This window comes from Herbaspirillum sp. NPDC101396 (assembly GCF_044767365.1).
Lineage (GTDB): Bacteria > Pseudomonadota > Gammaproteobacteria > Burkholderiales > Burkholderiaceae_D > Herbaspirillum.
Window position 1 is genome coordinate 627,933 of record NZ_JBIWNT010000001.1, and the last position, 57,671, is coordinate 685,603.

49 protein-coding genes (2 of these 49 cut by a window edge) are annotated in these 57,671 nt (G+C 60.4%); 27 read left to right on the forward strand and 22 right to left on the reverse strand.

Annotated elements, in window-relative coordinates:
* Nucleotides 1-475, forward strand: the 3' portion of a protein-coding gene (locus ACIROY_RS02795; protein WP_402271433.1) for a homoserine O-succinyltransferase. Its footprint begins 497 nt before the window's first position; the window shows 475 of its 972 coding nt (coding positions 498-972); the start codon falls outside the window, past its left edge; its stop codon occupies nt 473-475.
* On the opposite strand, the gene ACIROY_RS02800 is transcribed toward ACIROY_RS02795, so the two are convergent.
* Nucleotides 429-2,717, reverse strand: coding sequence for an NADP-dependent malic enzyme (locus ACIROY_RS02800; protein WP_402271431.1), 2,289 nt, complete (start codon nt 2,715-2,717; stop codon nt 429-431). The genes ACIROY_RS02795 and ACIROY_RS02800 overlap by 47 nt on opposite strands.
* Before the next feature lie 229 nt (nt 2,718-2,946).
* On the opposite strand from ACIROY_RS02800, the gene ACIROY_RS02805 reads away from it, so the two are divergent.
* The 3 genes from ACIROY_RS02805 (at nt 2,947) to ACIROY_RS02815 (ending at nt 5,723) form a co-directional block, all read left to right on the forward strand.
* Complete coding sequence (locus ACIROY_RS02805) at nt 2,947-3,915, forward strand: LysR substrate-binding domain-containing protein (RefSeq protein WP_402339456.1); 969 nt, start codon at nt 2,947-2,949, stop codon at nt 3,913-3,915.
* 103 nt (nt 3,916-4,018) lie between these two features.
* Nucleotides 4,019-4,957 carry a 3-hydroxyacyl-CoA dehydrogenase NAD-binding domain-containing protein gene (locus tag ACIROY_RS02810; RefSeq protein WP_402339458.1) on the forward strand — a complete coding sequence of 313 codons (939 nt, stop codon included), beginning with the start codon at nt 4,019-4,021 and terminating at the stop codon, nt 4,955-4,957.
* Nucleotides 4,958-5,006: 49 nt separating this feature from the next.
* A complete protein-coding gene (locus tag ACIROY_RS02815) occupies nt 5,007-5,723 on the forward strand; it encodes a hypothetical protein (RefSeq protein WP_402339461.1) in 717 nt (238 codons plus the stop codon).
* 332 nt (nt 5,724-6,055) lie between these two features.
* Here ACIROY_RS02815 and ACIROY_RS02820 read toward each other — a convergent pair whose 3' ends face one another.
* A complete protein-coding gene (locus ACIROY_RS02820) occupies nt 6,056-6,283 on the reverse strand; it encodes a hypothetical protein (RefSeq protein WP_402271406.1) in 228 nt (75 codons plus the stop codon).
* A gap of 181 nt (nt 6,284-6,464) precedes the next feature.
* Between ACIROY_RS02820 and ACIROY_RS02825 the strand changes: the two genes are divergently transcribed.
* Nucleotides 6,465-7,862 carry a PLP-dependent aminotransferase family protein gene (locus ACIROY_RS02825; RefSeq protein WP_402339464.1) on the forward strand — a complete coding sequence of 466 codons (1,398 nt, stop codon included), beginning with the start codon at nt 6,465-6,467 and terminating at the stop codon, nt 7,860-7,862.
* A 24-nt stretch (nt 7,863-7,886) separates the two neighbouring features.
* On the opposite strand, the gene ACIROY_RS02830 is transcribed toward ACIROY_RS02825, so the two are convergent.
* From ACIROY_RS02830 to ACIROY_RS02850, 5 genes are all read right to left on the reverse strand, one after another.
* Nucleotides 7,887-8,681, reverse strand: coding sequence for an EAL domain-containing protein (locus ACIROY_RS02830; RefSeq protein WP_402271402.1), 795 nt, complete (start codon nt 8,679-8,681; stop codon nt 7,887-7,889).
* Nucleotides 8,682-8,814: 133 nt separating this feature from the next.
* A complete protein-coding gene (locus tag ACIROY_RS02835) occupies nt 8,815-9,690 on the reverse strand; it encodes an HDOD domain-containing protein (RefSeq protein WP_402271400.1) in 876 nt (291 codons plus the stop codon).
* A 2-nt stretch (nt 9,691-9,692) separates the two neighbouring features.
* Complete coding sequence (locus tag ACIROY_RS02840; protein WP_402271397.1) at nt 9,693-10,736, reverse strand: HD domain-containing phosphohydrolase; 1,044 nt, start codon at nt 10,734-10,736, stop codon at nt 9,693-9,695.
* Nucleotides 10,733-12,910, reverse strand: coding sequence for an ATP-binding protein (locus ACIROY_RS02845; protein WP_402339467.1), 2,178 nt, complete (start codon nt 12,908-12,910; stop codon nt 10,733-10,735). Before ACIROY_RS02845 ends, ACIROY_RS02840 begins: the two co-directional genes overlap by 4 nt.
* Nucleotides 12,907-13,242, reverse strand: a complete 336-nt coding sequence (locus tag ACIROY_RS02850; protein WP_402271392.1) for a hypothetical protein — start codon at nt 13,240-13,242, stop codon at nt 12,907-12,909. The genes ACIROY_RS02845 and ACIROY_RS02850 overlap by 4 nt, the downstream gene beginning before the upstream one ends.
* Before the next feature lie 179 nt (nt 13,243-13,421).
* On the opposite strand from ACIROY_RS02850, the gene ACIROY_RS02855 reads away from it, so the two are divergent.
* The 8 genes from ACIROY_RS02855 (at nt 13,422) to fnr (ending at nt 23,811) form a co-directional block, all read left to right on the forward strand.
* Nucleotides 13,422-14,024 carry an excisionase family DNA-binding protein gene (locus ACIROY_RS02855; RefSeq protein WP_402271390.1) on the forward strand — a complete coding sequence of 201 codons (603 nt, stop codon included), beginning with the start codon at nt 13,422-13,424 and terminating at the stop codon, nt 14,022-14,024.
* 23 nt (nt 14,025-14,047) lie between these two features.
* Nucleotides 14,048-15,769 carry an ATP-binding protein gene (locus ACIROY_RS02860; protein WP_402339470.1) on the forward strand — a complete coding sequence of 574 codons (1,722 nt, stop codon included), beginning with the start codon at nt 14,048-14,050 and terminating at the stop codon, nt 15,767-15,769.
* A gap of 27 nt (nt 15,770-15,796) precedes the next feature.
* Nucleotides 15,797-16,189, forward strand: coding sequence for an Hpt domain-containing protein (locus tag ACIROY_RS02865; RefSeq protein ID WP_402339471.1), 393 nt, complete (start codon nt 15,797-15,799; stop codon nt 16,187-16,189).
* A 12-nt stretch (nt 16,190-16,201) separates the two neighbouring features.
* A complete protein-coding gene (locus ACIROY_RS02870) occupies nt 16,202-18,544 on the forward strand; it encodes an ATP-binding protein (RefSeq protein ID WP_402339474.1) in 2,343 nt (780 codons plus the stop codon).
* Nucleotides 18,545-18,689: 145 nt separating this feature from the next.
* Nucleotides 18,690-20,399, forward strand: coding sequence for a methyl-accepting chemotaxis protein (locus tag ACIROY_RS02875; RefSeq protein WP_402339477.1), 1,710 nt, complete (start codon nt 18,690-18,692; stop codon nt 20,397-20,399).
* A gap of 97 nt (nt 20,400-20,496) precedes the next feature.
* The gene (locus ACIROY_RS02880) at nt 20,497-21,495 is read left to right on the forward strand and encodes a chemotaxis protein (protein ID WP_402339480.1); all 999 of its coding nucleotides are present in this window, start codon (nt 20,497-20,499) and stop codon (nt 21,493-21,495) included.
* A 42-nt stretch (nt 21,496-21,537) separates the two neighbouring features.
* Nucleotides 21,538-22,761: an HD-GYP domain-containing protein gene (locus ACIROY_RS02885; protein WP_402339482.1), complete on the forward strand. Its 1,224-nt coding sequence runs from the start codon at nt 21,538-21,540 to the stop codon at nt 22,759-22,761.
* A 252-nt stretch (nt 22,762-23,013) separates the two neighbouring features.
* Nucleotides 23,014-23,811, forward strand: coding sequence for a fumarate/nitrate reduction transcriptional regulator Fnr (fnr, locus tag ACIROY_RS02890; RefSeq protein ID WP_402271371.1), 798 nt, complete (start codon nt 23,014-23,016; stop codon nt 23,809-23,811).
* Nucleotides 23,812-23,832: 21 nt separating this feature from the next.
* Here fnr and ACIROY_RS02895 read toward each other — a convergent pair whose 3' ends face one another.
* From ACIROY_RS02895 to ACIROY_RS02905, 3 genes are all read right to left on the reverse strand, one after another.
* A complete protein-coding gene (locus ACIROY_RS02895; RefSeq protein WP_402339485.1) occupies nt 23,833-24,861 on the reverse strand; it encodes a zinc-dependent alcohol dehydrogenase in 1,029 nt (342 codons plus the stop codon).
* Between the two features lie 69 nt (nt 24,862-24,930).
* On the reverse strand, nt 24,931-25,584 hold the full coding sequence (locus tag ACIROY_RS02900; protein ID WP_402271366.1) for a BON domain-containing protein: 654 nt from the start codon (nt 25,582-25,584) through the stop codon (nt 24,931-24,933).
* 49 nt (nt 25,585-25,633) lie between these two features.
* Nucleotides 25,634-26,146: a universal stress protein gene (locus tag ACIROY_RS02905; RefSeq protein WP_402339488.1), complete on the reverse strand. Its 513-nt coding sequence runs from the start codon at nt 26,144-26,146 to the stop codon at nt 25,634-25,636.
* Nucleotides 26,147-26,278: 132 nt separating this feature from the next.
* Between ACIROY_RS02905 and ACIROY_RS02910 the strand changes: the two genes are divergently transcribed.
* Complete coding sequence (locus ACIROY_RS02910) at nt 26,279-27,142, forward strand: universal stress protein (RefSeq protein WP_402339491.1); 864 nt, start codon at nt 26,279-26,281, stop codon at nt 27,140-27,142.
* A gap of 26 nt (nt 27,143-27,168) precedes the next feature.
* Here ACIROY_RS02910 and ACIROY_RS02915 read toward each other — a convergent pair whose 3' ends face one another.
* The gene (locus tag ACIROY_RS02915) at nt 27,169-27,489 is read right to left on the reverse strand and encodes a TraR/DksA family transcriptional regulator (protein WP_402339494.1); all 321 of its coding nucleotides are present in this window, start codon (nt 27,487-27,489) and stop codon (nt 27,169-27,171) included.
* A gap of 50 nt (nt 27,490-27,539) precedes the next feature.
* A complete protein-coding gene (locus ACIROY_RS02920; protein ID WP_402339497.1) occupies nt 27,540-27,923 on the reverse strand; it encodes an SPW repeat protein in 384 nt (127 codons plus the stop codon).
* 202 nt (nt 27,924-28,125) lie between these two features.
* Between ACIROY_RS02920 and ACIROY_RS02925 the strand changes: the two genes are divergently transcribed.
* The 10 genes from ACIROY_RS02925 to ACIROY_RS02970 all read left to right on the forward strand — a co-directional run bounded on the left by ACIROY_RS02925 (nt 28,126) and on the right by ACIROY_RS02970 (nt 42,919).
* Entirely contained in the window at nt 28,126-28,563 is a 438-nt protein-coding gene (locus ACIROY_RS02925) for a universal stress protein (protein ID WP_402339500.1), read from the forward strand.
* A gap of 143 nt (nt 28,564-28,706) precedes the next feature.
* Entirely contained in the window at nt 28,707-30,494 is a 1,788-nt protein-coding gene (locus ACIROY_RS02930) for a PHA/PHB synthase family protein (protein ID WP_402339503.1), read from the forward strand.
* Between the two features lie 16 nt (nt 30,495-30,510).
* Nucleotides 30,511-33,201, forward strand: coding sequence for a magnesium-translocating P-type ATPase (gene mgtA / locus ACIROY_RS02935; RefSeq protein WP_402339506.1), 2,691 nt, complete (start codon nt 30,511-30,513; stop codon nt 33,199-33,201).
* 159 nt (nt 33,202-33,360) lie between these two features.
* A complete protein-coding gene (locus ACIROY_RS02940) occupies nt 33,361-34,785 on the forward strand; it encodes an efflux transporter outer membrane subunit (RefSeq protein WP_402340137.1) in 1,425 nt (474 codons plus the stop codon).
* A complete protein-coding gene (locus ACIROY_RS02945) occupies nt 34,782-35,855 on the forward strand; it encodes an HlyD family secretion protein (protein ID WP_402339509.1) in 1,074 nt (357 codons plus the stop codon). Before ACIROY_RS02940 ends, ACIROY_RS02945 begins: the two co-directional genes overlap by 4 nt.
* The gene (rbbA, locus tag ACIROY_RS02950; protein ID WP_402339511.1) at nt 35,819-38,614 is read left to right on the forward strand and encodes a ribosome-associated ATPase/putative transporter RbbA; all 2,796 of its coding nucleotides are present in this window, start codon (nt 35,819-35,821) and stop codon (nt 38,612-38,614) included. Before ACIROY_RS02945 ends, rbbA begins: the two co-directional genes overlap by 37 nt.
* Before the next feature lies 1 nt (nt 38,615).
* Nucleotides 38,616-39,758, forward strand: coding sequence for an ABC-2 transporter permease (locus ACIROY_RS02955; protein ID WP_402339514.1), 1,143 nt, complete (start codon nt 38,616-38,618; stop codon nt 39,756-39,758).
* Between the two features lie 56 nt (nt 39,759-39,814).
* Nucleotides 39,815-41,218, forward strand: coding sequence for a bifunctional enoyl-CoA hydratase/phosphate acetyltransferase (locus ACIROY_RS02960; RefSeq protein WP_402339517.1), 1,404 nt, complete (start codon nt 39,815-39,817; stop codon nt 41,216-41,218).
* On the forward strand, nt 41,215-42,414 hold the full coding sequence (locus ACIROY_RS02965; RefSeq protein WP_402271337.1) for an acetate/propionate family kinase: 1,200 nt from the start codon (nt 41,215-41,217) through the stop codon (nt 42,412-42,414). Before ACIROY_RS02960 ends, ACIROY_RS02965 begins: the two co-directional genes overlap by 4 nt.
* A 31-nt stretch (nt 42,415-42,445) precedes the next feature.
* A complete protein-coding gene (locus tag ACIROY_RS02970) occupies nt 42,446-42,919 on the forward strand; it encodes a universal stress protein (RefSeq protein WP_402339519.1) in 474 nt (157 codons plus the stop codon).
* 83 nt (nt 42,920-43,002) lie between these two features.
* Here the strand turns inward: ACIROY_RS02970 and ACIROY_RS02975 are convergent, their stop codons facing one another.
* From ACIROY_RS02975 to ACIROY_RS02990, 4 genes are all read right to left on the reverse strand, one after another.
* The gene (locus tag ACIROY_RS02975) at nt 43,003-43,566 is read right to left on the reverse strand and encodes a hypothetical protein (protein WP_402339521.1); all 564 of its coding nucleotides are present in this window, start codon (nt 43,564-43,566) and stop codon (nt 43,003-43,005) included.
* A 70-nt stretch (nt 43,567-43,636) separates the two neighbouring features.
* Entirely contained in the window at nt 43,637-44,059 is a 423-nt protein-coding gene (locus ACIROY_RS02980) for a bacteriohemerythrin (RefSeq protein WP_402339524.1), read from the reverse strand.
* Nucleotides 44,060-44,100: 41 nt separating this feature from the next.
* Nucleotides 44,101-44,823 (reverse strand): acetoacetyl-CoA reductase, encoded by a 723-nt coding sequence (gene phbB, locus ACIROY_RS02985; protein ID WP_402339526.1) that lies wholly within the window; start codon nt 44,821-44,823, stop codon nt 44,101-44,103.
* Nucleotides 44,824-44,971: 148 nt separating this feature from the next.
* Nucleotides 44,972-45,751, reverse strand: coding sequence for a potassium channel family protein (locus tag ACIROY_RS02990; protein ID WP_402339529.1), 780 nt, complete (start codon nt 45,749-45,751; stop codon nt 44,972-44,974).
* A gap of 276 nt (nt 45,752-46,027) precedes the next feature.
* On the opposite strand from ACIROY_RS02990, the gene ACIROY_RS02995 reads away from it, so the two are divergent.
* On the forward strand, nt 46,028-48,553 hold the full coding sequence (locus ACIROY_RS02995; RefSeq protein WP_402339532.1) for a PAS domain S-box protein: 2,526 nt from the start codon (nt 46,028-46,030) through the stop codon (nt 48,551-48,553).
* A 37-nt stretch (nt 48,554-48,590) separates the two neighbouring features.
* Here the strand turns inward: ACIROY_RS02995 and ACIROY_RS03000 are convergent, their stop codons facing one another.
* Nucleotides 48,591-49,865, reverse strand: coding sequence for an NRAMP family divalent metal transporter (locus ACIROY_RS03000; RefSeq protein WP_402271320.1), 1,275 nt, complete (start codon nt 49,863-49,865; stop codon nt 48,591-48,593).
* A gap of 83 nt (nt 49,866-49,948) precedes the next feature.
* Here ACIROY_RS03000 and ACIROY_RS03005 point away from each other — a divergent pair, with 83 nt between their 5' ends.
* The gene (locus ACIROY_RS03005; RefSeq protein WP_402339534.1) at nt 49,949-51,328 is read left to right on the forward strand and encodes a VOC family protein; all 1,380 of its coding nucleotides are present in this window, start codon (nt 49,949-49,951) and stop codon (nt 51,326-51,328) included.
* Between the two features lie 65 nt (nt 51,329-51,393).
* Here the strand turns inward: ACIROY_RS03005 and ACIROY_RS03010 are convergent, their stop codons facing one another.
* The 5 genes from ACIROY_RS03010 to eat form a co-directional block, all read right to left on the reverse strand.
* On the reverse strand, nt 51,394-52,089 hold the full coding sequence (locus ACIROY_RS03010; RefSeq protein WP_402339537.1) for a hypothetical protein: 696 nt from the start codon (nt 52,087-52,089) through the stop codon (nt 51,394-51,396).
* A 103-nt stretch (nt 52,090-52,192) separates the two neighbouring features.
* Nucleotides 52,193-53,038: an ethanolamine ammonia-lyase subunit EutC gene (gene eutC, locus ACIROY_RS03015; protein WP_402339540.1), complete on the reverse strand. Its 846-nt coding sequence runs from the start codon at nt 53,036-53,038 to the stop codon at nt 52,193-52,195.
* 18 nt (nt 53,039-53,056) lie between these two features.
* Complete coding sequence (locus ACIROY_RS03020; protein ID WP_402339542.1) at nt 53,057-54,454, reverse strand: ethanolamine ammonia-lyase subunit EutB; 1,398 nt, start codon at nt 54,452-54,454, stop codon at nt 53,057-53,059.
* A gap of 52 nt (nt 54,455-54,506) precedes the next feature.
* On the reverse strand, nt 54,507-55,826 hold the full coding sequence (locus ACIROY_RS03025) for an HAD family hydrolase (protein ID WP_402339545.1): 1,320 nt from the start codon (nt 55,824-55,826) through the stop codon (nt 54,507-54,509).
* A 75-nt stretch (nt 55,827-55,901) separates the two neighbouring features.
* Complete coding sequence (eat, locus tag ACIROY_RS03030) at nt 55,902-57,272, reverse strand: ethanolamine permease (protein WP_402339548.1); 1,371 nt, start codon at nt 57,270-57,272, stop codon at nt 55,902-55,904.
* A 222-nt stretch (nt 57,273-57,494) separates the two neighbouring features.
* On the opposite strand from eat, the gene ACIROY_RS03035 reads away from it, so the two are divergent.
* On the forward strand, nt 57,495-57,671 hold the 5' portion of the coding sequence (locus tag ACIROY_RS03035) for a helix-turn-helix domain-containing protein (protein WP_402339550.1). Its footprint extends 816 nt past the window's final position; the window shows 177 of its 993 coding nt (coding positions 1-177); the start codon lies at nt 57,495-57,497; its stop codon lies beyond the right edge, outside the window.

Sequence of the window (57,671 nt, forward strand, 5' to 3'; positions counted from 1 at the left end):
ATACCTGCTGGAGGAGAAGGCGTTCGGCATATTCCGGCATCACGGGCTGGATGCAGGCTCGCCGTATCTGAAAGGCTTTCCGGCCGATTTCAATATTCCGGTGTCACGCTGGATGGAAATTCGGCGCGCCGACATTCCGGCGGACAGCGGCATTTCGGTTCTGATGGGTTCCCCGGAAACCGGTCTCTGCCTGCTCAACGATCCGCAACATCGCGCGCTGCATTGCTTCAACCACGTCGAGTACGACACCCACACGCTGGCCGATGAATACTTCCGTGACCGGAAAGCGGGCAAAAACATCGGCCTTCCGAAAAACTATTTTCCCGGCGACTGCGAAACCCTGCCACCGGAAAACCAGTGGCAGGGGCATGCGCATCGCTTATTCGGGAACTGGCTGCATCAGATTGCGGGGACGATCGCCGATAAAACTACGATGGGCGATTTGCATCCAGGACCGTCAGCGCCGCCATGTTGATGATGCGTCGCACGGTGGAGCTTGATGTCAGGATATGCACCGGCGCGTTCACGCCGAGCAGGAACGGACCCACCGCCACGTTGCTGCCCGCGGCTGTCTTGAGCAGGTTGTAGGCGATATTGCCGGCGTCGACATTCGGGCAGACGAGCAGGTTGGCGGAGCCCTTGAGTCGCGAACTCGGCAGGATCTGCAGACGCAGTGCCTCGTCCAAGGCGCAATCGCCATGCATCTCGCCGTCGACCTCCAGCGTCGGCGCCCGCTCGGTAATGATGTCCAGGGCGCGACGCATCTTGCTGCCGGAGGCCGAACTGGCGGAACCGAAATTGGAGCGCGACAGCAGCGCTGCCTTCGGGACGAGGTTCAACCGGGTCATTTGTTCTGCGGCCGCGATGGTGAATTCGGCGATCTGTTCGGCGCTGGGGTCATCGTTGACGTGTGTGTCGACCAATGCCACCGTGCGCTGATCCAGCAACAGGATGTTCATCGCGGCATAGGTGTTCGCACCGGGTTTCTTGCCGATGACCTGGTCGACATAGCGCAGGTGGTCGTGATACGCGCCGACGGTGCCGCAGATCATGCCGTCGGCGTCGCCCAGGCGCACCATCATGGCGCCGATCAGGGTCAGGCGTCGGCGCATCTCGACGCGCGCCATCTCCTTGGTGATGCCTTCACGGCACATCAGGTCCCAGTAGGTGGTCCAGTATTGATGGAAGCGTTCGTCGTAATCCGGGCTGGTGACTTCGACGTCCTGCCCCAGGCGTAGCCGCAAGCCGAATTTCTGGATGCGCGCCAGCAAGACTTCGGGACGGCCGACCAGGATCGGCCGCGCCAGCTTTTCATCGACAATCACTTGCACTGCGCGCAGAACGCGCTCGTCCTCGCCTTCGGTAAAGACGATGCGCGCCTTGTCGCCGTCGCGTACGCGTTGCTTGGCAGCTGCGTACAAAGGCTTCATGAACGCGCCTGAGTGGTAGACGAATTGCTGCAACTGTTCCACGTAGGCATCCAGATCGGCGATCGGTCGCGTGGCGACGCCGCCCTCCATGGCGGCCTTGGCGACTGCCGGCGCGATGCGCACGATCAGGCGTGGATCGAAAGGCTTCGGGATGAAGTACTCGGGACCGAACGACAAGTCGTAGCTGCCGTAGGCTGCTGCGACGACATCGTTCTGTTCTTCTTCCGCCAGGCCTGCGATGGCGTAGACCGCGGCAATTTCCATTTCGCGGGTGATGGTGGTGGCGCCGACGTCCAGCGCGCCGCGGAAGATGTACGGGAAGCACAGCACGTTGTTGACCTGGTTCGGATAGTCCGAGCGGCCGGTCGCCATCACGATATCGTCACGCACCGCCAGTGCAACCTCGGGCAGGATTTCGGGAGTCGGATTGGCCAGCGCCAGGATCAGCGGACGCGCCGCCATGGTAGCGACCATTTCCTTTTTCAGCACGTTGCCGGCGGACACGCCGAGGAACACGTCGGCGCCTTCGATCACCTGTGCCAGCGTGCGCAAGTCGGTCTTGCGCGCATAGCGTTCCTTGTCCGGATCCATCAGTGTCGGGCGTCCTTCGTAGACCACGCCTTCGATGTCGGTCACCCAGATATTCTCCAGCGGCAGGCCCAGGTCCATCATCAGTTCCAGGCAGCCCAACGCGGCTGCGCCGGCGCCCGACACCACCACTTTGACTTCGGCGATGTCTTTCTTGACGACTTTCAGACCGTTGATGAAAGCGGCCGATACCGTGATTGCGGTGCCGTGCTGGTCATCATGGAATACAGGGATCTTCATGCGATCGCGCAGCTGGCGCTCGACGGTGAAGCATTCAGGCGCCTTGATGTCTTCCAGGTTGATGCCGCCGAAGGTCGCTTCCAGGCCGGCAATGATCGTCACCAGCTTGTCCGGATCGGTCTCGTTGATCTCGATATCGAAGACGTCGATGCCGGCGAATTTCTTGAACAGGACCGCCTTGCCTTCCATCACCGGCTTGGACGCCAATGCGCCGATATTGCCGAGCCCGAGGACCGCGGTGCCGTTGGTGATGACGCCCACGAGATTGCCGCGCGCCGTGTAGCGGAAAGCATTGAGCGGATCGGCCACGATCTCTTCGCAGGCCGCGGCCACGCCCGGCGTATAGGCCAGCGTCAGGTCGCGCTGGGTGACCAGGGGCTTGCTGGCGTTGACGGTAATTTTGCCGGGGGTAGGGTACTGGTGGTAATCCAGTGCTGCTTGGCGGTCTGTCGTGTTCATGTGTTCATCCTCTTCCAGAATGCGCCGGCCGATGGCTCAAGGCGCTTGGTTGTCGATTTGTTGTCAGTTTGTTATCGGCGTTGAGTTTCTTGCTGTTGTTGGCGCTCACACCGTTTTTTCTTGGTAATCGTCACCGCAATGACTTGAGGCAAGTTTAGGCAACAACTATATGGAGATCATTTTGATTTATTATGACTCCATCATATTTTTCTAATGAAAGACCATCCTCATGGAGGTTTTTGACGCCAATGCGCTGCTCAGACGCCTAAGCACCCGCCTGAAAATGCGCCATATGCTCTTGTTGTTGCAAATACGGCAACACAAGTCGCTCACGCGCGTGGCCGAGCACATGGCCAGCACGCAACCGGCCATTACCAACGCGCTTTCCGAATTGGAGGGGATGTTCGGCGGTCCGCTGTTCGACCGGTCGGCACGGGGAATGGCGCCCACGGAACTGGGCAAGGTGGTGCTGGAGCGGGCAGAGGCGATGGTCCACGACCTGCGTCATCTGGTGCGCGACATCGAGACGCTTTCCTCCGGCCATGCCGGCCATCTGCACATCGGCATCACGCCTTTCATCTCGGGTCAGCTACTGACCAGCGCGATTCAGCGCACCCGGCCTGACGGCGACCAGCGGCTGACCGTGACGATTCATGAAGGAACCAGCGACCAGCTCCTGGCGCAATTGGGCGAACACGCCCTTGACCTGGTCATCGGGCGCGCATCCTCGGGTGTGAACCTGGAGAACATCCGGTTCGAGGTGCTGTACCGTCAGCAGCCGCGGTTGATCGCCAGCCGCCGCCTGGCGGCGCAACTGGGCCGCGTGCGCCTGGACTGGCACAAGATGGTTGAGCTCGACTGGATCCTCGGCGCCCCCAATACGCCGATGCGGGAGCAGGTGGCCGATATTTTCCTGGGCGCGGGGATCGTCCCTCCGGCGCCGGTCGTGGAGAGCTACTCGGCGAAGTTGATCGGCGAGATGATCGTCTCCAACGAAAGCGCGATATCGATAGTTCCCTCCGATATCGCAGAGGAACTGGTGCGCGTCGCCGGCGTGGCGATCGTGCCATATTCGTTTGAATGGACGCTGTCCCCGATCGCCTTGTTCATGCGCTCGGACGGGGTCGAGCGCAAGGCAGACCAACTGTTCGCCGAAGCCTTGCGCGCGGTCTGCCAGGAGACGTATTCAGGCAGTTAGCGCGGAAGCGACCGGGGCAACCCCGGTTTGCGGGAACCTCAAAAGACTGGGATGATTCCGGCAGGCAGATACACATTCACATGAAGGCATATTGAAAGCGACTATGGTGGAGACAAAGAAAAAGATTGCAGTGGTTGGAACAGGCGTGATCGGCGCGAGCTGGGCTGCGCATTTCCTCGCGCACGGCTTCGACGTGGCGGCGACGGATCCGGCAGAGGGCGCTGAAGAGCGGTTGCGCATGCTGGTCGACCGCTTCTGGCCGGCGCTGGAACGCATCGGCCTGAAGGAGGGCGCCTCGCGTGACCGCCTGAGCTTCCACACATCGCTGGAGGACGCTGTCGCGGGCGCTTACCTGGTGCAGGAGAACGGCCCCGAGCGCATCGATATCAAGCGTGCACTGATTGCCGAGATCGACGCCTTTGCACCGCCCGAGGCCCTGATCGCCACCAGCTCGTCAGGCATCGTCATCAGTGAAATCCAGGACGCCGCAAAGCACCCCGAGCGCGTGCTGCTGGGCCATCCGTTCAATCCGCCGCACCTGATCCCGCTGGTGGAAGTGATCGGCGGACGCCTCACCTCAGAGGACGCCATTGCGCGCGCCATGGCGTTCTACGATTCGGTCGGAAAGAAGGCCATCCACATCCGTAAGGAAGTAAAAGGCCACGTCGCAAACCGCCTTCAGGCGGCGCTATGGCGCGAGGCTTTTCATCTGGTCGAGGAGGGTGTGGTATCGGTCAGCGACATCGACACCGCGATTGCCTACGGCCCCGGCTTGCGCTGGGCGCTGCTTGGTCCGTTCATGAACCTGGAGTTGTCCGGCGGCGCTGGTGGGATCGGTCATATGCTGGAGCATCTGGGGCCGCCGATCGAATCCTGGTGGAAGGATCTGGGCGACGTCTCACTGAATCCAGAGCTGATCGGGCGCTTTGCTCAGGGTGTGAAAGACGAGTTGGGGGATCGCGATATCGTGGCCGTGCAGGCGGAGCGGGATGATGTGTTGCTTTCTTTGTTGGCGCTTAAGGATGGGGCTTCGTATTTGTGAGTGCGAGTATGGTTCGCGACAATCAAAATAATATCTGAGGGAAACAGAAATGGACACTTTTTGGCTAGCCAAAATTCCAGGCGTCGTTGTTGGGGCTTGCACTGGGGTAGCAGTTGTATTGTTTTTTGCGTTGATAGAGAAAGTCTTTAAACGTAGTGTTCCTTCGATTCCAGGGCGAATAGGTGGCGCTATCGTAGTTGTGGTAGCGGTGAGTCTGGCAGGAAACTATAACAATCGACCTTCACCCGAGACCGTACAGCAAGCACTTGAGGAGCAGACGACCAAACTTCTGAATGAATCAAAGGCTACTGACGGGAAAACCTCCTCGGACCTGTTGCAAGAAAATGCGCTGAAAGAAGTCGATCGCCTGACGTCAAAGAGTAAGGGAGATCCAGTGCAAGAGAAAAAGACAGCGAGGGATCTCTTTTTCGGATTCTTTGCCACAAATATCTATGCCCGTCCTGAATACTGCCAAGCAAAAGGCATTGATATTTCCAGTTTCGTTAATGAATTTAAAAAAGCAAACTCAGAGGAAATTATTGTGATGAGGAAAAGTTTATCTGACGACGATATAGAGAAATATCGCCAAGTGATGAAAGCCACTATTGATAAGACAGTAGCATTTCAAATGAAAAGTTGGGCTGATGAGTTGAAGGTTTCAACTGACGAGGTTTGCTTACGAATCAAAGAGAATCCGACCCCGATAGCCGAATCCCTCGCATTTAAAGATGTCCTTCCAGAAGTTCGCAAGACGTTGGTAAACTGAAAAGGCGAATTTGGTGCGACAACGGTCATATTCAATGCGCTGGAGCCGGAGCATTTCGGGAATCCACCACGGCATTTTCTGTTTGCCTGTAAGCCAGCGGTGCACAGTGTGTTTGTTGCGTTTGAGGCGTCTGCCGATTTCCTCGGCGGATTGGCCTTGGGCATAGTACTGAAATTCAACCGGATTACCGTAATCACAAATTTCGCATAATTTACATTATGTAAAATGACATAAGCAAGTATTTGAGATGTTCCTGGCGATTCCCTATAACCCGCCCGACGCTGCCCGACAGCCGTCTCCCCGAATACCAGCCTCCCATCCATTCTTGCCCGTCATGGAAAGGTCAAGTCCAGTCCCAGCGTCCTGGCAAGGACGTAAGTGAAAAGCCCCAGGCCCGCCAGCGATAGCACCACGACCGTGACCACCTTGCCGCTCGCGCGCAACACCGCACGCGGTCCTTTCTCCTTCCCTTGATCGTAATGCCACTTGATGGCGTAGAACATGCCCGTGCCGAGCACGAGAACTTTGAACGTAACGAAGACTATCGGGACCCATTCCATCTTTTTAATACTTCCAGGCTATTGCTTGATACCAGTTATCGTGCGGAGAACTACCTTGAAACGCGACGTCAGCAGCTTCATTTTTACCCGAACCATCACCGCCAGGCGGCCATGCAAGGATGGCGCTGCTGCACGTCCTGACGCATACTACTTGAAAGCAATTTCCATACATTGAGACAAAATGTCCCAGTCAAAAAGCATACAAGATGAAAATTCGCCGCTCTGGTTGCCGCGCCTGGCTGTGCATGGCGGGCCACGGTTTTTGCAGATTGCGGATGCGTTGCAGGCGGCGGTGGCCGAAGGATCGCTGAAACCGGGTGCCCGTCTGCCTACGCAGCGCCAATTGGCGGCACGGCTGGGCGTCGATCTGACGACGATCACGCGCGCTTACGACGAAGCCAGGCGCCGCAACTTGCTGGAGGGCCGAGGCGCCCGCGGCACCTATGTCGCGGCGCCGAAAGTCGAATTGACCGCTATCCTCGACCTGAGCATGAACACCCCGCCACCGCCGGCTGGCGTGGATTTTGACGACATGTTGAAGCAAGGTTTGTCTCAGGTGCTGATGCGGGCAGACAATGAATTGCTGATGACTTACCACCTGGCCGGGGGAAGCGACTCCGACCGCAAGGCCGGCGCCAAATGGCTGGCGCCGATGTTTGGGCATCTGGATTTTGGGCAAGTTGTGGTTTGTCCGGGTGCGCAAGCGGCAATCGCCGCATTGATCCTTGCGTTGACGGAGCCTGGCGATGTCATCCTGGCAGAACCAGCGAGTTATCCCGGCTTGCGTACCGCAGCGGCCCAATTCGGCCGACGCATCGTTGCGGTGGAAGCGGACAAGCACGGGATGGTGCCTGAGCGACTTGAGGAAGCGTGTCGCCAGTACCAGCCTGGGCTGGTTTACCTCAATCCGACGTTACAGAACCCGACCGCCGTCACCATTCCGGAACGGCGGCGCAAGGAGCTCGCCGGCATCGCCAGGCGCTGCACTGTACGCATCGTCGAGGATGATCCCTACTGGCTCCTTGCCGATGCCCCGCCGCCTGTCGCCACGTTTGCCCCGGAACAGGTGGTCTACATCTCTACCCTGTCGAAATGCCTCACGCCCGGCTTGCGTGTCGCTTTCGTACTGATACGCGACCCGCACGAACGCGAACGTTTCCTGGTCGCGCTCAGATCGTTTGCGCTGATGGTGGCGCCGCTGACTGCTGCGCTGGCCACCCAGTGGATCATGGATGGTTCGGCGGGCGGATTGATGGAAGGCGTACGCAACGAGGCGCGCCTGCGCCACCGGATGGCGCGGGATATTCTGGCGGGGCGGTATAGCGGCACCGGCGACGGCTTGCATGTATGGCTCGAGTTGCCGGGCTATTGGAACTCCTCGCAGCTTGCGCGTGCAGCCGGTAGCGAGGGCATCGCAGTCACGCCGGCGGAGGCGTTCGCAACTGGCGGCGCATCCGTGAATGCAATTCGGATCTCGTTGGGAAGCATCAAGGATCGCGGACGTTTGCAGGCCGGTCTTCAGCGGCTGTCGCATCTGCTCGCGCGGCGGCCGGAGTCGTTCAGCGCCGCCGTGGTTTAACTGTCCGGAAGCCGGCGTTTGAAGTTACCGCCAGGCCGAATCAGGAATGGTGCTCAATTTCCTGAATCCAGGTTTGGCGAACCAATAGCCCTGCATGAGCGTGATGCCCGCGCTCAGTAGAAAGTCGCGTTCCGCAGCGGTTTCGATACCTTCCGCAAGCACGCGGATATTCAGACTTTTACAAATGGCGGCGATTCCGGCCACGATTGCCTGGCGCGGCTTGTTGCTATCCACATCGCGTACCAGGTCCATGTCGATCTTGATGAGATCAGGCTGATACTCCGCCAGCAGGTTCAAGCCGGCATAACCGGCGCCGAAATCGTCAATGGCCGTCTGGAATCCAAAACGATGGTACTCCTTGAAAATGTTGACCAGGTGCGGCCGGTCCTGGACACGCTCGCCCTCGGTCACTTCGAAGATGATGTTTTCAATCGGGAAGTTATATTTGCGGGCTGCCGCGAACGTGCTGCGGATACAGACTTCGGGGCGATACACCGCGTTGGGAAGAAAGTTGATCGATAACAGTTCGGTCATCCCGAGTATCGATGCCCCCTCCACCGCCCTCACCCGGCATGCCTGGTCAAACCGGTAGCGATTGTTGTCGTTGACCTGCGCTAATACGCTGGCGGCAGACTCCCCTTGCGGACCGCGCACCAGCGCTTCATACGCATAAATCGATTTGGTTGTGAATTCAACAATCGGCTGATAGGCATAGTCGAATTGGATGTCCAATTCTGCAGAGTCGGCGCAGCCGCTGCAACCACGTTCGAGCGCTTGGCCCTCGCTGTCGTGAGGGATGTCCGGGCGTATGGGGATCATGTCAATTCCATCCATCAAGATTTGTGTGGAATCGCCATCATGCCCCAGGAAGCGATATTTTTTTGCATTTTTTATTGCGTCGCCTGTCGAACCTCCGAGAGTCGAGATGATGTCGCGCGCGCCCGAACTGACGTCACCGCGAAAACCGCTGCACTTCGCGCCAGCCTATCCATTCTTTCGCCGCCTGTTTCATCACCTCGGTCACATCTTCGGCCGACAGGCCGATGGCGGCGGCTCGTTCAAACAGCGACGGCATCGCCTGCAGCTTCTCTTCTTCGGCTGCGACGTCGATGTCGGCAATCAATGCGGCCAGGTTCAGCAAGCGCACCAGTTGCTGGCGGCGGCTGTCTTCCACCCAGCCCGATAACGCCGGCGTCTTGTAGAACCGCACCGCGCCGACGAACAGGCTCGGAATTTTCCAGTCTTCCATCATGGAGACAGACAATTGCACGCGATCGCAGCCGAAGCGTTCCCGTTCCAGCTTCATCAGCTCGTCGACGGTGGCCGAGGCGTTTGCCGACAGGAGTTCTCCATACGCATCGGGACGCACCGCCGCCAGGCCCAGTCTGCCGATACCCGCCAGCAGTCCGCAAGTGAACAATTCAGCCGTCGGTGCGATCGGGCGGCGCTCGCCGATTGCCTGGGCCACGCATGCCATGGCCAGCGACCGCGACCAGAACTGGTTGTAATCGAATCCGCGGCAGGCGCCGCTCTGGTAAGAACTGATGAGCGATACGCCGAGTGCGACCTGGCGCACCGCCTGTATGCCGATAAGCAGCAGGACTTCCGTTGACACGGCAATGATCGGGCGTGCCTGGGCGCGCTTGCCGAGGTTTGCGAGCTGGATCAGCCGTCCCGCCAGCACCGGGTCGGCCTGTATTTGCGCAGCCAGGTCGCTCAACGAGACATTGTCGCTACGGCACATGCGCATGACGTTCAGGGCCACGCCCGTCGGCGATGGCAACGTCCGGACTTCCTTGAGTTCGTTGAAATCTATTTTGTCGCTCATGGCTAGTGGATGTCCTCATCTTTATGGGCGTTGAGGATGGCGTGGATTTGTCCCATGTCTCTCAATAGCGCTTCCACGCAGTCGGGATCGAAATGGCTGCCGGCATTCTGCCTGAGCCAGCCGGTGGCTCTTTCGATGCTCCAGGCCGCCTTGTATGGACGGCTTGACGTCAGCGCGTCGAAGACGTCAGCAACGGCGACGAGGCGCCCATAGAGCGGGATATCTTTGCCTTTCAGCCCGTGCGGATAGCCGCTGCCGTCGAATTTCTCGTGGTGTGTCAGCGCGATCACCGAGGCGTTACGCATGAGCTTCGAATTGCCATCCTTGAGAATCTGCGCGCCGATCAACGGGTGGGTCCGCATGATTTGCATCTCCGCATCGTCCAGTCGACCTGGCTTGAGCAGGATGTGGTCAGGGATGCCGATTTTTCCGATGTCGTGCAGTGGCGCGGCGTCATGGATATCGTTTTGTTCTTCCACAGATAGCCCGAGGTTGGCCGCCGCCAGACGGGCATAGCCCGCCATGCGCAGCAAATGCGCACCTGTTTCCGGGTCCCGGTACTGGGCTGCAGTTGCAAGCCGGCCAGCAGTTGCCTGCTCGTTTTGCTGCATTTTTTCGTCGGCCTCCTGCACTTTGCATTCGAGGCTGCGGGCAAGCCCGCTTTGGCGCAGTTGAGATTTGCGCAGGTTCAACATGTTGCAGACGCGGGAGCGCAACTCGACCTTGTTGACCGGTTTGGTGAGGAAGTCGTTGGCGCTCAGCTCCAGCGCCGCGTGCCTCACGGTGGTTTTGGCGTCTGTGCTGATCATGATGACCGGAACATGATCCTGTCCCGACAAAAGTCGGAATTGCTCAAGGAAGGCAAAGCCGTTCATATCCGGCATCATGTAATCCAGCAGCAGCAAGTCCGTTTCATGCTCGCGGCACCAGTCCAGGGCATGGGCAGGATCGGAGGCCCCGAAGATGGTCGTATCCGGGATGTCTTCCAGCAGGTGCGAAAACAGGGCGAGGTTGATGCGGTCGTCGTCGACGATCAGTACGTTCATGTTGTTTCCTTCATTTCTTCAATACGCTGTTGCACGCAGTGAAATGCCTTGAGCAACTCCTGGCAACGCTGGTTGAGTTGGAGGCAGTCGCCCTCTCGTGCCGCCGCTTCGGCGACGCCCGCCAGCGCAGCGATTCGGGACGCCCCGAGATTGCCGGCGGATCCGGCCAGGCGATGCAGTAACTCAAGGGCGGCGGGTATGTCCCGGTTCAGTGCCGCTTGCTGTAACGCGTCGATGACCGGCCGGGTGTTGACGACGAAGAATGACAACATCGATTGCATGGTGTCGCGGTCGTCGTCGAACAGTTCTTGCAGGCGCCTCATGTCGAGCGCTTCCGGCTGCCCGGCGCCCAAGCCAGAACCGGCAGCACTGCCGTGCCGCTGTACATGTCCGGCCAGCACCGATTCCAGTCGATCGCGCAGGATCGGTTTGCTGAGGTAGTCATCCATGCCGGCTTCCAGGCACCGCTCGCGGTCGCCCATCATCGCGTTTGCCGTCATGGCAATCACCGTAATGTGCCGGCCGCTGGTATGTTCGCCCGCGCGGATGCGGCGCGTCGCCTCGAAGCCATCCATTTCCGGCATCTGGCAATCCATCAGCACCGCAGCATAGGTGCCGCGGTCGAGCATTGCCAATGCCTCCCTTCCATTCACGGCGACGTCGACGTCGTATCCCAGAAAATTCAGCTGATGCACTGCGACCTTTTGATTCATGAGGTTGTCTTCGACCAGCAGGATGGGCAGATTGACGTACGTTTTTTTTACGGGGGGAACGGCGGTCTGTTCGTCCGGGGCGGCTGGCTTTGCCGCATCGGGGATCGCCGGCGGGATGCTGCGCGCCGCCAGAGCATTGCAGAAGACGTCTTTCCTGAGCGGCAACATGAGAATCGGGGCATCGGTGGCCATCGCCAGATCGTCACGGACGTCTTCATCGGCGGCCAACAGCAGCCAAGCCCCTGCCCGGTTCCACGCGGTGCGGACCTCGGCGAGTTTTTCGAGGCAAAAGTCATGTACCGCGGTGTCGATGACGACGATGGCGCCAGGGGCCAGCCTGGCTGCAAGCTCCCGCCCCTGCCCCAGGCTCAGGGCGCTGCGCACCGACATTCCCGCTGCGGCGGCATACTTGCGCAAGGCCCTGGCGCTCTCGTCGTCCGGCGCCACCAGCAGCATCTCTCCCTGCAACTGGTTTGAATTTCCGGCCTTCTTGATGACCGGCATCGCAAGCTCGAACCAGAATGCCGAACCATGCCCAACGCGACTTTCGACGCCGATCTGCCCTCCCATCAGGCTGACCAGGCGCTTGCAGATGGAAAGTCCGAGGCCGGTGCCGCCGTACTTGCGCGTCACGGATCCGTCGGCCTGGACGAACGGCATGAAGAGTTTGTCCAGGGCCCGGCTGTCGATGCCGACCCCGGTATCGGTCACCTGGAAGCGGATGCGGCACTGGCCCGGCGCCTCGTCGACGAGCCTGGCACTGACGGCTATTTCCCCAAAGGAGGTGAACTTGACGGCGTTGCTCAACAGGTTGAGCAATATCTGCCGCAAACGACCGGGGTCGCCGCGGACCATGTCCGGCAGGTTGGTGTCGACATAGCTGCTGAGGCGTACGCCTTTTTCCCTGGCGCGGGACGCGAGCACGTCGACGCTGGCTTCGACGATGCCCAGCAACTCGACTTCGCGCGCTTCGATATCCAGTTTTCCGGCATCGATCTTCGAGAAATCGAGGACGTCGTCGATGATGTTCATCAACGATTGTGCAGACTCCTCTATCCCTTTGGCGAAGCCGTCCTGTTGCGCGTCCAGCGGTGTGGTCCGGATCAGTCCTGCCATGCCCAGGATCGCATTCATCGGCGTGCGGATTTCATGGCTCATGGTCGACAGGAACTCGCCGCGCGCGGAGTTGGCCTTGTCGGCGGCATCCTTTGCGTTTTGCAACTGGCATTCCACATCTTCCCGCCGCCGCATGAAGCGCCAGAGCGACACGCTGTAGATGAAGATAGCCGCTGCCAGCGCGAACATGGCCGGTTGCAGTTGGTGCACGGCAGGCAACGCCGCGTCCAGGCGAAGGCTGCAGCCCAACGCGGCGATTGCCAGCAATAGGCCCGCCGACAGGAACACATGACGCACGCCGACACAGCGCCAGAGGCCCGACAGTCGCGCGGTTGCTGAGGTCACAACATGTTCCCGTAAGCCAGCGCGTCTGCGCCGACCTGGACTGCGACATCGTTGAGGATGTGGTCGATCTTGGACAAATCGCCGAGTACGGCATTGAGTTCCGCCAGTGCCGCAATGGAAGCCTTGGTGGGCGGCAGGCGGGTCTCGTAGACAGAGCCTTCCCATACGAACTCGACAACTCCGGATGCCATGGCCAGCTTTTCCTGGTCGATCCGCTGTTGCAGGAGCCGGCATTCATCCATCAGCGCCCGCACGAATGAGACACGGCGTTCGCACATCAGTCGGGAATAATCGGCAATACCGGTTGCCATAACGAATTCGTGGTTTTTCATATTTTCCCTAGCCCCTTTCAGATTTGCACGTTTCATCCCATAATGGGACCCAAAGTTGCCGCAAAGCAGGCAGCAAAACAAAATCTCATCGAATAAATCAATTTTAACAAATTAAACATTAAATTTGCAAATTTATTTAATTCGTTTAAAATTCAATCAATATGATAGGAAACGTTGCCATGACGACTGCCGAGGTATGCACAACCCAGGAAGCTGCCCAGATCCTGGGCATTTCCGTGACATCGGTTCAGCAACTGGTGGAATCCGGCGTGATCGAGGCGTGGAAGACAAAAGGCGGACATCGCCGCATCCCTCTGGCTGCCGTGGAAGCATATAAAGCCGCGCCGCATACGCCGCAAGACACTCACGACAAGCCGGTGCTCAACAAGAAGACCTCCATCCTGGTGGTGGAGGACAACAAGATGCAACGCGACATCTACGCAAAGAAGATCGCGTCGTGGAACTTGCCTGCGACCACGACGTTTTGTGAAAACGGCTATCAGGCCCTGGTGGAAATCGCCAGCAACAAACCGGACATCGTGCTGGCCGACATCGTCATGGACGGCATCGACGGCTACGAGGTGATCACCACCATCCTCAGCTACCCTTCGCTGTCGGACATCAACATCGCCATCGTGTCGAGCCTGGCGCCGGAAGAACTGGATGCGCGCGGCGGCGTTCCGGAAGGCGTCGTGTTTTTCCGCAAGCCGGTCAACTATGACGAGCTGTCCGGCTATCTCCGCGCATGCTGCGCCCAAAAGGCCCGGGCAGCGCGCGCCTAGCCACTTTTTAGAAGTATGACGCCATGAGTTTTTCACATCGTCCCCAGATGCCTGTCTCGCGCCTGCAGAAATTGCGCGACGCACTGGAGGCCTGCGTCGGCGTCATCCTTTGCATCTGCGCCGCCCTGCTCCTCGCCGGACTATGGGCGTCGGCATGGTGGCAGCTGGACAAGAGCTATCGTGACGAAGTCGACAGCGCCAGGCGAGACGCGATCAGCCTGTCCCTGTTGTTCAAGGAACACGCCACCCGCACGGTCGAATCCACCGACCAGGCTGTGGTTTATCTGCGCTCCCGATATAACGCCCTGGGAAGCAGCCTCGACATCAACAAGGAATTGAAGGACGGCGTCGCGCCGTCGGAGGTCTTCAATCTTTTCTCCATCGTCAACGAGAAAGCTGACGTCATCCTGTCGACCAAGCCGTTCAAGCCTCTTAATCTTGCTGATCGCGAACACATCAAGGTGCACATGCAATCGGCCAACACGGGTTTGTACATCAGCAAGCCCTTGCTCGGCCGTGTCTCGGGAAAATGGTCGCTGCAGATGACGCGCCGCATCAGCGGGCCTGACGGCGCGTTCAACGGCGTGGTCATTGCGTCGATGGATCCGGGATATTTCACCTCAATTTACCAAAAGGTCGACGTCGGGCAACTGGGCTCCATTTCACTTGTGGGCGACGATGGCGTGCTGCGCGTGCGCCATGTCGGAGCAGACGACTCCATGGGGCAGGACATCTCCGGCAGCGAGGTATTCCAGGCGATGCGCAGCCACGGCAGCGGCATGCTGCGCGCCACCAGCATCATCGATCATCGCGACCGTTTCTACGCTTATCAGAAACTGGACAACTATCCTTTGTACGTCACTGTCGGCATCGATCTGGATGAACGTCTCGACGGCTATCGCAAGACCCGGAGTCAGACGTTGACGCTGACGAGCCTGGCGTCGCTGCTCATCATCCTCGGCACCGCCGCACTTGTCATCCTCATCGGCCACCTGATAGAAAGCCGTCGGGAAGCCCTGCTGGCGCGCAAGGCTAAACTACATTTCCTGTCGAACATGTCCCATGAGTTCCGCACTCCGCTCAACGGCATCCTGGGCTATTCGGAAACACTGGCCGAAGACCTCGCCGGCACCCGGCACGGCGAATTTGCAGGCGCCATCCAGGAAAGCGGGCTGCGTTTGCTCGCATTGGTTGATTCGGTACTGGAACTGAGCGCCCTGCGCTCGGGAAAAATCAGCCTGAATATCAGCCAGGAGAAACTGGCCGACATCATCACGCACGCCGTCAGTACGCATCAGGAAGTTGCTGCCAAAAAGGGACTGCAAATCCAATCCCACATCGCCGCTGACGTGCCGCCTTACGTGCAATGCGATCGGGTCAGGCTACTGCAGGTGCTGGACAAGCTGCTCGACAATGCGTGCCGGTTTACCGACAGCGGATTCGTGCGTCTGACGGTGGAAACCGATGGAAAGGGATTGCTGTTCAGCATCATCGATACGGGCCCGGGCATCCCTGTTGCCTTGCAGAAAACCATCTTTGAAAAATTCACGCAGACCGACGACTCGGCTGCGCGTCCCCATGATGGCGCGGGACTCGGACTGACCATCGCCGCCCTGCTGGTCGAGCTCATGGGCGGTGAAATTACCGTCCGCTCCGATGTCGGCGCCGGCAGCACTTTTTCTTTCCGCCTGCCGTCATTGGACGGGACAGTGCCCGATGCAACGCGTACAATAAAACGACAATAAGCCAGAGAGGCACCAGGGGATGCGAGCATGACGTCACGCTATCGGCAAATCGATCCGTCGGTGCTTCTGGACGCCGCCGGACAGGATGTCCAGGCCTTCCTGGAATTGTCCGCTACCTTTCTCGACATCGCTCCGCCGATGTTCGAGCGCCTGCAACAGGCCATCCAAGCCGGACATACCTCGCGCATTACGCTGGAAAGTCATTCCCTCAAAGGAACCGTCGCCCTGGTCGGCGCCGAACGTCTCGCGGGCATGCTTGGGCGTGTCGAAGCGCTGTCACGTTCCACCTCCGACGTAGAGATCCCCATGCTCTGGAGCGATCTCGCCGACGCCTATGCGGAAACGATTGCCGAAGTGCGCAGCAGCATCCTGCATTTCGAGCAGTCTCCAGGATCTGCCGACAACCGGCGCAACGGCTGACGCCCGATGCCAATGTCTTCCGCGACCTCCCTGCTATTCGCCCCGTTGCATCCTTTGCTGTGGCTTGGCCGCAGCGCACGCCGCGCCACGCTTGTCGTCGGGCTGCTGTTGCTGATCCTGCTGGGCGGAGTGACGTTGAGCGCCAGCGCCCTGCTCTATGAATGGGCCGTCGACGACTGGCAGGAAGATATCGGCAACCTCTCCCTGGTGTTGTCGGAAAGTTCCGCGCAGGCAATGGCCTCCGCCACGCTGGTGCTCAACGATGTCAGCCAGCTTTCTCAGACAGGTATAGAAGGGCAACACGATTTCCTTGCTGCCGCCGCCGATCCCGCAATTGCCCAGATGATGCGCGACAAGATCAGCGGCTTGCCCCAAATCTCGGGCGTCGCCATTGTCGGGGTCGACGGCAACGTTCTCGCATTGACGCGCAAACTGCCTCCAGGCGGCATCAATGTTAGCGACCGTGACTATTATCAGCACCATCTGACAAATGACAGCGACGATATCTTCTTCAGCAAAGCGGTGCGCAACCGGGCCGGAAACGACTGGACCTTTTACCTGAGCCGGCGCATCAACGACGTCCGCGGCAACATGGCTGGCATCGTTCTGGTGGGCATCTCCTGCGACTTCTTCACCGGTTTTTTAAAAAGCATCAGCCTGGACAAGCACGTATCCATTGAACTGACCGGCCGGGACGGCACCCTGCTGGCGGGTTGGCCGCTGAAAACCGGAGACGCGGGAAAGAGCCGTCCCGGAGATCGTGGAGATACCTCGACGCTGACAAGCAGGCTGTTCGCGGGCGTCAGGAACAACACGCCTGATATTCTTTCCCGCCGCCCGATCCGGCAAACGCCCCTGAACATCACCGTCAGCATCACCGAACAAGGCTTCAAGGAAGAATGGGTGCGCGTCATGCGTATCCTCGGCGGCATAGCCGGCGCCAGCATGCTGGTGCTGCTGATTGCATTCAGCGCCATGGCGATCATCCTGAAGCGGCGCGAAGACGATGCCGTCGCCGCCGCGCTGCTCAGGGAGCAGGCAGACGCCTCGAACGAGGCCAAATCACGATTCCTGGCGATGATGAGCCACGAGATCCGCACGCCGATGAATGGCATTCTCGGCATGAGCGAGCTGCTGCTTGATACCCGGCTCGACAAGACCCAGCACAATTATGCCCGGCAAGTGCATGAGGCCTCGTCGGAGCTGATGCGCATCATTAACGAGATTCTCGATTTTTCAAAAATCGAATCCGGGCGCATGGACTGCGAAAGCAGTAACTTCTCCCCATCGCAGCTGCTCAACGACGTGGTCGCCCTGCATCGTGCGCCGGCGCAGAAAAAAGATTTGCACATCGATATCGGTATCGACGAACCGGAAGGAATTGTGGTCGAAGGAGATCTTGCCCACATCCGGCAGGTGCTCGGGAATCTGCTCAGCAACGCCATCAAGTTCACTGCTTCCGGGCATGTCAGCGTGACGTTGCAATGCAGCCCCGATGCGGCGGATTCCGATGGCGTCATCTTGCGCTACGCGGTCGCCGATACCGGCATCGGCATCGGGATCGAACAGCAGGCGCGACTGTTTCAGCCGTTCACCCAGGCGGACACCTCCATCAGCCGAAAGTACGGCGGCACCGGGCTGGGCCTGTCGATTTGCAAGCGGCTGGTCGAATTGATGCACGGCACGATTTCCTTCCAGAGCGAGGCCGGCAAAGGAACTACATTCCGTTTCGAAGTCCCCTGCCGGCGCATCAGCGGCTTCGCAGCCGAGAGAACGCCGCTGCCGGCATCCTATTCATCCTCGGCGATCAGCAGCAATGCGCATGACAAGGACGACTTGCCGGCCCCGGCATCGACGCATGCCGCGAGGCGCATTCTGGTGACCGAAGACACCCTGATCAACCGCCAACTGGCGCGCATGCTGCTGACCAAGAAGGGTTATCAGGTCGACGAGGCGGAAAACGGTGCGCAGGCCCTGACGGCGCTGGCGCAAGGACCCTACGACCTGGTCCTCATGGACTGCATGATGCCGGTCATGGACGGGTACGAGGCGACGCGCCTGTTGCGTGAGCGCGAAGCGGCTGCCGGGCTCCCCCGCCTCCCCGTCATTGCCCTGACCGCCAGCGTGATCGAGGGCGACCGCGAGCGCTGCCTTGCCGCCGGCATGGACGACTATCTTCCCAAGCCCTTCACCGCAGCCGCATTCCTGGCGATGATCGAGCGTTGGCTGTCGGCGACGCCTCCCGATTCTTCGGCACAAACCGACGGCGGCGTTTCTCCCCATGACAGTGGCCGGTCAACCGCTGCGGCTGATGCGGCGCGTTCAGCCCGGAAAGATCTAAAACAAAGCAAATAAAACAAATAAAACAAATAAAACAAATATTTGATTTATTTAATTAAATTGTTATAATTGTTGCGTCGAGCCATGCGCAACGCCATTCATGCCATGCGTCCCCGCAGGTCGACGATATTTTCTACATAGTCGGCCTGAGGAGATCCACATGAAATGGTTTTACGATCTGAAGATTGCCAGGAAATTGATTTTGTCCTTTTCGGTAGTCCTCTTGTTTGTAGCAGCCCTGGGCGGCTTCGCCCTGATGCAGCTTGGCAAGGTCAATGAGGCGTCGGGTCAAATTGCCGACAACTGGCTGCCAAGCATTCGCACGCTCGCAGACATCAAACTGTCGCTTTCGCGCGTGCGCAGCTTCGAACTTCAATATATCTCCGCGCTTTCGCCGGAACGCGCTGTCGAAGCGGACAAGAATGCAAACCAGCAGCTTGGTATCGTCGCAGAACATCAAAAGCTGTACACAACTCAAATCTCGGAAGACGAGGAGAAAGTGGTCTATCCTGAGGTCGAAAAAGAGATCGGGATATTCGTCGGCGAACACGCCAAGATCATGAAGTTGGCGGTGGCGGGAAAAAAAGACGAGGCACTCGCACTGCTCAATGGCGCCTCGACCTCATCGTACCGCGAAGCCATGAAGTCCCTGGAAAAACTCGTGGTGGTCAACGAACAAGGCGCCAAGAAATCCAATCTCTTGTCTGCGGATACCTACGCCAACGCCAAGATTCTCATTTCGGCATTCCTGGTCGCCGCAATCGCCCTGTCGATGTGCCTGGCGGTATGGATTGCAAGAATTGTCTCTCGTCCGCTGGCTGAGGCGCTCGACGTTGCACAACGCGTCGCCGCCGGCGACCTGACCGCCGACATCGAAGCGCACAGCACGGATGAAACCGGCGAACTGATGCTGGCGCTCAAGTCGATGAACGATAATCTGCTCAAAATCGTCAGCGAAGTGCGTGCCAGCACGGACACCATCAACACTGCCTCCGGCGAAATCGCTGCAGGTAACCTGGATTTATCCTCGCGCACCGAAGAACAAGCGGGCTCCCTGGAAGAAACCGCCTCCGCCATGGAAGAACTCACGTCAACCGTGAAGCAGAACGCCGACAACGCCCGCCAGGCCAATCAACTCGCAGTGTCTGCCTCGGAAGTGGCGATCGAGGGCGGCAATGTCGTCGGCCGCGTCGTCAGCACGATGGATGAGATCAATGACTCTTCACGCAAGATCGTGGACATCATCAGCGTCATCGACAGCATCGCCTTCCAGACCAACATCCTTGCACTCAACGCGGCCGTCGAAGCAGCGCGCGCCGGCGAACAGGGGCGCGGCTTTGCCGTGGTTGCCTCGGAAGTGCGCAATCTGGCGCAACGCTCCGCGGCAGCCGCCAAAGAAATCAAGACCTTGATCGACAACTCCGTATCGAAGGTGGGCGACGGCAGCAAACTGGTTGCCCAGGCCGGCACCACGATGAATGAAGTGGTCGCCAGCGTCAGACGCGTCACCGACATCGTCGGCGAAATATCGGCGGCGAGCGCGGAACAAAGCACCGGCATCGAACAGATCAACCTGGCCATCACACAAATGGACGAAGTCACCCAGCAAAATGCCGCACTGGTCGAAGAAGCGGCCGCGGCCGCCCAGTCGCTGCGGGATCAAGCGGAACGCCTGTCGCAGTCCATTGGTGTCTTCAAACTGGAGCAAAGCGACAGCCTTGCACTGAACGCCGCGCCGGCCTCGGCAAAACGGACGATCGACATCACCCCGCGCACAGCCCAGCTGCCGCGCAGAGACGTCCGTTCGGTGGCGCAAAAACAATTGGCCGCCGCAACCGGCGAGGTCAGTGGTTCCTGGGAGCAATTCTGAAGCACAGCCGGCTCGCCCCTCGTCACTGAGGACGCAAGACAACATCGCACCTGCTGGCATGCCTCGCATGTCTGCAGAACACCATACTGAGGCTCCCATGGATTCATTTCAAAAAGAAATCGACGAACGCACCAATCTCACCAGCAGCAACAAATTCGAACTGCTGCTGTTTCGCCTCGGTGGCGGCAGCGAAGAAGTACCGGGCGAACTGTTCGGCATCAACGTCTTCAAGATCCGCGAGATCGTCCCGATGATGCCCATTACCAAAGCCGCGGGCACGCAGTCGCCGGTGCTTGGCATGGTCAATATCCGCGGACAGGTCATCTCCGTCATCGACCTGCCGGCAGTGGCGGGCTGTACGCCGCGCACCGGCCTCAACATCCTGCTGATCACCGAATACGCGCGCAGCACTCAGGCTTTTGCCGTCGAATCGGTGGAGGAAATCGTCCGTCTCGACTGGAGCCAGGTCCTGTCGGCCGAATCCAGCGCCGGCGGCGACATCGTCACCAGCATTGCACGCCTGGATTCAAACGTTGAGGGCGGCCAATTGGTTCAGGTGCTCGACGTCGAGCAAATCCTGCACATCACCTCGCCGATCCAGAAGATGCTCAAGCAAACGCAGGTCAGTTCGCTGCAATCCATGATCACTCCCGGCGCCATCGTGCTGGCTGCGGATGACTCCAAAGTCGCCAGGGCCCTGATCGAAAACGGACTGGAGTCGCTGGGGCTGCCGTACATCATGACCAAGACCGGCAAGGAAGCGTGGGAAAAGCTGCAATCCATCGCCGCCGAGTCGCAACGCGCAGGAACGCCGATCAGCGACAAGGTCGCCTTGATTCTGACCGACCTGGAAATGCCGGAAATGGATGGCTTCACCCTCACCCGCAACGTCAAGTCCGACACCCGCCTGAAAAGCATCCCTGTCGTGATTCACTCTTCGCTGTCCGGTTCGGCCAATGAAGATCATGTGCGCAGCGTCGGGGCCGACGGCTACGTGGCCAAATTCGCAGTCGAGGAGTTGGCCGCGACCATCAAAACTGCCTTGCAGAAAACAGCTGCCGTGGCAGCACCCGGCTTGCACGCCGTTCAGGCCTGATATCGGCACCCGGACTGGAACAGGTTTACTTTTTTTAAAAAAATGAGCCCAATCAAAAAGATCAGGATCAGCGAACTGCGTCTTGGCATGTACCTGCATGGCTTCGACGACGCCTGGATAAAACATCCGTTCTGGAAAAGCAGGTTCCTGCTGCGCGAATACGCCGATCTGCAAGCGGCATGGACCTGCGGCATCGAGACCTGCTGGATCGACACCAGCAAAGGAAGGGATGTGCTGCAGGCAGAACCCGAGTCGGACTGCGACGCCGCCGAAACAGGCCCTCCTGACGTGGTTGCCATCGAGCAGGAAAACACGTCCTTTAACGAAGAACTGCAGCGCGCGGCCATTCTCTGCAGGAGCGCCCGCGCCGCCACCGTTTCCATGTTCAACGAGGTCAGGCTTGGCAAGGCCATCGACGTCGAAGGCTGCCTGCCGCTGGTGGCCGAGATTGCGGCCTCGGTCCTGCGCAATCCCGGCGCGTTGATCAGCCTGGCCCGGCTCAAGACCAGCGACGACTACACCTACATGCATTCTGTTGCCGTATGCGCGTTGATGGTGTCGCTCGGGCGCACCCTGGGAATGGACGAAGAGTATTGTCGCGAAGCCGGCATCGCCGGTCTGCTGCATGACATCGGCAAGGCGCTGACCCCGCTGGAAATCCTGAACAAGCCCGGCCGATTGACCGCGGAAGAGTATGAAACGGTGAAGCTGCACACTTCTCTCGGTCACCAGCTGCTGAGTCGCGATGCCGCCATTCCGGAAGCTGCCGGCGACGTCTGTCTGCATCACCATGAAAAAATGGACGGCAGCGGCTATCCCCGGGGCTTGTGCGGAAACAAGATATCCTTGCTTGCGCGCATGGGCGCGGTATGCGACGTCTACGATGCGGTCACCTCGAACCGGCCGTATAAAAACGGGTGGGATCCCGCGGAGTCGCTGGCTCGCATGGCGTCATGGAAAGGTCATTTCGACCGGACGGTTCTTTCCGCATTCATCAAGAGCGTGGGTATCTATCCGACCGGCGCTCTCGTCAGGCTCCACTCCGGGCGACTGGCGGTCGTGCTGGAACAAAACAAGGCGTCGTTGACCAAGCCGGTGGTGAAAGTATTCTTCTCCGAGCAATCGCGGGAGCCGATCGAGGTGGAGCGTCTGGACTTGTCGGATTCGCAGGTTGACGATGCGATTGTCGGGCGGGAGGAACGGGAGCGCTGGAATTTCCCCAGCCTTGAGTCGCTCTGGGCCGGCCAGTTGAGCGCTCGGCATTAAAGAAGCGGACAAGCGCGGGCAACTACGCCAGTTTCGCCCGCTGAACGGCCGCCGTCAGCTCCGTCACTAACAAAACGACAACCCCTTCTCACTCATGTTTTATCTTGCCTCGCCGCCAACTGACCCAACCAATCAACGATCACTTGATCCAGGACAGGTAAACGCGAGCCAATGCCTTTATTTAAGCGGGGGGAAGCGTACACTGCCTCATCTCGGGACCTTTTATCAACCGTATGTCCGTCGGAGTCAATCATGAACCATGCCCTGAATGTCACTGCCCCGCCTTCCCCGCCCGCGCAGATCGTTGCTCTCGGCTCGGCAGCGAGGAGCTGCTCCGGTTGCAGCATGCATCAGTTGTGCCTGCCGACCGGCCTCAATGACTCCGATACGCAGAGGCTGGACAAGATCATTTCCCGGCGCAAGATTCCGCGCGACGGTTTTCTCTATCGGATCGGCGACCGCTTCACTTCCTTGTACGCCGTGCGTGTCGGCCATTTCAAAAGCTATCAGCAGAACCTTGCCGGCGATCGTCAGATCACAGGCTTTCAGATGAAGGGCGATTTGCTCGGGATGGACGCCATCAATACCGAACGCTATCAGTGCGATGCCCTCGCGCTGGAGGACAGCGAGGTCTGCGAAATCCCGTTCCAGATGCTGGAAGCCCTGTTTGCGCAGATGCCCACCCTGCTCCACCACTTTCATCGCACCCTGAGCCTGGAAATCACCAACGAGCAGAAGATCATCATGTTGCTGGGAAACATGCGCGCCGAACAACGCTTTGCGGCTTTCCTGGTCAGCTTGTCAATGGCCTATGCTGCGCGCGGCTACTCGGCGACCCGCTTCCAATTGCGGATGACCCGGGAAGATATCGGCAACCATCTGGGCCTGACCATCGAGAGCATCAGCCGCATGATTGCCAAAATGCGCAAGGATGTACTGATTCAGGTACGCCAGCGCGATGTCGAAATACTCGACATGCCGGCGCTGATCAGACTGGCGTCAGGTACCCAGACGCTGACTTCCACGCCGGTGTGCCACCCGCAGCACTGATCCGGCGCTTTTCTCACGAACTCATGAGAAATCCAGCACGACCCGTGACGGCACGTCGCCGCGCTGCAGCCGCTCGAAGACGGTGTTGATGGCCGACAACGGCTGCAACTCGAAATCCGCCTTGACCTTGCCGGCGGCGGCGAATGCCAGCGCGCTCACCATGTCCTGGCGTGTGCCGACGAACGAGCCGCGTATGGTGATGCAGTTGGCCACCACATCAAACAATGGCGTAGGAAACTCTCCGGGCGGAAGGCCGACCAGCACGCAGGTGCCACGCTTGCGCGTCATGGCGACGCCCTGGTGGAATGCTTCCAGTGACGGCGCGGTGATCAGTACACCGTGCGCGCCGCCATCGGTAACTTCGCGCAGGCGCGCAACCGGATCGCCGGCACGCGCGTTGACGACAGCATCCGCGCCGAGACGTTGGGCGTGGGCCAGCTTGCCATCGTCGATGTCAACGGCGCATACGCGCAGTCCCATCGCCTTGCCGTATTGGACCGCCAGATGGCCGAGTCCGCCGATGCCCGACACGGCCAGCCAGTCCCCCGCCAGCACCTGGCATTCCTTGATGCCCTTGTAGGACGTCACGCCGGCGCAGATGATCGGGGCGGCCGCTGCCGCTTCCAATCCTGCAGGGATATGGGCGACATACCTGGGGTCGGCCAGGATGTACTCGGCGAAGCCGCCGTTCTTTGTGTAACCGCCGAACTCCGCTTTCGCACACACGGTTTCCCATGCCGCCAGGCAGTGCTCGCAATGACCGCACGCCGAGTAAAGCCACGGTACGCCGACACGATCGCCCATGCTCACTTCGCTGACGCCGGCGCCCATGGCCACCACCACGCCTATTCCTTCATGCCCCGGCACAAACGGCAGGGACGGTTTGACGGGCCAGTCGCCGTGCGCTGCATGCAGGTCGGTATGGCATACGCCGCACGCCTCCGTTTTGACCAGAATCTGTCCGGGGCCCGGTGACGGCAGCGGGATTTCCTTGATGACGAGCGGTGCGCCGAATTGTTCGACTACCGCAGCGAGCATGGTGTTTTTCATTGCATTACCCAATAGGATGCGGCGTCATCGTCTGACGCCGTGAAACAAGAACCGGCCTGACGGCAACGCTCAGTAAACGATGGACAGCTTGTCGACGACTTTATGAACGCCCGGAGTCCGCGCCGCTGCCGCAAACGCTTCCTCGCGCTCGGCCAGCGAGGCGACCGATCCCTTGAGCGTGATCTGGTCGCCGTTCACCGCCACCTCGATCGCTTTCACGGTCGAGTGCGCGCGCCGCTGCAAGGCAGCTTCGATATGGGTCTTGATGTCGGTCGGCCGGGCGACATGTTTCACTGCGATCTGATTGCTGATGCCGATGACGCCGAGCAGGCTGCGCAAGGCGTTTTCGGCCGCCATGCGTTGATACTGATGATCGACTTCGCCGCTCAATGTGATCCAGCCGTCTTCCACCATGATCTTGACGCTGTCTTTCGGCACCAGGGCATTCCATTCCAGTCCGTGGGACGCCGTTCGCGCAATGTCGGCATCCGTGCGACGGCTTGAACCCGGCAGCACGACGTCGATTTCCACCGCCAGTCCTTTGACGCCGGCGACCCGCTGGGCGGCTTTTTCGGCGGCATATTTTTCCGCATAGCTATCGAGATTTCCGGTCAGGGTGACCACGCCGTCGCGCACCTCGATGCCAATCTCGTTGTCGTTCACGGCTGCGTCCCACGCCAGTTCGTCGGCGACGTCCTGCTTGATATGAGAATCTGTTTTCATGGCAATACCTTCACTCGGTTATAAGTTGCGTCGCCCGGTTGCGGCGACTTCATTTGAATACCAGCACCGGGATTTTGCTGTACGTCAGTACCTTCTGCGTTTCACTTCCCAGTATCAGTTTGTCCAATCCTTTGCGTCCGTGCGACGCCATGAAGATGGAGTCGCAACCGTATTCGGCGGCAAAGCGGAGGATCTCTTCATGCGCATGCGTGCCCTTGACGGTATGGACTTCGCAGTCCGCGCCAGCTTTTTTTGCACAGTCGGCAACGTAGTCGGCATTGAGTTTGGATTGTGCGAATATCTCGGCTTCGATTCCCTGCAGGTCGTATCCGGCGCCGAGCTCGGGCATGATCAGGCTGGGAAAGATTTCGGAGACGGCCAGGCCGACGATCTTGCTTCCATACGAGGCAGCAAAATCCACAGCAGCCGCCACCGCTCGTTTGGACAATTCCGATCCATCCGTTGCCAGCAATATCTTTTTGAGCATGATGCCTCCAGGAGAAAGAATGCGATGAAGGTCATCGTATGCCTCGTTGCGGAGTATCCATTTGACCTGGATCAAAATCGCGCCATGCAAAAAAAGTGTTTGTCATGCCGCAGCTTCTTGCCGTTCCGTTTGATGCAAGTCAATTCGATCCGCGCCCAAACCATTAGCATGTCGTGATCCGATGGGCCTCACATCAAGGAGCACGCAATGCGCTATCGATCAATTCTGATTTACGTCAGCAACGCCATCGATCTGGAACGCCGCGTCCGGCTTGCTGCCCGCCTGTCATCAGGTGAACCTGTCACCGTGATCGGCCTTGCCATCTCGGGCATGTCGAGATTCATGTCGCAAGTACTTCCGGCAGTAACCGGCAGCGCCGGAGAAACGCTTCCCGGAACAATGCTTCCAGCCGAAGAACAGGAACGGCGCGAGAAAAAGCATCTCGACATGACCGCTTCATTGGAACGATTCGAGGTCCTGGCGCAGGAATTCGGCATTGCCAGAATCCAGACGCTGCGGGTTGACGACGATGCAGCCGCCGCGCTGAGCAACTATGGCAATACCGCCGATCTGATCATCCTGGGCAAAAGCGAACTGCACGGCGTCGATGATCACAAGGACAGCGACTTCATCGAGTTTGTCGCGCTCAACGCGGCGGCGGCGGTATTCATGGTCAGCGAAAAACCGTTTTGCCGGCGGCATGCGCTGATTGCATGGAACAGCAGCAGCGCCGCTTCCCGCGCAGTACGCAACGCTATTCCGTTGCTGCAGGACGTCGATGCCGTCAGCGCCGTCATCTTCGGCGACGGCATGGTTCCGGGCACCGGCGTTTCCGCCTCGGAAGAAGTACTCAGGCAATGCACGGCGTCGTTGCAGAAACCTGTCGTCATCCTGCACCGTCCGCCCGCAGCCGATGTCGGGCATGCACTGCTGACGCTGGCGGCGGAGCTCGATGCCGATCTCATTGTCATGGGCTGCGTGGCACATCCGCGCTGGCGCGGCGTGTTGCTGGGCGGGACAACCGGTGTCGTGATCGCGGAGTCGCCGGTCTCGCTGTTGTTATCGCGGTGAGGCCGCCGTCGCGGCCTGGAGACGCATCATTGATGATGCTGCTCATGAAGACGCTGGCAAGGCGTACATCGTTTGGCGGAGGGATAGGCTTCCAGCCTCGCCTCGGCGATTGTGCATCCACAGTCCGAACACAGCCCGTACTGTCGCTGGCTGATTCTGAGTTTCGCTGCTTCGATATCCGCCAATTCCGCAAACACCTTGTCGCCGAGTGCGTTGTCCACCTCCGTCACATCGCAGCCGTCGGGTTCCGCCGGCACGGTGAGCCTGGACTTGAAGCGGATCGTGGCCTCCTGCTTCTCGAGGATTTCCCGGAAGTGCGTCAACTGTTCTTCGGTGAGATAAAACATCCTGTGTTTCCTTATTGAAGTCGTTGCATGAAATAGCTGTCCGGGAGCGGCTAGCGCTCCGTCATATTTTCCCCGGCGCTTGCGCCGATCCGATCCTCGTTCTTCATCGCCCACAAGGCCGATATCAGAACAATGCCGCCGGCGGCGACGCAAATCAGGGACGCGCCACGCTGGTCTTCGAAGCCGAGGATCCAGGGCGACGCCACCGTCCAGCAACCCAACATCAGCAGCACCGCATCTTCCCAGAGCGCGGGTACAACGATGGCCAGCAGCGCAAAGACCGTGATTGCCGATCCAGTCGCCATGGCATTGCGGGAAATCGGCTGCTGCGTGTATTCCATCAACCAGGGTGAGGCCAGCAGCGCTATTCCCACGGTCGCCATGACGCAAGCCTGCCAACGTGAGTCAGTGTCGGTGTCGGCGAACGTATTCATGGCGGTCCTCGTGGTGTCAGCATGCGATCCGATTATGAAGACTGTGTCACGCGGTACGTTGATCTGCATCAAAAGCCAAATCATCAGCCTCCGGCGACGGGCACTGAATGCGGCGCCGTGACGCCCTCATTTGACATTGATCAAAGCCGGACGCGGACGCGCACGTATGCTTGAAAAGAGGCTAATTTCAACGGAGGTTCGCATGTTCAAGAAAATACTGGTGCCCACGGACGGGTCGGATCTTTCCAATCGCGCAGTGCGCGCGGCGATAGAGTTCGCCAGGGATCATGGCAGCGCAGTGGTTGGATTGTCGGTCGCGCAGACCCTCCCCTATGGGTCTTTCACGCTCGTCAGCCGGCGCGACGACTTTTCGTTGCTGTCAGAGTCGCTCCGCCAGCGTGCAAGGGAGTACGTGCGCATTATTGAAGACCTCGCCGAAAAGGCATGCGTGCCTTGCCAGGTGCACACAATCGACAGCGAGCAGCCCTGGAAAGCGATCGTTGATGCCGCCGCGGAGCATGCATGCGATTGCATATTCATGGCGTCGCACGGCCGTAGCGGCCTCAACAGCATCTTGCTGGGAAATCAGACCCACAAGGTGCTGGTCCATAGCAATGTACCGGTGATCATCTTCAGATAACGGCAGCGGCGCTCACTGCCATCTGTGCTTCAGGACCCGGCCCGGCGCGCTCTTTTCGGGCATAACTCCTCCGGCTTGATCTGCATCAACGCACCGGCGATCCAGATCGTTAGGCTGACCTCATTGCATTGATCGAGGTCTCCATGGCAACAAAGAAAACTTCGCCGTCGGTCGGCGCCGAACGTCTTGCCAGCGCATGGCTGACGCCACTGGCATTTGCGTATCCGGAGGCCGACAATGACGCCGCCCGCCTGGATCTGATGAGCAACGCCTGGCTGGGACGGCTGACCGGCAATATCTCACCTGCCGCGCTGCTCAACGCCTATGTCGACTGGTCGACGCATCTGGCGCTGTCTCCCACCAAGCGCGCCGCTCTGATGCAGACGGCCTGGCAAAACTGGTGGCGCATGTATGTCTACAGCCGCAGTTGCCAGCTTGGCGGCGAACAGGCCTGCATAGAACCTCTTCCCCAGGATCGGCGCTTCAGCGATCCGGCCTGGCAGCAATGGCCGTTCAATGCCATCCATCAGGGGTTTCTTCTGCAGCAGCAATGGTGGCACCGCGCCACCACCGGCGTGCGCGGACAATCCCAGCATCACGAGGACGTCGTCACGTTTACCGTGCGCCAGATCCTGGACATGCTGGCGCCGTCGAATTTCCTGTCGACCAATCCGGTGGCGCAACACGCGACGATTGAGTCGGGCGGACGCAATCTGGTGCAGGGATGGATTAACGCGATGAGTGACTGGCGCAAGAGCATATCACCCGGCGAGGAGGAACGGCCCGGCGACTTCAAGGTCGGCAAGGATGTGGCGGTGACGCCGGGAAAGGTCGTCTTTCACAATGACCTGATCGAGCTCATTCAATACGCCCCGTCGACCAGGACAACCCACGCCGTTCCTCTGCTGTTCGTCCCCGCGTGGATCATGAAGTACTACATCCTCGACCTGTCGCCCCGGAATTCACTGGTGAAATATCTGGTTGACCTGGGCTATACCGTCTTCATGATCTCCTGGAAGAATCCGCAGAAAGAAGATCGCGAACTGTCCATGGAGGACTATCGCAGGCTCGGCGTCATGGCGGCAATCGACGCCGTCACCGCGCAGACCGGAGCGAAACGCATCAACGCCGTAGGCTACTGCCTGGGCGGCACGCTGTTGTCGATCGCCGCCGCAACCATGGCGCGCGACGGCGATGACCGTCTGGCCAGCATGAGTCTGTTCGCTTCGCAGGTCGATTTTGAAGAACCCGGCGAATTGTCGCTGTTCATTGATGAGAGCCAGGTCAGCTTCCTTGAGGCCGTCATGTGGGAGCAAGGCTACCTGGACACCAAACAGATGGCCGGCGCCTTTCAGCTGTTACGCTCGAACGACCTGATCTGGTCGCGCCGGCTCAGGCAATACCTGCTTGGATTGCCCGAGGAAAAAAGCGACCTGATGGCATGGAACGCCGACGCTACCCGCATGCCCTATCGCATGCATTCCGAGTATCTGCGGCAGTTGTTCCTGCATAACGACCTGTCCGAAGGCCGTTACTGCACCGAGGGCAAGCCCATCAGCCTGAGCGACATCCGCCTGCCGGTGTTTTCCGTGGGCACCGTGACCGATCACGTAGCGCCCTGGCGCTCGGTGTTCAAGATACATCGCCTGACCGACACGGAAGTGACCTTCGTGCTGACCTCGGGGGGCCATAACGCCGGCGTCGTTTCTCCTCCCGGGCATCCGCGTCGCAGCTATCAGATCGCCACCCATGCCGATAAGCAGGGCATGGTCGACGCCGATACCTGGCAGGCCAGCGTGGCGCTTCATGACGGCTCCTGGTGGCCGGCCTGGGAGGCCTGGCTGCGCAAGCATTCCGGCAAGCGTATTGCACCGCCGTCCCTGCCCGCGCACAAACTCGCAGCGCCCGGCAAATATGTCCTCCAGCCTTGATGAACGGAACCTGACCATGCCCGGCTCGCCCGCCATCGCTTTCGCGCCGCCGCTGGCTCCTGGCCAGGACGTTCATCCGGATGCGCGCCGGCCCCCCTCCCATACCCCGGCGCAAGCTGCGGAAACCACGTTGCGCAGCATGGCCGCCATGACGGCGGAAGCCGGATTGGCGCAGCAGGCCTCGTCACTGCAAGGCCTGACGACAGAGGAAGCCGGCAAGCGACGCCGGCAATACGGCGCCAACGTCATTGCCGCGGGTCCCCGCCTGCAGGGTTGGCGCCAGTTCCTCAAGCTGTTCGCCAGTCCGTTGTCGCTGTTGCTGCTCGCGCTCACGACCGTCAATCTGCTGATCGGCGAGACCTGGGGCGGGATCATGATCGGCGTGATGGTCGTGCTGTCGTCACTGCTTTCCTTTGTGCAGGAACACCGTGCCGACAAGGCGGCGCAACAGCTGCGCTCGATGGTGGCGACTACCGCCACGGTGCAGCGCGCCGGTCAGGGACGCGTTGAACTGCCGCTTGCGGAACTGGTCCCGGGCGACATCATTTCCTTGTCGGCCGGCGATATCGCGCCGGCCGACGTGCGTATCCTCTCTGCCAGGATGCTGTTCATCAGCCAGGCGGCGCTTACCGGAGAATCGCTGCCGATCGAAAAGACGCCGGCGGCGTCAACCGACGCGGCGAACGGCAGCCTGACCGACCTGTCCAACCTCGCTTTCATGGGCACCAACGTCGTCAGCGGAACCGGCGCCGCGCTGGTGGTGGCGACGGGTGAACGCACCGCATTCGGCCATATCGCCGCCGACCTCGTCAAAGCGCGCGAGATGACCAGCTTTGATCGCGGCGTCGACAGGTATATCCGCCTGATCATCCGCATCATGCTGGTCATGGCGCCGCTGGTGTTCCTGATCAACGGCCTGACCAAGGGCGACTGGCTCGAAGCCCTGCTGTTTGCCGTGGCGGTGGCGGTGGGACTGACGCCAGAGATGCTGCCGATGATCATCACCATCAACCTCGCCAAGGGCGCGCTGGCGATGTCGGAAAAGAAAGTCATCGTCAAGCGGCTCAACGCGATCCAGAACTTCGGCGCGATGGACATCCTCTGTACCGACAAGACCGGCACGCTGACCCAGGACCGCATCATCCTCGAAAAACACGTCGACATCGACGGCGTGGACTCGGATAAAGTGATCAGGTACGCCTATCTGAACAGCTTCTTCCAGACCGGCTTGAAGAACCTGCTGGACATGGCGATCCTGAGCTACGCCGAACCCCGCGAGCAATCAGGAACACAGTCGGAGACGGAAAAGGAATTCCGGAAAATCGATGAACTGCCCTTCGATTTCGAGCGGCGGCGCATGTCGGTCATCGTCGAGCAAGCCGACCGCACTCGCCTGCTCATCTGCAAGGGCGCACCGGAAGAAATCCTGGCCGTCTGCACGCACGCCGAGCACGCGGGCACACCGATGCCGCTGGCAGGGCATCACGGCGCGGCGCTCAGCAAGACGGTTGACGATCTCAACGAAGACGGTTTCCGTGTGATTGCCGTCGCCTACAAGGAGCTACCGGCCGCCGGACCGGCCGATGGTCCCGCGTTCGGCAATGCCGATGAATCGGCGCTGACCCTGGTTGGCTACATCGCTTTCCTCGATCCTCCCAAGGACAGCGCTGTAGAAGCGATCGCCGGACTGCATACCTGCGGCGTGACGGTGAAAGTGCTCAGCGGCGATAACGGTGCGGTGGTGCGCAATGTCTGTCGCCACGTGGGATTGTCCGGGGAACCGGCCGTGCTCGGCGGTGATATCGACGCGCTCAGCGACGAGGCGCTCGGCGGGCTGGCGGAACGCAGCAACATCTTCGCCAAACTCAATCCGCAACAGAAGGCCAGGATCATCCGCTGCCTGCAGGCTCGCCGGCATGTCGTCGGCTACCTCGGCGACGGCATCAATGACGGGGCTGCGCTGAAAGCGGCGGACGTCGGCATCTCCGTCGACAGCGCCGTGGACATCGCCAAGGAGTCGGCCGACATCATCCTCATGCGCAAGAGCCTGATCGTGCTCAAGGACGGCGTACTGGAAGGCCGCAGGGTATTCGGCAACATCACGAAGTACATCAAGATGAGCTCCAGCTCGGCGTTCGGCAACATGCTCAGCGTTTTGGGGGCGAGCGCCCTCTTGCCTTTCCTGCCGATGGCGCCGGTGCAGATCCTGCTCAACAACCTTCTCTACGACTTTTCCCAGACCACGATAGCGACGGATCACGTGGACGAGGAGTACCTGCAACAACCGCGGCGCTGGGAAATCCTCGATATCGGCCGCTTCATGATGGTGCTGGGGCCGGTCAGCTCGCTGTTCGATTACATGACCTTCGGCGTGCTGTGGTTCGTCTTTGGCGCCGCCGGCCAGCCGCTGCTGTTCCAGTCGGGATGGTTTGTCGAGTCGCTGCTGTCCCAGACGCTGGTGGTGCATGTCATTCGCACCGGGAAAATCCCGTTCATCCAGAGCAAGCCCAGCCTGCCCCTGCTGGCCACGACCGCGGTCATCTGCGTGCTGGCGTTCTGGCTGCCGGCGTCACCCATTGCGCACACGCTCGGATTGACGGCATTGCCCTTGAATCTGAATGCGGCGATTCTGGCGATCGTTTTCGCTTACCTGCTGATGACGCAATTGATGAAGTCCTGGCTCATCAGGCGTTTCGGTTTGAAGTGACTGCTGCATCTTCCGGCGCGCATTTGATTGATATCAAGAAGCAACAGCCGGGCGCCCCGTAGACTGTGCTGCATGGCATCAATCGACGCGGGAGCGAAAGTGAGTTCAGCAAGAACGGCTGCGACAAAGAGAAAACGCACTGCGCGCAGCCTGCTGATCATGGCGCTCGCCGCGTTGCAACTTGGCGGATGCGTGTCGCTGGCGCCGGACTACATCCGGCCGGCGCTTCCGGTCCCCACGCATTACCCCAATACCGCAGCCGCGTTGCGCGAGCCCCTCGAACCCATCGGCTGGCGCAGTTATTTCCAGGATGCGCACCTGCAATCGCTGATCGAACTTGCATTGCAGAACAGCCAGGATCTGCGCCTCGCCCTGGCCCGCGTCGACGAGGCAAGGGCTGCCTACGGGATCGAAGCTGCTGCGCAGTTTCCTACTGTCGACGCCCAGGCCGGACTGGATCGCTCGCGCGTGCCGGGCGATCTCAACCTGACCGGCAAACCGCTGGTTTCCAGCCAATACCAGGTGGGCCTGGGCATGGCCAGCTGGGAGCTGGACTTCTGGGGCCGCGTGCGCAGTCTGAAGGACGCTGCGCTTGAAAGTTACCTCGCCTCCGATGCCGCCCGACGGGCCGTGCGCATCGACCTGATTGCCCAGGTGGCCATCAGTTACCTGACGCTCTCCGAGCTCAACGAACGCCTGTTCCTCGCCGGCCGGACGCTTGCCAGCCGCGCCGAAAGTTATCGGATATTCAAGCGTCGCGTCGAGGTCGGTTCGACCTCGCGGCTCAATCTCACGCAAGTCGCGGTGCTGCTGACGCAGGCGCAAAGCCTGGTGGCGCAACTGGAGCAGGAACGCGAGATGCAGATACATCGACTCGCCCTGCTGGTCGGCACGCAACTGAGCGAAACAACGCTGCAGCAACGTTTGTCGGAGGTCGAGGCACCTCGCCGCGTCCATCCCGGCATTCCATCCGACCTGCTCAACAACCGGCCTGACATCATCGCCGCCGAACATCAGCTGCGCGCGGCCAACGCCAATATCGGCGCGGCGCGTGCGGCGTTCTTTCCTCGCATCGCCCTGACCGGATCGGCCGGCACCGCGAGCGCCGAGCTGGGCGGCTTGTTCGACAGCGGCAGCCGCGCCTGGACTTTTTCGCCCAGCATTTCCCTGCCGCTGTTCGACGGCGGTCTGCGCAACAGCAATCTCAAGCTGACCGAAGCGCGTCGCCACATTGCCGTGCTCAACTACGAAAAAGCCATCCAGAGCGCCTTCCGTGATGTCTCCGATGCCTTGTCCGCCCGCGTCTGGCTGGACTATCAGGCGGACATCGCCGCCGTGACGCTGGAGGTGCAGGCTGAGCGCGCACGCCTGTCGACCCTGCGTTACGACAACGGCTCTGCCTCCTTCCTCGAGGTGCTTGATGCGCAACGGGACCTGCTCGTCGCGCAGCAACAGCTGGTCCAGCTGCAACGCGCACTGGCAACCACCAATGTCAGTCTCTACGCCGCGCTGGGCGGAGCCGCAGACGATGCCGCCGGCCGCCGGCCGCCTGATCCCAAGAACAATCCGGACAACCCGCCATGACCACTCCTCCGCGTCGCACGCTGTATTCCCTTTTGCTCGTCATGGCCGTCCTGGCGGCGGCCTGGTATGGCTGGAAACATTTCCGCAATACCGGTCCCGGCGTCGACTTCGCCAGCGGCAACGGCCGCATCGAAGCCACCGAAATCGACGTCGCAGCGAAACTGCCCGGACGTATCGACGACATACTCGTCAATGAAGGCGACTACGTCAGCGCCGGCCAACCGCTCGCGCATATGCAGATCCAGGTGTTGCAGGCACAACGTGACGAGGCCGTCGCGCAGAAGCAGCAAACCGCGGCCGCCGTGGCAAGCGCCCAGGCGCAGGTGGCCGTGCGCGAGAGCGACCGGCAGGCTGCGCTGGCGCAGGTGGCGCAACGTGAAAGCGAACTCGAGGCCGCGCAACGGCGACTGGTCCGTTCCGAAACGCTGGTCCAGGAAGGCGCGTCCTCCATCCAGGAGGTCGATGACGATCGTACCCGCGTGCGCACCACGCAGGCCGCGCTCCGTGCGGCAACGGCGCAAGCCGGCGCTGCTGCGGCGGCAATCAATGCCGCCCATATGCAGGTCACCGGCGCGATGGCCTCGGTGACCGCCGCCACCGCAACGGTCGCCCGCATCGACGCCGACATCGCCGACAGCGCATTGACGGCGCCGCGCGACGGACGGGTCCAATACCGCGTTGCGCAACCGGGCGAAGTGCTTGGCGGCGGCGGCAAGGTCCTCAATCTGGTTGACCTGAGCGATGTCTACATGACCTTCTTCGTACCGGAAGCTGCCGCCGGCAAACTGGCCATTGGCAGCGACGTGCGGCTGATCCTCGACGCCGCGCCGCAGTACGTGATCCCGGCCCGGGTGTCGTACGTCGCCAGCACGGCGCAATTCACGCCGAAGACCGTCGAGACCGCCAGCGAACGCCAGAAACTGATGTTTCGCGTCAAGGCGCAGATTGACCGCGACTTGCTGCTCAAGCATCTGCATCTGGTAAAGACCGGCTTGCCCGGCGTGGCCTGGGTCAAACTGGCGGCACAGGCAGAATGGCCCGCCGAACTCGCGGTGAAGGTACCAAAGTGAATGCGCTTGCCTCGGATGGCGCGCAGGAAGTCGTTGCACGCCTGAGCGGCGTGAGCCTGGTGCTGGGCAAGACACAGGCGCTGTCGGCCATCGACCTGGTCATCCCGGCCGGGCGCATGGTCGGCCTGATCGGTCCCGACGGCGTCGGAAAATCCAGCCTGCTGTCACTGCTGGCAGGCGCCCGCCGCCTGCAGCAAGGCCATGTCGCCGTGCTGGGCGGCAGCATGGCCGACCGGCGTCATCGCGACCGGACTTGCCCGCGCATTGCGTACATGCCGCAGGGACTCGGGAAAAACCTGTATCCGACGTTGTCCGTAGAGGAAAACCTGCAATTCTTCGGCCGCCTGTTCGGCCACGACGCCGCCACGCGCCGGCGCCGGATTGATGAACTGACTCTCAGCACCGGCCTGATGCCTTTCCTGTCACGCCCCGCCGGAAAATTGTCCGGCGGCATGAAACAGAAACTCGGCTTGTGCTGCGCCCTGATCCACGATCCCGATCTGCTGATACTCGACGAACCGACCACCGGCGTCGATCCGCTGTCACGCGCGCAGTTCTGGGACCTGATCGGAAAGATCCGGTGTGAACGCAAAGACATGAGCGTGATCGTAGCCACCGCCTACATGGAAGAAGCGGATCGTTTCGACTGGCTGGTCGCGATGGACGACGGCAAGATCCTTGCCACCGGGACGCCGCGCGAACTGCACGAGCGCGTCGGCGCGGCGTCTCTCGAAGCCGCGTTCATCGCGATGCTGCCCGAGGCCAAACGGCGCAGCCATCGCGCCGTGATCGTCACCCCCTTGCAACCCTCCGACAACGACGAGATCGCCATCGAGGCCAAGGGGCTGACGATGCGCTTCGGGGATTTCGTGGCTGTCGACCATGTCGATTTCAAGATACGGCGCGGCGAGATCTTCGGTTTTCTCGGTTCCAACGGTTGCGGGAAATCCACCACCATGAAGATGCTGACCGGCTTGATTCCCGCCAGCGAAGGCAAGGCATGGCTGTTCGGCCGCGAAGTCGACGGCAGCGACATCACTACGCGCCAGCGCGTCGGCTATATGTCGCAGGCCTTCTCGCTCTATGGTGAATTGACCGTCAGGCAAAACCTGATGTTGCACGCACGCCTGTTCCAGGTGCCGGAAAGCGCCATCCCAGCAAGAATCGACGAAATGGCGCAACGCTTCGACCTGCGCCAGGTGCTCGATGAATTGCCGGAAGGATTGCCGCTGGGTGTGCGCCAGCGATTGTCGCTGGCGGTGGCCATGGTCCATCGTCCGGAACTGCTGATCCTGGACGAACCGACCTCCGGCGTGGATCCGATCGCACGCGACATGTTCTGGCAATTGATGATCGACCTGGCGCGCAACGACCATGTGACGATTTTCATCTCCACCCATTTCATGAACGAGGCTGAACGCTGCGACCGCATCTCGCTGATGCATGCCGGCCGCGTGCTGATCAGCGCCAGCCCGGCCGATCTGGTGCGGCAAAGCGGTGCGGCAACGCTGGAGCAGGCGTTCATCGGCTATCTGCGGGAAGCCGCCGGTGAGCAGGATGCCGTCGCGACTGAAGCCCTTGCGCCTGCTGTCGCAGCAGCTGCATCGACTTCGCCGCAGCAAGAAAACAGCGGCGGCTTCCGCTTCGGACGCGCGTACAGCTACGCCCTGCGCGAGACCATCGAATTGCGGCGCGATCCGGTGAGAGCCACGCTGGCCCTGCTGGGAACGGCGATCCTGTTGTTCATCATCGGCTACGGCATCAGCCTCGACGTCGAGAATCTCTCCTACGCTGTCCTCGACCGCGACCAGACCGCGCTGAGCCAAAGCTACGCGCTCAACCTGTCCGGCTCGCGCTACTTCATCGAGAAGGCGGCGCTGTCGGACTACAACGACATCGACCGTCGCATGCGCAACGGCGAACTGGCGCTGGCCATCGAGATACCGCCAGGCTTCGCACGCGACCTGGAACGCGGCGCCCCAGCCCAGATCGGCGCATGGATAGACGGTTCCATGCCGATGCGCGCCGAAACCGTGCGCGGCTATGTCCTGGCGATGCACCAGCTTTGGCTGATCGACATGGCGACCCGCCGTCTCGGCATGCGTCCGGTTGCAGCCAGCTCGGTGGAGACACGCTATCGCTACAATCCCGACGTCAAAAGCCTGCCGGCCATGGTGCCGGCAGTGATTCCGATGCTGCTGATGATGATTCCGGCGATGCTGACCGCGCTGTCGGTGGTGCGCGAGAAGGAACTCGGCTCGATCATCAACCTGTACGTGACGCCGGTGACCCGCGCGGAATTCCTGCTGGGCAAGCAAGTTCCCTATGTGCTGTTGGGCATGCTCAATTTCCTGCTGCTGACGCTGTTGGCGGTGACCGTGTTCGGTGTCCCGATCAAGGGCGATTTCGCTTCGCTGGCCTTGACGGCCTTCGTGTTCATCATCTGTTCGACCGGTTTCGGCCTGCTGGCATCGACCTTCACCAGGAGCCAGATCGCCGCCATTTTCGTCACCATGATCGGCACCATCATTCCGTGCGTGCAGTTTGCCGGCTTGCTCAATCCGGTCTCTTCTCTGGAAGGCGTCGGCGCCTGGATCGGACGTCTGTATCCGGCGTCGCATTTCCTGACCATCAGCCGGGGCATCTTCAACAAAGCGCTCGACCTGTCGGGACTGATGCCGTCCTTCTGGTCGCTGCTGGCGGCGGTGCCGGTGATACTCGGCGCCTCCATCCTGCTGCTCAGGAAGCAGGAGCGTTGACATGAAAAGCCCCCTTTCCTGGCGCGCGGTCGCCAACATCGCCCGCCTCGGCGTCAAGGAATTGTGGAGCCTTGCCCGCGATCCGGCGATGCTGGTCCTGATCGCCTATACGTTCACGGTGTCCATCTATGTGGCGGCGACGGCCATGCCGGACAGCCTGCACAATGCCGCGATCGCGATCGTCGACGAAGATGGCTCGCCCTTGTCGGCGCGCATTGCCGCCAGCTTCTATCCGCCCTATTTCAAGACGCCGGACATGATTTCCCTCAGCCGGATGGACGTCGGCATGGACAATGGCGACTACACCTTTGTGCTCGACATTCCGCCGGACTTCCAACGCGACGTACTGGCCGGCCGTTCTCCTGCCGTGCAGCTGAACGTGGACGCCACGCGCATGAGCCAGGCATTCACCGGCAACTCCTACATCCTGGAGATCATCAACACGGAAGTCGCCGAATTCCTCCAGCGCTATCGCGGCATCGCCGCCGCGCCGGCCGAACTGGTGCTTCATTCCCGCTTCAATCCCAACCTGGAGCGCGCCTGGTTCGGGGCGCTGATGGAAATCATCAACAACGTCACCATGCTGTCCATCATCCTCACCGGTGCGGCGCTTATCCGCGAGCGCGAACACGGCACGATCGAGCATCTGCTCGTCATGCCCGTCACGCCCTTGGAGATCATGCTGGCCAAAGTCTGGTCCATGGGCCTGGTGGTCTTGCTGGCGGCGGCAGCGGCGCTCGTGTTCATCGTCCAGGGAGCGTTGCGGGTGCCGGTCCAGGGCTCGGTCATGTTGTTTCTTGCCGTGGCGGCCTTGCACCTGTTCGCGACCACGTCGATGGGCATTTTCATGGCGATGCTGGCGCGCTCGATGCCGCAGTTCGGCATGCTGGTGGTGCTGGTGTTGCTGCCCTTGCAATTGCTGTCGGGCGGGTCGACCCCGCGCGAAAGCATGCCGGTGCTGGTGCAGAACATCATGCTGGCGGCGCCGACGACGCATTTTGTTTCTGCCGCCCAGGCGGTGCTTTACCGGGGCGCGGGGGCGGCAGTGATCTGGCCCCAGATGCTGGCGATCGTGGGCATCGGTGCAGTGCTGTTCGTTGCCGCGCTGATGCGCTTTCGAAAAACCATCGGACAGATGGCCTGAGCCGGCATCAACACCGCCGATCCATCCCGACAACTTATTTTCATCCGGAGAACCGCATGCACAAAGACGACCTGCTCCTGGTACAGAATCGTACTTTCGATGAAATCGCCGTCGGCGACAGTGCCTCGATAGAACGTACGCTGACGGCACAGGATATCCAGCTGTTCGCCATCCTTTCCGGCGACGTCAATCCGCAGCATCTGGACGCCGAATTTGCCTCCTCAACCCGTTTCCATGGCGTCATCGCGCATGGCATGCTGGGTGGAGCGCTGATCTCGGCCGTCCTCGGCACACGCCTGCCGGGGCCGGGAACGGTTTATCTTGGGCAAACGCTCAATTTCAAGGCGCCGGCGCGCATCGGCGACAGGCTCACGATCAGCGTACGCGTCACCGAGCGTCACGAGGCCAGCAAACGGCTGTCGCTGGCGTGCGCCTGCATCAACCAGGACGGCGTGACGGTGATCGAGGGCCAGGCCGATGTCATCGCACCCGTCGAGCGCATTTCGATGCCGCGCACCACCTTGCCCGAAGTGCGGTTGCTGGGCAGCGACAACGGCTTGTTGCGACTGCTGGAACATGTGCGCCCCATGGGCGCGGTGGCGACTGCGGTGGTACACCCCTGCGATGCGCTGAGTCTGTCCGCCGCGCTTGACGCGCAGGCCGCCGGCCTGATCGTTCCGGTACTGGTGGCGCCGCGCGCCAAACTGCAGGCGGTCGCCGATGACAACCAGCTGGACATCTCGGCCTTGCGCATCGAGGACGTGCCGCACAGCCATGCCGCCGCCGCGCGCGCCGTCGCCCTGGCAGCCAGCGGCGAAGTTGCCGCTCTGATGAAAGGCAGCCTGCATACCGATGAACTGATGTCGGCCGTGCTGGCCTGCCCCGACCTGCGCACCGGCCGGCGCCTGAGCCATTGCTTCCTGATGCAGACGCCCAGTTATCCGCGGCCTTTTATCATCACCGACGCGGCCATCAATATCGCCCCCAATCTGGACGAAAAAGCCGACATCATCCGCAACGCCATCGGACTGGCCCAGGCCATCGGCGTACAGCAGCCGCGCGTGGCGATTCTCGCTGCGGTGGAAACCGTCAATGCGCGCATGGCGGCCACGCTGGACGCCGCCGCCCTCTGCAAAATGGCCGACCGCGGACAGATCACCGGCGCCATCGTGGACGGTCCGCTGGCGTTCGACAATGCCGTCTCCATCGCAGCCGCGCGCATCAAGGGAATCGTCTCCGAGGTCGCCGGACGCGCTGACATCCTGGTGGTGCCGGATCTGGAAAGCGGCAACATGCTGGCCAAGCAGCTCGAATACCTGGGCGGCGCGGCCAGTGCCGGCATCGTGCTGGGCGCGCGCGTACCGATCGTCCTGACCAGCCGCGCCGACTCGCGGGAGTCCCGCATCGCCTCCTGCGCGATTGCGCTGTTGCTGGCCAATCGCGCACGGGAGGCGGCATGAACGACTGCATCCTGGTATTGAACTGCGGCTCCTCAAGCATCAAGTTCGCGCTCTTCAATTCGCCGCTTCCGATGCAGCGCACCCCGCTCTGGAGCGGCAAGGCCGACGGCATTACCGGATCTTCGCCGACCTTTTCCGTTTCCGGCCAGGCGACTGAACAGATGCCGGTCGATCGGGATGCGCCCTATCACGCCGCGCTGTTGCGCATCCGCGAGTACACCATCGGCAGGCTGGGCGGCAATCGCCTCATCGCCGTGGTGCACCGGGTGGTGCACGGCGGCGCCAACTATTTTGAACCGGTCTGCGTCGATCACGACGTGCTTGCCGACCTGCGCAGCTTCATCCCGCTGGCGCCGCTGCACCAGCCGTTTGCGCTGGAGGCGATCGAGAGCTTCCTGCAAGCGCGGCCGGGACTGACGCAGATCGCCTGTTTCGATACTGCCTTCCATCACAGCCTGCCGCGTGTCGAAAAGATGCTGCCCATTCCCTACCCGGCCTGGGAACGGGGCCTCCGCCGCTACGGCTTTCACGGCCTGTCGTATGCATACATGTCCGTCGTGCTGGCGGAACGCCACGGCGATGCGGCCCGCGGCAACACCATCGTCGCTCATCTGGGCAGCGGCGCCAGCCTGTGCGCCATGCAGGACCTGCGCAGCGTTGCAACCACGATGGGATTCTCCGCGCTGGACGGCCTGATGATGGGAACCCGCTGCGGGTCGCTCGATCCCGGCGTACTTCTCTATCTGATGGAGACCGAACAGCTTTCCCCGCAACAACTCGGGCACCTTCTGTACCACGAGTCGGGACTGCGGGGCATCTCCGGCACGTCCTCGGACCCGCGCGAGCTGATCGCGGCGGAGGCCGTTGATCCACGGGCGGCCGACGCGCTGGCGTTATACGTGCGTCGCATCGTACGGGAAATCGGCGCGCTGACGGCTGTGCTCGGCGGCCTCGACATGCTGGTGTTCACCGCCGGCATCGGCGAGCACAACGCTGAGCTGCGGTCCCGCATCTGCAAGCATCTTGGGTTTCTCGGCCTGGTCCTGGACGATGGCGGCAATCAAGTCGCAGCCTCGTTGATTTCGTCGCCGCAAAGCCGCGTCGCCGTCGCCGTGGAGCCGACCAACGAGGAATGGATGGCGGCGAGCCTGGCGCAACCCCTGCTGCCGCCAACGTCTGTCCGATACACCGCGTAGCACTCATCACTCATTACATCAGGAGCGCATCATGTACAACACGATTCTTGTCCCTATTGACGGCAGCGTCACCGCCGAATCTGCAGTCGGAGAAGCCTGCGCGCTGGCGGTCTTGTGCAAGGCGCGCGTGCGTTTGCTGCATGTGCTGGACATGACCACGCTGAGCAATGGCTTCGAAGACCCGAACGTCTACATCACGACCACTAGACCGCTCGCATTGAAGGAAGCCGAAGACATGCTCGCCCGCACCGCTGCAATGCTGAAAAAGTTCGGGATTGCGGTGGACGTCGAAATAAGGGAGGCCATGGGCGCGCGCGTCGCCGACGTGATCATCGAACGCGCCGTCACCAACAAGGCCGATCTGATCGTGATCGGAACCCACGGACGCCGGGGTGTGCATCGCTTCCTCATGGGCAGCGATGCGGAGCAGGTCGCCCGCTTGTCGCCGGTGCCGGTATTGTTGATCAAGAAAGCCCAGGCCCCGCGTCCGGGGACGACGACCTGAAAAATTGATGCACCGTCAAAAAAAGCGCGACGGCATCGACAAGAGGAACAATCGATACTGTCGCGCTACGGGGGAAAAACGTTTTATTTCCGACTGCGTGTTTTCACCGCCGGGGCGGCATCCTTGCCGGCGGCGGCATGCGCCAGATCGGTTTCCACGGCATCCATTGCGTTCAAGGCGCTGCTGGTCCATTGCGCATAGCCCTTGCTGGCCTGGTCGACCATATTCTGGAGGAATGCCATGGCCGGGGCGTTCGATGCCGGCGCGGAGGCAGTGGCTTGCGATTTCGTATTGGCCGCCGCCGCATTCCACGTGGTGGCACGCTGTTGGGCGAACTTGGCTAGGTCGCCCTGCAGGTCCAGCATGATTTTGGTGACTTGCTGTCCGTAGGTGGTGATGTTTTCAAGATCTTGCTTGAGATGACTGGCGTCGAGCCATCCGGGGAGTTTTTTGGCGTCCGGCAATTCCAGCGTCTCCGAACGTTTCGACCAGTTGGCGACGCCTTGCTTCCACATGCAGAAATTCAGATCGGCGATGCGGAACGCCACGTCGACGGCATTGCTCGTCACTGCGTTACACAAGCGCAGCTCGGCGTTGAAGGTGCGCCGGATGTCATCCGGGCTTTGCATTGATGGAAAAGAAAACATGGAGAACTCCTTGGTGAACGACCTTCGTCAGGAAAGCCGGATGAAATTGAGGGGCAGGCTCTGCGCATCGTTACAACGGAGCAATTTCTGCATGTTTCGCCGGTTGCGCGCCCGCCACGTTCAGTGCCTTGACCAGTGCCGAATCCATTCTGACCAGATGGTTCAGGAACCACTGGGGAAGCATGTTGAGCACCTGTCGCGGCAGGACGTAATCGCCGCTCATGGCCTTGGGGACAACGTGGTGCAAGGTGCTCAGCAACTCCGCATGCTCCTCCCGGTGCAGGCGCAGTTCGGGATAATTTATCTTTTCCATCAGCGTCTCTTCTTCCCGGAAATCGTTTTCCAGCAAGGCGACAATGCGCAGAAGACGTCCGGAAAATTCCGGATCGGGTGCGCTCATGATGTCTGTCAGTTCCTGAATCAGTTCCTTGTGGGCGTTGTCCATCTCGACGATGCCCAACGACATCTGCGGCGACCATGTCAGTGCTTCCATATCTTCCTCCTGCGTACATCGTGTTCAAAAAAAATCCCGCGTCATGCCATGAACTGTCCGCCGTTGGCATCGAAGGTTGCCCCGGTGATGAAGCTTGCGGCGTCATCGGCCAGGAACAGGACCAGGCGCGCGATGTCGGCGCCGCTGCCAAGGCGCCCGACGGGGATGCCTGCAACAATTTTGTCCAGGACATCCTTGGGAACGGCCGCCACCATGTCCGTATCGCAATAGCCCGGTGCGATGGCATTGACGGTGATGTTCTTGCGTGCGCTTTCAAGCGCCAGGGACTTGGTAAAGCCCAGGATTCCCGCCTTGGCGGCGGCGTAGTTGGCCTGCCCGACTTGTCCCCGTTCACCGTTAACTGAGCTGATGTTGACGATGCGCCCGAAGCCGCGTTCGCGCATGCCCTCGATGACGTTGCGCGACATGTTGAATACGGATCCCAGATTGGTGAGGATGACTGCCGACCATTGTTCCTGCGTCATGTGATGCAGCACCGCGTCGCGGGCGATCCCGGCGTTGTTCACCAGGATGTCGACCGGACCGAGTTCCGACTCGACCTGCCGGATGCCTTCCCGGCAAGCCGAAAAATCGGCGACATCCCAGCAAAACACCGGGATGGACGTCTTTTCCCTGAAGGACTGCGCAGCGTCGACGTTGCTCCGGTGCACTGTCGCAACACGATAACCGGCATCGCGCAAGGCGACGGCAATGGCCGCGCCAAGACCTCGGGTTCCGCCGGTAACCAATGCAACTCTGTCCATATCGTCCGCTCCTCGCGCAAGCTGAAAGTATTCCGTATGGACAAACTCTATTCCGAAGCTTTTTTTTGTACTTGATCCAGGTCAAAGGAAAAGAATTCACGTCAAAAATCGCCCGAAGTTACAGGCTGATCAGCCTGGCTGCCTTGCTCTACGCTTCCTCCTGTCGGCTGTCTTCGCCGGATGTTGCAGGCAGATGGCGCTTCTCAAGCAGCGCGTCCCGCAGTTCTCCGCGCAGCGCTGCAATCTCGGCGCGCAGCATGCGCGTATCCATATGCAGCTCATGGCGCAGGCGTTTTTCATCCTCGCCGACCAGAATGGCCGAAATACTTGCCGTGAATATCGAGAACAATGCGTAGCCCAGCAAGACGATGAAGACCGCAAATATCCGGGACCCCGGTACGGAGGGAACCAGGTCCCCATATCCCAGCGTCGCCACCGTCAGGAACGCCAGCCACACGCCGTCCGCATAGGTGTGGATTTTCGGCTCCAGCAACAGGAAGCCCTCCCCCGCTATCGCCAGGACGAAAAGCGCAAACACGCCGATCTGGAGCAATTTGTGCGGGCCCACGTAGCGGGCCAGCAAGACCGACAATCGCAAGAACACCACGACGCAATACGCCAGCCTGAACAGCCACTCGGTGAAATGCCATGATGATTCGTACGACCAGGCGCTCGCGATCGCGCCGAAGAGTATCAACAAGTCCACTACGGCCAGGCGCCTGTATTGGGAGCCCGGAGGATTTTTCCGATACAGACGCCACATGTCCACGGCAATGAGCAACGCCACGAGCACATAGAGCGATCTTCCCGTATCGCGATAGGGAGACACGTCGTTGTTGAGCATCATGTAGAACGCGGGAATGCTCAGCAACAAGGCAAGCAGCAGCAGCGGCCGGGATGACTGGGAACGTGCATCGGATTTCGACACGGCTACCTCGCTGAACGCTTTGATGAAGATGGATGCCCCTACTATGGTCCCTGGTAAGGAAAACGGAATTGAGATAGCTCAAACCGGCTGGCTTTTTCTTGTTTTTCTCTTCAACGCGCACGTATTGAGACATCAGGAAATCTTCTCCGAGCGGAAATACGATATCAGGGTAGTATCGGAGGCAGGCAATATGTCAGTAGTTTCAAATAAAAATACCAATCGGTAGGTTCTCTGCGCTGGAAGCCGACTCAGGAACTATCCGTCACCACTAGGCATATGAAAAATCATCCGGAAGAAGAAGCAACTGGCGGACGCAGGATCGATTTCAGCGATGCGCCGTTTGAGACCGCGGCGCGACACGATCCCGCGACCTGCTCAGCCAAGGCCTATTTCGAGGGAATCATTCAATCCTGCGACGACGCCATCATCAGCAAAACGCTGGATGGTATCGTCACCAGCTGGAATCCCGGTGCGGAAACGATCTTTGGCTATACCGAAAGTGAGATGCTGGGCCAACCCTTGTTACGCCTGTTCCCCAATGACCGGATCAACGAAGAAGCCCTGATACTCGAGAAGATCATCAATGGTGAGCGCGTAACGCATTTTGAAACCATACGCATCCGCAAGAATGGTTTGCCGATCAAGGTCTCGGTCACCATCTCGCCGATACGCGACGGGCAAGGCAGGATCGTCGGCGCCTCAAAAATTGCACGCGACATTACCGCCCAGTCGCATCTGGAGACGACCGCAGAACAGTTTCACGCGCTGGTGACTTCGTCCGACGACGCTATCATCAGCAAGACCCTCGACGGCAAGGTGACCAGCTGGAATACTGCTGCGCAGGCCATGTTCGGCTACAGCGCAGAAGAGATGCTGGGCGAACCGATGCTGAAGCTGTTCCCGCAAGACCGGCAAGATGAAGAACTGTTCATTCTGGAAAAGATGCTGGCCGGCGAAAAAATCGATCACTTCGACACGGTCCGCCTGCACAAGGACGGATCGCCCATCCACGTTTCCGTGACCATCTCCCCGATTCGCGACAAGCACGGGACGATCATCGGCGCGTCGAAAATCGCGCGCGATATCACACTCCGGAAAATCGCGGAAGCCAACTTCAAGCTGACCTCCAGCGTTTTTACCCATACCAGCGAAGGGATCGCCATTACCGATAGCCACGGCGTCATCGTTGAAGTCAATCAGGCGCTGACATGCATTACCGGCTATGCGAGGGAAGAGTTGGTGGGCCGGACATCCAGCGTCTTCAGATCGAGCCGCCAGGGGCCCGATGTCGAAAAGGCAGTACTGGCCAATCTGCTGCAAAGCGGCCATGCACGCACTGAAATCTGGAGCCGGCGTAAAGACGGAGAATCGTACACAGGCCTGCTGACAATCAGCGCCGTGACCGATGAGTCGGGCAAGACACACAAATACATCGCCTTGTTTACCGATATCACCTCATTGCGAAAACAGCAGGAAAAGCTGGAGCACGTCACCAATTTCGACATGCTCACCGATTTGCCTAACCGCTTGCTGCTCTCTGATCGATTGCGCCAGGCCATGCACATGAGCAAGCGCAGTGGCAAGGATCTGGCCGTGCTCTACCTTGACCTGGATGGTTTCAAGCTGGTCAACGATGAGCATGGACATGAAGTGGGTGATGCGTTGCTGATTGCGCTCTCGCAACGCATGCTTTCCGTATTGCGCGACATCGATACGCTCGCGCGCATGGGCGGAGATGAATTCGTTGCAGTTCTGGTGGACGTTGGCGGCCGCCAGGAGCTCGACAGTCTTGCGGGAAAAATTCTCAAAGCCTGTTCGGATCCGATTGTCATCGGCAATCACGTGATCCAGGTTTCCGCCAGCATTGGCGCCACCCTTTTTCCCGACGATGACGTTGACGAGGACCAGCTCATACGGCATGCCGATTTCGCGATGTATGAAGCCAAGCAATCCGGGAAGAACAGATACCACATCTTCGATGCGGCCCGGGACGCAGAGGAAAAAGGCCGCGGAGCACAGCTGCGGCGACTCGCACAGGCGCTGGAACACGGTGAATTCGTCCTGTATTACCAGCCCAAGGTGAACATGAAAACCGGCGCCGTCACCGGGGCCGAGGCGCTGATCCGCTGGCAGCACCCCGAGCTGGGGCTGGTTCCCCCGGCGTCGTTTCTGCCGTTGATCGAAGGACATCGTCTCAGTGATGACATCGGAACCTGGGTGATCGGAACGGCGCTTGCGCAAATGAGCACCTGGAAAAAGATGGGACTGACGCTCGCTGTCAGCGTCAACCTGGGACCGAGACAACTGCAGCAAGAAAATTTCTACCTGGTGCTGTGCGACATGCTGGCACGCCATCCTGACGTCGCCCCTGAAAACCTGGAATTGGAAATTCTTGAAACCAGCGCTTTGCAAAACATCGATGCCGTGTCCCAGGTAATGCGCGTATGCCGCGATCTCGGCGTACATTTTTCCATCGATGATTTCGGTACAGGCTACTCGTCGCTGACTTACCTCAAGCGCCTTCCGGCGGAAACGTTGAAGATCGATCAAAGCTTCGTCAGGGATATGCTCAGCGACCAGGAAGACCTCGCAATCGTGCGCGGCGTTATCGGCCTGGCCGATGCGTTTCATCGCAACGTCATTGCCGAAGGCGTGGAAACGATCGCACACGGGGAAGAATTGCTGCGTATCGGCTGCGAGCAGGCGCAAGGCTACGGCATATCAAGGCCCATGCTTGCTTCGATGCTCCCTGAGTGGCTCGCTTCCTGGCGGTCTCCGCAGGAATGGAAGAGCGTTTGCTGATGCACAAGTTCCTGCCACGCACGTCGCTGCATGCCCTCTAGAGCGTCGCCAGCATGGCAACCACGGCAATTGCCATCATCAGCGCCGCCAGCCAGCCCAGGACTTGCAGCTTGCGCCTGATCACGAATGTTCCCATGATGTCCGTGCGCGAGGCCATCAGCATCATCACCGTCATGATCGGAACCGAAATCACGCCGTTGATGACCGCACTCCAGTACAAGGCCTTGATCGGGTCGATCGCGCTGAACCCAAGGCCGGTGCCCACCACCGTTGAAACGATGATGACGCCATAAAAAGCCTTCGCTGCGTTCAGCTTGCTCTCGAGGCTGTTCTTCCATTCGAAGGTGCCGGCCATCGCATACGCGGATGCCCCCGCCAGCACAGGAATGGCCAGCAGGCCCGTGCCGATGATGCCGGCGCTGAACAGGAAGAAGGCAAACTCGCCGGCAATCGGCCGCAAGGCCGTGGCCGCCTGCGCCGAGGTCTGGATGTTACCCACCCCGTGCAGGTTGAGCGTGACGGCGGCCGTCAGGATGATGAAGAAGGCCACCATGTTCGAGAATCCCATGCCGATAAAGGTATCGAGCTTGATGCGTCGCAGGTTGGCTTTTGCCTGGTGCGGCGCCTGGATCAGTGGTGCGGCGCCCGGTGTCGCCAGTTGCTCTTCCACTTCCTGCGAAGCCTGCCAGAAAAACAGATACGGACTGATGGTGGTGCCGAAAACGGCGACCACCGTGGTGATGTATTCCGTCTTCCACGACAAATGCGGCGCGAAAGTGCGCAGCGCCACTTCCGTCCACGGTACATGGACCACCAGCACCGTCGCCACATACGAAAGCAGGCCCAGTGTCAGCCATTTGAGGATGCGGACATAACGCTTGTAGGCCAGGAACACTTGCAGCAGCAGAGACAACAGGCCGAACCCCACGGCATAAAGCTGACTGGGACCGCCCGCGATCAGGTGCATGGCGTCGCCCATGGCAGAGACGTCGGCGGCGATGTTTATCGTATTGGCCAGCAATAGCAGAGCGATGACGGCGTACAAAAGCCATCGGGGGTAATGCAGGCGGATGTTGGTGGCGAGGCCGTGGCCGGTCACGCGACCGATACGGGCGCTGACGATCTGGATGCCGACCATCAGCGGATAGGTGAACAACACGGTCCACAACATGCTGAAACCGAATTGCGCTCCGGCCTGCGAATAAGTCGCTATGCCGCTGGGATCGTCATCTGCAGCGCCGGTAATCAGCCCGGGCCCCAGTTTTTTCAGCCAGGAACCGCCCTCTTCTTGTTCTTTTCCTGCGATATCCATATGCCGATCGGTGTGTTCGCCGGCCATGCTGCGGTCGACTTGGGTACGCTCCGGCTTGCGTCATGGGATGACGCGCAGGCGGGTTGGCGGGAAAGCAAACTGTAACATCAATACCTGGTGCAATGATGCGGTTCGGTGGCATTGACACGCAAGGCGAAGAAAGCCGGTCAAATCGACTGCACGGGTGCCGGCAACGTGACGGCAAGGCTGCTGCCGTCACCTGCTCCTGCGCTGAAGACGTCAACTTCACCGTGATGCATCTGCGCCACGGAGCGGCTGCAGATGGATTCGCCATCGATGAACAAAGAAATGTCGACAAGGCCTTCATTGCCGACAACGGCGATTTCGACCGTCGATCCGTTCTCCAATACAGACGGCATGAAGACGATCGCAGAAGCGGGGAAATAGACAAGTCGGGCCCCCTCCCAATTCATGAAAACCTGCCTCAGCGGTATTTCACGATGTCTGACATATACGCCAAACCGTTGATTCGCACAGGTCGGATCCGAAGCTTTGCCGCGCCCCAACTGCCGTTTGGAACACCTGGTTTGACGGTTTTCCGTACAATGCCGGTTTCGCCACGCTGCTCGCTCAGGCGAGGCGCTTTTCCCTCCTTCACCAATCAATCCATCGTGAATCGTTCCTCCATTCCAACACCCCCTTCTTTTGACCAACCCCAATCCGCGCTCGATCACCTGGTCATCAACACGCATTACGATATCGATGCCGCACAGGGGTTGCTGGAAGGCCTGGGCTTCATTGTCACGCCGCGTGGTTACCACACGCTGGGCTCGGTCAATCATCTCGTGGTGCTGCCCGGCGGCTATCTGGAACTGATCGGCCAGCCGCGCGACAGCGACAAGGTCCGCCAGGAAATCCTCGACAGTCCGGTCGGCATCGATGGCCTGGTCTACGCCGTCGACGACATCGACGCTTGTCACGCCCGCTGGCTTGGCCTGGGACTCGATGCGCAGCCGGTCCAGCATTTTTCGCGGCCGGTTGAGGTGGCGGAAAAATCGGTCGACGCGCGCTTTTCCACCGTTCGCCTGCGCCCCGGTCAATTTGCCGCCGGACGTGTGTATGCATGCAGGCACCTGACGCCGGAGCTGGTCTGGCGGCCGGAATGGATGGCGCATGCCAATGGCGTGCAAGGCATTGCCGGCATGTTGGTGATCGATGAAGATCCTGTGCAGGCAGCAGCAAGCTACCACCGCCTTGGCGGCTGGGGTCCGGACTTTGCATTGGAGTTCGTCGATGCCAACAGCTTGGCTGTGCGCTTCGGCGAGCTCGCCGCGCATGCGCCGCAGCGGGAGGCGTTCTTTGCGGCGATCCGCTTCCGCGGCGGCGATCGCGGTCTCATTTCCGCCCGGGCGCGTGCGCTTGGATTGCCGGTTCGGGAGGACGCCGACAAGCTCGAGGTGGCCTTGCCTGCGTTCCGGACCTTGCTGGAATTTGCAGGATGACAATCGACTAAAAGAAAAAGCCCCGGAACCGGGGCTTTTTTTCGCAACGCGACGAGCATTCCATCTCAGCTCACTGCGACTTCATCCTTCTTCAGCGCTTCCGCCAGTTTGGACTTGATGCTGAGGTTCTGCTCATTGTCGTCCTCATCTTTGCGTTTCTCGACTGTCACGGCATGGGTGACCTGGTACTTGGTATAGGCCGCCAGCAAGTCCGCGCGGAAGTCCTTGGTATCCTTGACCGGTTGCCATCCCTTGGCGCCCATTTCGTCAACGCCGATGCTGGCGCCATTGAAACTGAGGCTGTAGGTGTCGTTGGCCTCCTCGTCCAGGAAATCTGCTGCGAAGGCTTCAATGCCGGGGCTGGGGGATTTTCCGAGGAAGTCGCGAACCACGTCCTTCAGCGCGTTTTTACGCGCCATGTCCTGCTGGCCGATCATGCCGTTGAGCGTGGTCTCCAGCGCCGGATTGGCCTGCAGCATGGCCTGGAACTTGGCGTTGCGGTTGTCGCCGGACAGCGCGAGGCCGTTGGCACCGGTAGTGATGCGCAGGGCCGGCGGCACCGAGATGCCGAACTGGGACAGCGCAGCGCTGAGAGCCGCAACGGCGGCAGCGTCCGGACTTGGCGCCACAGCCTGGGTTTCCGCGGCCTTTGCCTGCGCGCTCAGCAAGACGCCGCTGAATGGCGCATTGGTGATGGTTGGGGACAGTGCTTTGGCTTTGACAAACGAGGACAGGTCGTCCTGACTGGCTACTCTTAACATTTTCTCTCCCGCTGAATGGCTGCCGATATTGATTATTGTGTGACGGTCGCCGCAAGTATAACGAAAAAATGCATTTGCGTTGCCGCGCAGAATGATTGAAATATCAGGATTTCGGATCGTCCACCAAGAGGAAGTTCGTCCCCGGCGCCGCCAGCGTCTGCGCGCCTCCCGCGCTCTCATCCTTGAGACCGACGCCGGTCAACTGGCGCCTGTGCGCTTCCGCCAGCAGGTAATCGAGTTTGCCGGCGGCTTCGTCATAGCGCATGCCTTCGGGCCTGACGTTGGAGACGCAGTTGCGCTCGGCGTCGGTCATGCCCACGCGCGGCATCCAGCTCAGGTACAAGCCCATGCTGTCCGGTGAACTGAGGCCCGGTCGTTCGCCTATCATGACCACCACCAGCCGGGTACGCACCAGGCTGCCGATTTCGTCGCCGATGGCAACACGGCCCTGACGCACGATGGTCAGCGGCGCCTGCCTCCAGTTGCGCGGTGCGATGCGTTGCTGGACTGCCTGCAGAAACGGCACGGCATTTCTGGCGATGGCCAGCGATGACAAGCCATCGGCAATCACGAAGGCAAGATCGTAAATCCTGTCTTCCTGCGCTTGCGGAATCCCCACGGCACGGCTCAGCAGCGCGCGCGACGCGTCGCTGAGGCGCCTGCCGAGATCCGGGCGCTGCAGATAGGTCAGGCGGTCGGCGGCCGCGCTGTCGAGCACCTGGCAGGCATCGGCGCCGGGGATGTCCGCTTGCAGCAATTGCGCGCGCAGCGTATCGGTATCCAGGGCCAGATGCACGGCGTCGCGCGCCTGCGCATGCGCCAGCTGGAAGGCCAGTTGCGGCGCGGTCGGCAGGCTGACGCCGGCGCGTCCCAAGGCAATACGGGCGGCCGTAAACTGCCGCAGCGCTTGCCACGGATTGTCGATGACGGGGGATTTGTTGTCAGGCATCGCCGCGGCACCCGGACTTCACGACAGACGCCGCAAGGCGTCGCGAAAAGTGGGCGGCAAGCCGTCGTTGAGGCGGAACTGCGGCTCGCTGCTGAAGATCTGCATGCGCTGCAGCCATGTCTCGAACTCGGGCGCCGGCGCCAGGCCGAGCACGCGCCGTACGTACAGCGCGTCGTGGAACGAGGTGGTCTGGTAGTTGAGCATGATGTCATCGGAACCCGGAATGCCCATGACGAAGCTGCAGCCCGCCGTCGCCAGCAATGTCAGCAGGTTGTCCATGTCGTTCTGGTCGGCTTCGGCGTGGTTGGTGTAGCAGACGTCGCAACCCATCGGCAGGCCGAGCAGCTTGGCGCAGAAATGGTCTTCCAGTCCGGCGCGGATGATCTGCTTGCCGTCGTAGAGGTACTCGGGACCGATAAAGCCGACCACGGTGTTGACCAGCAGCGGCTTGAACTTGCGCGCCACCGCATAGGCGCGCGCTTCGCAGGTCTGCTGGTCCATGCCGTGGTGGGCGCCGGCCGACAGCGCGCTGCCCTGCCCGGTTTCAAAATACATGACGTTGTCGCCGACCGTGCCGCGCCCCAGCGACAGCGCCGCGCCGCGCGCTTCCGCCAGCAGGGCCAGGTCGATGCCGAAGCTGCGGTTGGCGGCCTCGGTGCCGGCGATCGACTGGAACACCAGGTCGACCGGGGCGCCGCGTTCGATGGCGGCGATCGTGTTGGTCACGTGGGTCAGCACGCAGGACTGCGTCGGGATCTCGTAACGCGCAATGATCTCGGCCATCATCGTCACCAGATTGACCACTTGCGGGACATTGTCGGTGGCCGGATTGATGCCGAACACGGCGTCGCCGCTGCCGTACAGCAGGCCGTCAAGCAAGCTGGCCGCGATGCCGGTGGCGTCGTCGGTCGGATGATTGGGCTGCAGGCGCGTCGACAAGCGTCCCGCCAGGCCGATGGTGTTGCGGAAGGCGGTAACGACGCGGCACTTCTTCGCCACCAGGATCAGGTCCTGATTGCGCATGATCTTGCTCACCGCTGCCGCCATTTCCGGCGTGATGCCTGGCGCCACCGCACTGAGCGCGGCGCTGTCGACGTCGTCGCCGAGCAGCCAGTTGCGGAAATCGCCAACTGTCAGGTGGCTGATCGCGGCGAACGCGGCGGCATCGTGCTCGTCGATGATCAGGCGCGTCACCTCGTCGGTCTCATACGGCGCGAGCGCTTCAGTGAGGAAAATCCGCAGCGGCAGTTCCGCCAAGGCCATCTGCGCCACCGCGCGCTGCTCCGCGCTGGCGGCGCCGACGCCCGCCAGCATGTCGCCGGAACGCAGCGGCGTCGCCTTGGCCATCAGATCCTTGAGATCGCGGAACTGATGTGTGATGGCGCCGACGGTATGGCGGAATTGATAGGACTGCACGTTTCCTTTTCCTCAGATGATCCCGACCAGGTCCGGTCAGGCGGTCAAACGATCAAACTGTCAGCAGCGGCGTCGTCTTGCCGTATTTGATGCTGGTTTCCACGGGCAGCCAGTTGCCGGTGGACTCTTGCCTGCCCTGCAACAGGAAGCGCGGCTGGCCGGCGGTGATCTGCGCCGCCGCCAGTTTCGACAACTCGCCGATCTTGCCGTTCTTCATGCGGTTCACAATCAGTCCGTAGCGCGTGTCGGTGAAGTCCCTGAGCATATCGTAATCGCCATCGCTGTCGCCCGCCACGAAAATCGGCCCGTAGCCTTTGGCCGCGACCAGTTCGCTTTTGATCGCCACCGTCTTGCCCGGGCCCCAGGTCAGCGGCCAGTTTTTCAGGTAAGCGTTCTTGTAGGTGCTGCCGTCGCGTTCGAGGCGCAGGCCGATGATGTTTTCGCGGGCCACGTTGTAACCGTACTTCGGATTGGTCGCGAACACCGCCACCACGTCCTCGAGCGAGGCGGTGCAGACATAGATGTCGATGCCGTGATCGCGGAACGTGTCCATCATGCCGCCGATCTCGGTACAGAGCCGGATGCCATGGAAATGGCCGACGCTGACCACGCCGGCCTTGCCTGGACGGTCGGCGGGGCTGGTGTATTTGACCTTGGTGAGCGCTGCGCCGAGGGCTGCGTCATTGGATGCCTCCGCCAGCGCCGACACTTCAGCCACGGTCATGTTGGCGAAGAAATAAATCACCCACGGATAACCGACATTGACGCCGTGGGTATCGTTGACGGCTTCATACAGGTAGTACAGCTTGGCGCGGAAGTCGAGGAATTCGCTGGTCGCGCTGATTTCTTCAAGAGACTTGCCGCCGGCGAACCCCTTGTAATTCGCATGCAGGAAAGCATAGTCGGCATCCAGGTCGGCGCAGATCGAATCGAGATCGACCACTTTGCCGGCGGCATTCTTGAAATCTGCGGTGAACGGACCCGGCGGCACGTTCTGGCGGATGATCGCGCTGAATTCGGCCGGCGTGAGCTTGAACGACAAGGTGTTGATCTGGTGCATCAGCAGTGCTTCTTCGCAGTCGTTCATGATGCTGGTGTTGTCCCAGTCGAACACGGCGTAGGGCTTCTTGCCGCTCTTGTAGCCGCGCGACGTGTTGCCATATGCTGCGATCATCTGCTCCACCATGGCACGATTGCGCGGCGCCCATTTGGCGCGATCAAGACCGACCGGCGTCTTGACGGTTTTTGCTTGCGCGGCCAGAGGTGCGCCGACCATGGCGACGCCGGCCGCAGAAGCCAACGCGCGTCCCAGAAATCCCCGTCGCGCGATGACCTCGGTGACCGGCGCGTTTCCCTGTTGATTATTTTTCATGTGATGGACTCTCTTGTTGGTGACTATTTATGGCTCAAAGGTGGATGAAGCGTGCTGCAAAAATGAATGCCGACTTCAATTGACGGCAGCCGCAGCACGCTGGCTGCCCGTCATCAGGAAATAGCCGTAACCGAGCGCCAGGAACGCCAGGAAGATGACGAAAATCAGCGGGTTGTAATAGATCATGGTCGCCATGCAGACCAGCGCGCCGAACAGCGCGAACGCCGGGAAGAACGGATACAGCGGGGCCCGGAACGGCCGCATCAGGCCGGCTTCGCTGCGGCGCAGTTTGAACAGGCTAAGCATGCTCAGGATGTACATCAGGATTGCACCGAATACCGACATCGTGACGATGTTGGCTGTGAGCGTCTGACCGCCGATGGTGATCAGTTCGTCGCTGTAGATCGCCGCGATGCCGACTGCGCCGCCGGCCAGGATGGCGCGGTGCGGCGTCTTGAAGCGCGGATGCACCTTGGCGAAATAGGCAGGCAGGTAGGCTTCCCGCGACAAGGCAAAAATCTGGCGTGAATAGCCCAGGATGATGCCGTGGAACGACGCCACCAGGCCGAACAGGCCCAGCCACACCAGCATGTGCAGCCAGTTGCTGTTGGCGCCGACGATCAGTTTCATCGCCTGCGGCAGCGGATCGTTGATGTTCGACAGCTTGCTCCAGTCCCCTGCTCCGCCGGCGAACAGCATCACGCCGATGGCCAGCACCACCAGCGTCAGGATGCCGGTGATGTAGGCGATCGGAATGGAGCGTCGGGGATCCTTGGCCTCTTCCGCCGCCATGGCGACGCCTTCGATCGCCAGGAAAAACCATATCGCGAACGGGATCGCCGCGAACATGCCCGGAATCGAGGCCAGGCTGAAACTGTCGCTGCCGGACCAGCCGCCCTTGGTGAAATTGGCGAGCGAAAAGCCCGGTGATACCACGCCCATGAATACCAGCAGTTCGAAGATCGCCAGCAGCGTCACGCACAGTTCGAAGGTCGCGGCGATCTGCACGCCGACGATATTGAGCGTCATGAAGACGAGGTAGGCCCCCAGCGCCGCGAGCTTGGGATCGACCGTCGGAAACTGCACGTTGAGATAGGCGCCGATGGCCAGCGCGATCGCCGGCGGTGCGAACACGAACTCGATCAGCGTCGCCGCGCCGGCCAGGTAACCGCCGGTCGGACCGAATGCCCGCTTGCTGTAGGCGAACGGACCGCCCGCATGCGGGATCGACGTGGTCAGTTCGGTGAAGCTGAAGATGAAGGTCGTGTACATCGCTGCGATGAACAGCGCGGTGACAGTGAAGCCGAGCGTACCGGCCGACGCCCAGCCGTAACTCCAGCCGAAATATTCGCCCGAAATCACCAGCCCGACGGCGATGCCCCACAGCTGCAATGTGCTCAACACCGGCTTGAGACCCGCATGCTGGCTGGATGTCGCTGAATCCATATGAATGCTCCTGTGCAATGGCGAATGCGATTGATCGGAGACCAATCGGAACGGGGCAACGGCCGTTGCGGGCATAACGTTTGCTTGCAAACGTTTTCATTGACCCCGCCATTGAATATAACAACGGGGAAAAACCGGCGTTATCGAAAATCGGCAAAGTTGCGGTGCCGTCACCTCACCGGAAATCGCCATGCTCACTTCAACGGGATAAAGCTCTTGTCAATGTTCCATCACTCATCTTCGTCGGCCCGTCCGGGTGCACCGCCGGCGCACATCGGCGAGGTACTGCGCACCGTTGTCGCGCACGACGTGGATGAGCACGCCCACAATCTGACCAATTGGGAGCAACGCTACGACCAGATCACGCACGGTCGTTTTTGCGGCGAATTGAATGAATGG

Bases quoted from the DNA above. Each gene is read 5' to 3' on its own strand.
- ACIROY_RS02975 (WP_402339521.1), bottom strand. From the start codon at position 43,566: ATGTTTTCTTTTCCATCAATGCAAAGCCCGGATGACATCCGGCGCACC.
- ACIROY_RS02860 (WP_402339470.1), top strand. From the start codon at position 14,048: ATGAGTTTTTCACATCGTCCCCAGATGCCTGTCTCGCGCCTGCAGAAA.
- ACIROY_RS03025 (WP_402339545.1), bottom strand. From the start codon at position 55,826: ATGAAAAATAATCAACAGGGAAACGCGCCGGTCACCGAGGTCATCGCG.
- ACIROY_RS02945 (WP_402339509.1), top strand. From the start codon at position 34,782: ATGACCACTCCTCCGCGTCGCACGCTGTATTCCCTTTTGCTCGTCATG.
- ACIROY_RS02865 (WP_402339471.1), top strand. From the start codon at position 15,797: ATGACGTCACGCTATCGGCAAATCGATCCGTCGGTGCTTCTGGACGCC.
- ACIROY_RS02825 (WP_402339464.1), top strand. From the start codon at position 6,465: ATGTCCCAGTCAAAAAGCATACAAGATGAAAATTCGCCGCTCTGGTTG.
- eat (WP_402339548.1), bottom strand. From the start codon at position 57,272: ATGGATTCAGCGACATCCAGCCAGCATGCGGGTCTCAAGCCGGTGTTG.
- ACIROY_RS02965 (WP_402271337.1), top strand. From the start codon at position 41,215: ATGAACGACTGCATCCTGGTATTGAACTGCGGCTCCTCAAGCATCAAG.
- ACIROY_RS02820 (WP_402271406.1), bottom strand. From the start codon at position 6,283: ATGGAATGGGTCCCGATAGTCTTCGTTACGTTCAAAGTTCTCGTGCTC.
- ACIROY_RS02955 (WP_402339514.1), top strand. From the start codon at position 38,616: ATGAAAAGCCCCCTTTCCTGGCGCGCGGTCGCCAACATCGCCCGCCTC.
- ACIROY_RS02835 (WP_402271400.1), bottom strand. From the start codon at position 9,690: ATGAGCGACAAAATAGATTTCAACGAACTCAAGGAAGTCCGGACGTTG.
- ACIROY_RS02970 (WP_402339519.1), top strand. From the start codon at position 42,446: ATGTACAACACGATTCTTGTCCCTATTGACGGCAGCGTCACCGCCGAA.
- ACIROY_RS02800 (WP_402271431.1), bottom strand. From the start codon at position 2,717: ATGAACACGACAGACCGCCAAGCAGCACTGGATTACCACCAGTACCCT.
- ACIROY_RS02885 (WP_402339482.1), top strand. From the start codon at position 21,538: ATGAGCCCAATCAAAAAGATCAGGATCAGCGAACTGCGTCTTGGCATG.
- ACIROY_RS02815 (WP_402339461.1), top strand. From the start codon at position 5,007: ATGGACACTTTTTGGCTAGCCAAAATTCCAGGCGTCGTTGTTGGGGCT.
- ACIROY_RS02840 (WP_402271397.1), bottom strand. From the start codon at position 10,736: ATGAACGTACTGATCGTCGACGACGACCGCATCAACCTCGCCCTGTTT.
- ACIROY_RS02810 (WP_402339458.1), top strand. From the start codon at position 4,019: ATGGTGGAGACAAAGAAAAAGATTGCAGTGGTTGGAACAGGCGTGATC.
- ACIROY_RS02995 (WP_402339532.1), top strand. From the start codon at position 46,028: ATGAAAAATCATCCGGAAGAAGAAGCAACTGGCGGACGCAGGATCGAT.
- rbbA (WP_402339511.1), top strand. From the start codon at position 35,819: ATGGCCCGCCGAACTCGCGGTGAAGGTACCAAAGTGAATGCGCTTGCC.
- ACIROY_RS02980 (WP_402339524.1), bottom strand. From the start codon at position 44,059: ATGGAAGCACTGACATGGTCGCCGCAGATGTCGTTGGGCATCGTCGAG.
- ACIROY_RS02960 (WP_402339517.1), top strand. From the start codon at position 39,815: ATGCACAAAGACGACCTGCTCCTGGTACAGAATCGTACTTTCGATGAA.
- ACIROY_RS02895 (WP_402339485.1), bottom strand. From the start codon at position 24,861: ATGAAAAACACCATGCTCGCTGCGGTAGTCGAACAATTCGGCGCACCG.
- ACIROY_RS02880 (WP_402339480.1), top strand. From the start codon at position 20,497: ATGGATTCATTTCAAAAAGAAATCGACGAACGCACCAATCTCACCAGC.
- phbB (WP_402339526.1), bottom strand. From the start codon at position 44,823: ATGGACAGAGTTGCATTGGTTACCGGCGGAACCCGAGGTCTTGGCGCG.
- ACIROY_RS02915 (WP_402339494.1), bottom strand. From the start codon at position 27,489: ATGTTTTATCTCACCGAAGAACAGTTGACGCACTTCCGGGAAATCCTC.
- ACIROY_RS02855 (WP_402271390.1), top strand. From the start codon at position 13,422: ATGACGACTGCCGAGGTATGCACAACCCAGGAAGCTGCCCAGATCCTG.
- fnr (WP_402271371.1), top strand. From the start codon at position 23,014: ATGAACCATGCCCTGAATGTCACTGCCCCGCCTTCCCCGCCCGCGCAG.
- ACIROY_RS02900 (WP_402271366.1), bottom strand. From the start codon at position 25,584: ATGAAAACAGATTCTCATATCAAGCAGGACGTCGCCGACGAACTGGCG.
- eutC (WP_402339540.1), bottom strand. From the start codon at position 53,038: ATGCCTGACAACAAATCCCCCGTCATCGACAATCCGTGGCAAGCGCTG.
- ACIROY_RS02940 (WP_402340137.1), top strand. From the start codon at position 33,361: ATGGCGCTCGCCGCGTTGCAACTTGGCGGATGCGTGTCGCTGGCGCCG.
- ACIROY_RS02925 (WP_402339500.1), top strand. From the start codon at position 28,126: ATGTTCAAGAAAATACTGGTGCCCACGGACGGGTCGGATCTTTCCAAT.
- mgtA (WP_402339506.1), top strand. From the start codon at position 30,511: ATGCCCGGCTCGCCCGCCATCGCTTTCGCGCCGCCGCTGGCTCCTGGC.
- ACIROY_RS02830 (WP_402271402.1), bottom strand. From the start codon at position 8,681: ATGATCCCCATACGCCCGGACATCCCTCACGACAGCGAGGGCCAAGCG.
- ACIROY_RS02930 (WP_402339503.1), top strand. From the start codon at position 28,707: ATGGCAACAAAGAAAACTTCGCCGTCGGTCGGCGCCGAACGTCTTGCC.
- ACIROY_RS02805 (WP_402339456.1), top strand. From the start codon at position 2,947: ATGGAGGTTTTTGACGCCAATGCGCTGCTCAGACGCCTAAGCACCCGC.
- ACIROY_RS03010 (WP_402339537.1), bottom strand. From the start codon at position 52,089: ATGTTAAGAGTAGCCAGTCAGGACGACCTGTCCTCGTTTGTCAAAGCC.
- ACIROY_RS02870 (WP_402339474.1), top strand. From the start codon at position 16,202: ATGTCTTCCGCGACCTCCCTGCTATTCGCCCCGTTGCATCCTTTGCTG.
- ACIROY_RS03000 (WP_402271320.1), bottom strand. From the start codon at position 49,865: ATGGATATCGCAGGAAAAGAACAAGAAGAGGGCGGTTCCTGGCTGAAA.
- ACIROY_RS02875 (WP_402339477.1), top strand. From the start codon at position 18,690: ATGAAATGGTTTTACGATCTGAAGATTGCCAGGAAATTGATTTTGTCC.
- ACIROY_RS02920 (WP_402339497.1), bottom strand. From the start codon at position 27,923: ATGAATACGTTCGCCGACACCGACACTGACTCACGTTGGCAGGCTTGC.
- ACIROY_RS02910 (WP_402339491.1), top strand. From the start codon at position 26,279: ATGCGCTATCGATCAATTCTGATTTACGTCAGCAACGCCATCGATCTG.
- ACIROY_RS02850 (WP_402271392.1), bottom strand. From the start codon at position 13,242: ATGAAAAACCACGAATTCGTTATGGCAACCGGTATTGCCGATTATTCC.